Below are 57,671 nucleotides of genomic sequence, written 5' to 3'. Positions count from 1 at the left end.
ATTCAATCAGATTTACGCTGGTGTAATCCAGCTCCACATGACCGACCGCAACCTGCGGTAAGCCGTTGGCATTCAGCCACGACAGTTCATATAGCGTCCAGATATCCGCACCGTGAAAAGGCAAGTTATCGGCCTTTAAATCCAGCGGGTCGCGATTCAGGCTGCGCGGAACGCCCTGCAACAGACTTGCATCGTAATTGTCTCGGTAATCCGTTGATTTACCGAGTGTCAGGCCGTTAAGCGCCTGATGATTTTCATAAGAGGACATGTTTCACCGTCATAAACCAGATACACTATGCGACAAGTGTATCCTGGCTTTTGTGAAGAGAGAAATCAGTGGACGAATTGACAGCGCAGGCGTTGATAGCCTTTACGACGCGTTATTGCGACGCATGGCATGAAAAAAACAACAGTTGGCCGCTCAGCGAAGAGCTGTATGGCGTACCTTCTCCGTGTATCATTTCTTCCACAGACGATGCGGTATTTTGGCAGCCTCAACCTTTTGTCGGCGAAAATAACCTCAATGCGGTTGAACGGGCCTTTGATATTGTGGTACAACCTGCCGTTCACGCTTTTTACACCACCCAGTTTGCTGGTGATATGCACGCGCAGTTTGCGGATGAAAAGCTCACGCTGCTGCAAACCTGGAGTGAAGATGACTTCAGGCGCGTTCAGGAAAACCTGATTGGTCATCTGGTAACGCAAAAGCGCCTCAAGCTATCACCTACGCTTTTTATTGCCACACAAGATAATGAGCTTGACGTCATTTCGGTGTGCAATCTGTCCGGTGAAGTGTGCAAAGAAACGCTGGGAACCCGTAAACGAACGGTGCTGGCGGCCTCACTTGCGGAATTCCTCACTCAACTTAAGCCAGTTCTGTAATCCAGTTTGCCCTGAATCTTGTGAGAGATCTCTTACAAACCCTGTAGGACATTGCCAGGTGATAAGTAAAGACTTAATGAATTGATAAAATAATAATTTATTATTATTCAATTGGTTAGTGTTTTATTGTCAACTTTCATACGAAAATAATCGTAAGGGTAAGCCTGTAAGCATCTTGTAAGACAAAGCGAAACAGGCGATTCTATATCTGTCGACAAGGAGTCGCACAACGAAGAGAACATCAGGATGATGGCTCTTCGCCAGGACACACCAGGACGGTGTTGCAAGGACAGGCTTCAGGACGAAGCAAAGAGGAAGACGCTGGATGCGTTAAAGGACACCTCCAGGATGGAGAATGAGAGCCGGTCAGGATGTTCGGCGGGTCTGGATGGCCAGGATACTTCAGGATGAAGTTTTCACATCGGGGTGATGTGAGCAGGATGCAAAAGTTCAGGATGAACACGGTCGCAAGACCACAGGAAAAGTTGTCAAGGATGAGCAGGGAGCACTAAAAGTAGCTGGAATGCTGCGAAACGAACCGGGAGCACTGTTTTTACAGTGCTCCCTTTTTTTATTTCCCTTCACTAGTGCTATTCTTCGCGCCAGATTTTTTCATCATTGAGGTTAATTTCATGACGACTCATGACCGTGTGCGCCAGCAGTTACACGCACTTGAAGCGCTACTGCGTGAACATCATCACTGGCGGATGGATGAGCCAGCAGAGCATCTGTTTACCAGTACGCAGCCTTTTTGTATGGATACCATGGAACCGGTCGAGTGGCTGCAGTGGGTGTTGATTCCCCGCATGCATACGTTGATTGATAACGCGCAGCCGCTTCCGCAGGCTTTTGCCGTCGCACCGTATTACGAAATGGCGCTGGCAGCCGATCACCCGCAACGCGACATTCTTCTGGCGGCATTGCAGGAGCTGGATGCGCTGTTTACAAGTGATAACGCCTGATGCTGGAAATTCTTTATCAGGACGAATGGCTGGTCGCCGTCAATAAACCTTCGGGCTGGTTGGTTCACCGCAGTTGGCTCGACCGGGATGAGAAAGTGGTGGTGATGCAAACGGTGCGCGACCAAATTGGTCAGCACGTATTTACCGCCCATCGACTCGACAGACCAACCTCCGGCGTGCTGCTGATGGGACTGTCCAGCGAAGCCGGGCGTTTGCTGTCCCAGCAGTTTGAACATCATCAAATTCAGAAACGCTATCATGCGATTGTGCGTGGCTGGCTGATGGATGATGCCGTGCTGGATTACCCGCTGGTCGAAGAGCTGGATAAGATTGCCGATAAGTTTGCCCGCGATGATAAAGGCCCGCAGCCTGCTGTCACCCATTATCGCGGCCTGGCAACGGTAGAAATGCCGGTAGCGACCGGGCGTTATCCGACTACCCGTTACGGGCTGGTGGAGCTGGATCCTAAAACCGGTCGCAAGCACCAGCTCAGACGCCATCTGGCGCACTTGCGCCATCCGATTATCGGCGACAGCAAGCACGGTGATTTGCGGCAAAACCGCAGCGCCGCAGAGCATTTCGGTTGCCAGCGATTGATGCTGCATGCCAGCCAGCTTGCGCTGACCCATCCTTTCACCGGTGAACCGCTGGTTATTCGCGCCGGATTGGATGACGTCTGGATGCAGGCGTTATCACAGTTTGGCTGGCGTGGACTTCTCCCTGAGAATGAAAGGGTTGAGTTCAGCGGGCTGTCAGGTCAGGATGAGCAGATAGATTCTTAAGTCCCAGGAGATTACGGTTATGGCGGAAATTGGAATTTTTGTCGGCACGATGTACGGAAACGCGCTGCTGGTTGCCGAAGAGGCCGAAGCTATTTTGACGGCGCAGGGTCATAAAGCTACGGTGTTCGAAGATCCGGAGCTTAGCGACTGGCAGGCATATCAGGATAAATATGTACTGGTGGTGACTTCCACGACCGGGCAGGGCGATCTGCCGGATAGCATCGTGCCGCTGTTTCAGGGGATCAAAGATAATCTCGGTTTCCAGCCAAATCTGCATTACGGGGTAATTGGGCTGGGCGACAGTAGCTACGTTAATTTCTGCAATGGCGGCAAGCAGTTCGATGCGCTGTTGCAGGAACAAAGCGCCCACCGTGTAGGAGAAATGCTGCTGATTGATGCCAGCGAGCATCCTGAACCGGAAAGCGAATCCAATCCCTGGGTAGAAAACTGGGGAACCTTGCTTAAATAACTCCCTCGCTCGTACGGGCATGCAACCCCCATTTGAACCGCAAGCCGGGGCAGGCGAAGCCGCCACCCGGCAATAAAACCCCAATTACGTGAACTAACTTCCACTACTTTGGGCTTATGCCCCAAACAACTTCTCACTGCCTCCCTAATGTTGTGTTCATGCACGGTGAGGGTCAGTGGCACTCCTTCATATACTTTTCCCGTCAGTTCCCGGAATGGCAGCGAGTCAGAATAAAACGGCCCTGAGCTGTACCAACACTGCCACACACTAACCTCTCATTCTGATCACCCTACAGGTGCTGTACAGAATGAACTGGCGAAAGCCAGGATTCAGGAGTGCAACAATGAGTTCATTAAGTCAGGCGGCGAGCAGCGCGGAAAAACGCACTAACGCTCGCTACTGGATAGTGGTGATGCTGTTTATCGTCACATCCTTCAACTACGGCGATCGCGCCACCTTATCCATTGCCGGTTCGGAGATGGCCAAAGACATTGGTCTGGATGCGGTAGGGATGGGGTATGTATTCTCCGCTTTCTCATGGGCCTATGTTATCGGCCAGATCCCCGGCGGCTGGTTGCTCGACCGCTTTGGTTCAAAACGCGTTTATTTCTGGTCCATCTTTATTTGGTCTATGTTTACCCTGTTGCAGGGTTTTGTCGATATCTTCAGTGGCTTCGGCATTATCGTTGCGCTGTTTACCCTGCGTTTCCTCGTCGGTTTAGCTGAAGCGCCCTCCTTCCCCGGCAACAGTCGTATTGTGGCGGCGTGGTTCCCGGCACAGGAAAGGGGCACGGCGGTCGCTATCTTTAACTCTGCGCAATACTTTGCCACCGTTATCTTCGCGCCAATCATGGGTTGGCTGACCCACGAAGTGGGTTGGTCGCACGTATTCTTCTTTATGGGCGGTCTTGGGATTGTTATCAGCTTCGTCTGGCTGAAGGTGATTCATGAACCGAACCAGCACCCGGGCGTAAACCAAAAAGAGCTGGAGTACATTGCCGAAGGTGGGGCGCTGATCAACATGGATCAGGCGGCAGCCAAAACCAAAGTGCCGTTTAGCGTGAAGTGGGGGCAAATCAAACAGCTGCTGGGTTCACGGATGATGATCGGGATTTACATCGGCCAATACTGCATTAACGCGCTGACCTACTTCTTTATCACCTGGTTCCCGGTTTATCTGGTGCAGGCTCGCGGTATGTCGATTTTGAAAGCTGGCTTTGTTGCTTCGGTTCCGGCCATTTGCGGATTCGCCGGCGGCGTGCTCGGCGGCATTATTTCCGACTGGCTGATGCGCCGTACCGGTTCGCTGAATATCGCCCGTAAAACGCCAATCGTACTCGGTATGCTGCTGTCGATGGTGATGGTGTTCTGTAACTACGTCAATGTGGAGTGGATGATCATCGGCTTTATGGCGCTGGCCTTCTTCGGCAAAGGTATCGGTGCGCTGGGATGGGCGGTGATGGCTGATACCGCACCTAAAGAGATCAGCGGTCTGAGCGGCGGTTTGTTCAACATGTTTGGCAACATCTCCGGCATTGTCACGCCAATTGCTATCGGCTACATCGTCGGGACTACCGGCTCGTTTAACGGCGCGTTGATTTACGTCGGGGTACATGCGCTGATTGCGGTGGTGAGCTATCTGGTGCTGGTGGGCGATATTAAACGTATCGAACTGAAACCTGTCGCAGGACAATGATGATGACAACACAATCGAGTCCCGTTATTACCGATATGAAGGTCATCCCGGTGGCCGGTCATGACAGCATGCTGCTCAATATTGGCGGCGCGCATAACGCATACTTTACTCGTAATATCGTGGTGCTCACCGATAATGCCGGAAACACCGGTATCGGTGAAGCGCCAGGTGGCGAAGTGATTTATCAGACGCTGGTGGATGCGATTCCGCAGGTGCTGGGCCAGGAAGTGGCGCGCCTGAATAAGGTGGTGCAGCAGGTGCATAAGGGCAACCAGGCCGCTGATTTTGACACCTTTGGCAAAGGCGCCTGGACCTTTGAACTACGGGTCAATGCGGTAGCGGCGCTGGAGGCCGCATTGCTCGACCTGCTGGGTAAGGCGCTGAACGTGCCGGTTTGTGAACTGTTAGGGCCGGGCAAGCAGCGCGATGCGGTCACCGTACTCGGTTATCTGTTCTACGTGGGCGATCGCACAAAGACCGATTTACCGTATCTGGAAAGCACGTCGGGAAACCATGAGTGGTATCACCTGCGTCATCAGCAAGCGATGAACAGTGAGGCTGTGGTACGTCTGGCTCAGGCTTCGCAGGATCGCTACGGCTTTAAAGATTTCAAACTCAAGGGCGGTGTACTGCCTGGCGAGCAGGAAATCGACACCGCTCGTGCGCTGAAAAAATGCTTCCCGGATGCGCGTATTACGGTTGATCCCAACGGTGCCTGGCTGCTGGATGAAGCCATCTCCCTGTGTAAAGGGCTGAACGATGTTCTGACCTACGCCGAAGATCCGTGCGGTGCCGAACAGGGTTTTTCTGGCCGCGAAGTGATGGCCGAGTTCCGCCGTGCAACCGGTCTGCCGGTAGCAACGAACATGATAGCCACCAACTGGCGTGAAATGGGCCATGCGGTGATGCTGAATTCAGTTGATATTCCGCTGGCCGATCCGCACTTCTGGACCCTTTCTGGCGCGGTACGCGTGGCACAGTTATGCGACGACTGGGGCCTGACCTGGGGCTGCCATTCTAACAATCATTTTGATATTTCGCTGGCGATGTTTACCCACGTTGGTGCGGCTGCACCGGGTAATCCAACGGCTATTGATACCCACTGGATCTGGCAGGAGGGCGATTGCCGCCTGACCAAAAATCCGCTGGAGATTAAAAACGGAAAAATTGCGGTACCCGATGCGCCCGGTCTGGGCGTGGAACTGGACTGGGATCAGGTACAGAAAGCACATGAAGCCTATAAGGCGCTGCCCGGTGGCGCGCGTAATGACGCAGGCCCAATGCAGTATCTGATCCCCGGATGGACTTTTGACCGTAAACGTCCCGTTTTCGGCCGCCACTAATTTTGAATAAGGACTTAATTATGAGCGCACAATTTTCTACCCCATTGGTTACCTCTATGCAGGTTATTCCGGTTGCGGGTCATGACAGCATGTTGATGAACCTGAGCGGCGCACATGCTCCGTTCTTCACGCGCAATATTGTGATTATTAAAGATAACTCCGGTCATACCGGCGTGGGTGAAATTCCCGGCGGCGAAAAAATCCGCAAAACGCTGGAAGATGCGATCCCGTTGGTGGTAGGTAAAACGTTAGGTGAATACAAAAACGTGCTGAATGCAGTACGCAATACTTTTGCCGATCGTGATGCGGGCGGTCGCGGTTTGCAGACCTTCGATTTACGTACCACTATTCATGTGGTTACTGGGATCGAAGCGGCCATGTTGGATCTGTTAGGTCAGCATTTGGGCGTAAACGTCGCCTCTTTGCTGGGGGATGGCCAGCAGCGTAGTGAAGTTGAAATGTTGGGTTACCTGTTCTTCGTGGGTAACCGTAAGGCAACGCCGCTGCCGTACCAGAGTCAGCCGGATGAGAAATGCGACTGGTATCGTCTGCGTCATGAAGAAGCGATGACCCCGGATGCGGTAGTGCGCCTGGCGGAAGCGGCGTATGAGAAATATGGCTTTAACGACTTTAAACTGAAAGGCGGCGTATTGGCCGGAGAAGAAGAAGCGGAATCCATTGTTGCGCTGGCGAAACGTTTCCCGCAGGCGCGCGTGACGCTGGATCCAAACGGCGCGTGGTCGCTGAATGAAGCGATCAAAATTGGTAAGTACCTGAAAGGCTCTCTGGCTTACGCGGAAGATCCGTGTGGTGCGGAGCAGGGCTTCTCCGGGCGTGAAGTGATGGCGGAGTTCCGCCGCGCCACCGGTCTGCCGACCGCCACCAACATGATCGCCACCGACTGGCGTCAGATGGGGCATACCTTGTCGCTGCAGTCCGTGGATATCCCGCTGGCGGATCCGCATTTCTGGACCATGCAGGGCTCGGTACGCGTGGCGCAGATGTGCCATGAGTTCGGGCTGACCTGGGGATCGCACTCTAACAACCACTTTGATATTTCGCTGGCGATGTTTACGCATGTCGCGGCGGCGGCTCCGGGTAAAATAACCGCTATCGACACCCACTGGATCTGGCAGGAAGGCAACCAGCGCTTGACCAAAGAGCCGTTTGAAATCAAAGGCGGCATGGTGCAGGTTCCGGCAAAACCGGGTCTGGGCGTGGAGCTGGATATGGATCAGGTCATGAAAGCGCATGAGCTGTACCAGCAACATGGACTGGGTGCGCGTGATGATGCGATGGGTATGCAGTATCTTATCCCGAACTGGACGTTTGATAATAAGCGTCCGTGCATGGTTCGCTAAGTGATCCAGGACCGCTCCTATAGAGTGAGCGGTTTTGCTCCTGGTGTATGCTTAACATAATCAACATGCGTAAGGATGCTTTATGAAAATAGTAATCGCACCCGATTCCTATAAGGAAAGTTTGAGTGCGCTTGAGGTGGCAACGGCTATAGAGCTGGGGTTTCGTGAGATCTGGCCCGATGCGGATTACATGAAGATCCCGGTTGCAGATGGCGGTGAAGGAACGGTCGAAGCGATGGTTGCCGCAACGCAAGGTCACCTTGTGCATGTTGATGTTACCGGCCCTTTGGGCAACACAATTCAGGCATTTTATGGTTTATCTGGTGATGAGCGCTCGGCGTTTATCGAAATGGCGGCCGCCAGCGGACTGGAACAAGTTCCTGCGAGGCTACGCGATCCGCTGAAAACCACGTCCTGGGGAACCGGGGAGTTAATCCGTCATGCGCTGGATGCGGGCGTTGAGCATATCATCATTGGGATTGGCGGTAGCGCCACCAATGATGGCGGTTCCGGGATGGTGCAAGCGCTGGGAGCAAAATTGCTGGATGCGCAAAATAACGAAATTGCGCAAGGCGGAATCGGTCTGGAATCTCTGTCCCGGATTGATATTTCTCAGTTAGACAGCCGTCTTGCCGGGTGCCGTATTGAAGTGGCTTGCGATGTGACCAACCCGTTGACTGGAAAAGAGGGCGCATCTGCGGTTTTTGGTCCGCAAAAAGGGGCTACGCCGGAGATGATTACCCGCCTGGATCGGGCGCTCACGCACTATGCGCGACTTATTGCCCGCGATCTGGACGTCAACGTGCTGGATCTGGCCGGTGGTGGTGCGGCTGGTGGTATGGGGGCGGCGCTGTATGCGTTTTGCGGCGCACAGTTACGCTGTGGTATTGAGATAGTGACCGATGCGTTACACCTTGATGCCTGCGTTGCGGATGCGGATTTAGTGGTCACAGGTGAAGGGCGCATTGATAGTCAGACCATTCACGGTAAGGTTCCGGTTGGCGTGGCGAAGGTCGCAAAGCGTTACAACAAGCCGGTTATCGGTATCGCAGGTAGCCTGACGGCCGATGTGGGGGTCGTACACGAGCATGGGCTGGATGCTGTTTTCAGCGTCATTTACTCCATTTGTACCCTGGATGAGGCGCTAAAGAACGCGAGCGACAACGTACGAATGACGGCGCGAAACGTAGCCGCAACGCTTAAAGCAGGGCAGCAATTACGCTGAGTTGTAGGTCGTATAAGGCGGTCACGCCGGATTCGGCGATGTGCCCGATGCGCGACGCTTATCGGGCCTACGGTAAACAGCGAAACCTGTAGACCGGATAAGGCGTTTACTGCCCGATGCACGACGCTTATCGGCTCTACGGTAAACAGTGAAACCTGTAGGCCGGATAAGGCGTTTACGCCGCATCCGGCGAATATCACCCCAATATCCGTTTCGCTTCGCGCGCAACGTTGTCCATTTCATCCAGAAGCTCTAAAAATTCAGGTTCCAGCTCTTCTTCTTTGGTTCCACTGCGTAGCTGTTGTTCAATGAGCTGACACAGGTTTTTCATGCGGGGGACACCACTATAGCCGCAACTGCCGTGCAGCTTGTGAATCATATCCACCAGCCCTTCGGGGTTCTCTCCGACCAGTTGCTCTTCGATTTTGTTACGCACCTCAGGCAGAAAATCGATCAGCATTTGCAGCATATCCCGTGCCAAATCGTTCTTACCCGCGGCTTGCCTTAATGCCAGTTGCCAGTCGAGCGTCGTGTTCGGATTGACGACCGGCTCAAGAGGTTCTGCGGTGAGCGCCCGCATCGATGTGCTTGCGCCCGGTTTGTAACGTAACAGCAGATTATGCAGCTTATCTTCCTCGATAGGCTTCGCCAGGTAATCGTTCATCCCGGCGCTGAGAAGCTTCTCTTTCTGCCCGGCCATGGCGTGTGCGGTGACCGCAATGACCGGTGTCTGCTGTTGATGAGGAAGCTGGTGGATCAGTTCGCAGGCACGAATACCGTCCATGTCTGGCATCTGAATATCCATCAGGATCAGGTCAAACGGCATTTGTCTGGCGCGATCCACCGCCTGATGCCCGCTGTCGCAAAGCACGACGTGCTGGACCTTATCTTCCAGCAATGCGCCAATCAGCTTGAGGTTCGCCGGGTTGTCGTCTACCGCCATAACAGTCATCGCAATTTTGCTTTCATCTAACAGCAGCGGATCCGCGCTGTGGTTTAGCTGACAATACTCTGTCAGCGCAGGCAGTAAGCGGGTTGAGGTGAGAGGTTTCAACAGACACGCCGCCGCGCCGCCCTGTTTCAATTTCTCAGCGTTAATTTGTGCATGACAAGGCAAGGCTAGCAACAGGAAGTCGGTCATCGCTGCTGCGCTTGCCAGCCGCTCATGCTGCATGGTGAGTGGTTCGCGCAAAGTGACCGGAATGCCGAGCAGCAGAATGTCGTAGTGCTCCGCTGGCAACCCGGAGAACGAAGGGCTGTAAATCACCTCCAGCGGTGTTTCACTCAAGATATCTAACGTGCATTGTGCGGCGGTGGCGTTAGGTTCGACGTAGGCCAGTCGTTTACCGGCAAGGCATCGGGTTGTCGAACGATCAATAAGCACGTTAGGGTTGAGATCGAGGCTGATATGGAACCAGAACGTGGAACCCCGATTAGGTTGGCTGTGGAAGGAGATATCTCCACCCATTTCGTTGACCAGTTTTTGCGTAATGACCAGACCTAGCCCGGTTCCGCCATGACGCCGGGAAATACTGGCATCCGCCTGACGGAAAGCCTGGAACAGACGGGATTGATCGCGCTCAGGAATACCGATCCCGGTATCGCGGATTTGTACTTCAATTTGCACTTTCGTGTTACTAAGGGCTCGCTTCTCGACCAGAATGTCGATGTTGCCGCCTTCGGTAAATTTGATGGCGTTGCCGACCAGATTGGTGATCACCTGCTGTAAACGCAGCGGGTCACCGATGACGTTGTCCGGTACGTCATTCTTAATATTCAGCGTCAGCTCAAGCCCTTTATCATGGGATGAATGCGCTAACAGCGTAACGACGTCATCCAGCGTGCTGCGCAGCGGGAACGGAATGCTTTCCAGAATCAGCTTGCCCGCCTCAAGTTTGGAGAAGTCGAGTACATCATTGATGATGGCCAGCAGATTGTTAGCCGAGCGTTCAATGGTATTCAGGTGATCGCGCTGTGTGGTGTTGAGCTCGGTTTTTAGCGTTAGACGGGTGAAGCCAATCACGCCATTCAGCGGTGTTCGCAGCTCGTGGGACATGTTTGCCAGAAACTCAGACTTAATACGTGCCGCTTCCTGGGCGCGTTTCTTCGCCAGATCCAGTTCGACGTTCTGGATTTCCATCTGCTCCAGCGTTTCGCGCAGGTCAGAGGTGGCCTGATCGATGTTGTGCTGCATCTCTTCATGGTAAGCAGCGAGCGACATCGCCATCGAGTTGATGCCATTTTTAAGCATATCCAGCTCGCCCAGCATGAAACCTTCCACGCGGCTGTCGAGCTGTCCTCTACGTATTCGGTCAACGGTATTCACCATATTGCGAATCGGGCCGGTCACGTCGCGCATTAGACGCCAGCCGAAAATTAACGCAATACCAATACAAAACAGCATCATTACGCTGGAGATAAAGATCTCTTTGTACTGCTGCAATCGTACGGACTTAAGGTCCAGCTCAAGCGCCACATACCCCAGCATATTTTTGGTGTTTTTGGCGTCGCTTACGGCGGATTCATCCGGTGAATAGCTTTCCGATATAATAGGGGTTCGCAGGATCATGATATCCCCGTGCCGGGTGACGCTCAGCTTCCGGGGAAACGGTGAACCTGTCGCCAACTGCATTTCAGACGGATCGAGATGAAAATTTGAGGTGACGAACAGTCGGTTATTTTCGTCATAAACAGAAATTGCCCGCACGATATCGGAATGGCGACGATGCAGCACGCTGATAAGCTGGCCGATGGATTCCCTGTTTTGCAGGTTCATGCCATATTCGCTGGAGACCGCGAGTGGTTCAATGATGCTGGCACCAGCATCTTCCAGTTGACGCTGCAAGTCGTTATAGCGATGCACAACAAAAAAGATACTGAGCAACAAACCTATCAGGACGGTCGGGGCCAGGATCAGAATCATCATGCGTGCGCGCAGGCTGTAGTTGGTCATGGAGTTCCGTTATGGGACAATTAGGGTCACACTGTTAAATAGAGAAATATCTCGTCGATGGCGCAATTCTACTCTGCAAAACGACGCGTGACGACGCGTCAGATCATAACCGTTACCGTCAATGACCTCGATCCTTTTGGTCAGGGCGTCGCTCGCCATAACGGAAAGGCGTTGTTTATACCGGAATTGCTACCCCAGGAAAGCGCCGAGGTGGTGATTACCGAAGATAAAAAACAGTTTGCCCGCGCGCAAGTAAAACGACGTTTAAACGACAGCCCACAGCGTGAAGTGCCACGTTGCCCGCATTTTGGCGTGTGCGGCGGTTGCCAGCAGCAGCATGCCAGCATCTCATTGCAGCAGCGTAGCAAAAGCGCGGCGTTGTCGCGTTTAATGAAATGTGAGGTGTCGGATGTTATAGCTGATGCCCCGTGGGGCTATCGTCGTCGCGCACGTTTGAGTCTGAACTATCGGCCAAAAGAACAAAAATTGCAGATGGGGTTTCGCAAATCCGGTTCCAGCGACATTATCGATGTCAAACAATGCCCTATTTTGGTGCCCCAGCTTGAGGCGTTATTGCCCCATCTCAGAGCGTGTCTGGAAAGTCTGCAAGGGTTACGCCATCTAGGCCATGTTGAGCTGGTACAGGCGGGAAGCGGAACCCTGATGATTTTGCGCCACACGGCGCCATTGAGTGCTGCGGATAAAGAAAAACTGGAATGCTTTTCGCATTCTCAGGGGCTGTCTTTGTTTCTGGCCCCGCAAAGCGAGATACTGGAATCAATATCAGAAGAATCGCCCTGGTATGATTCAAATGGACTACGGTTAACCTTCAGCCCGCGCGATTTTATTCAGGTCAATGAAGGGGTAAACCAACAAATGGTCGCCCGTGCGCTGGAATGGCTCGATGTGCAACCTGAAGATCGTGTACTCGATCTGTTCTGTGGAATGGGAAATTTTACCCTACCGCTGGCAACTCGGGCAGCAAGCGTGGTTGGCGTGGAAGGTGTTCCTGCGTTGGTGGAAAAAGGCCGAGAAAACGCGCTGAATAACGGATTACACAATGTGACATTCTTTCATGAAAACCTTGAGGAAGATGTTACCCGACAGCCGTGGGCGAAAAACGGATTTGACAAAGTATTGCTCGATCCTGCGCGTGCGGGGGCTGCAGGTGTGATGCAACATATTATAAAATTAGAACCTATACGCGTTGTTTATGTATCCTGTAACCCAGCAACGCTGGCTCGTGACAGCGATGCTTTGCTCAACGCTGGATACGCCATACGGCGACTGGCGATGCTCGATATGTTTCCGCACACTGGACACCTGGAATCAATGGTCCTGTTTGAGCGTTTGTAATGAATTTTGTACCCATTGGATTTCGGGTTGTAATGCAGCATGAAAGACAATGGGTAGGGCTTGTCGACTTCGACAGGCCTGGCCCCTTAAGGAGAGGACAATGGTTGCGGTAAGAAGTGCACATATAAATAAAGCTGGTGAGTTTGATCCAAAGAAATGGATCGCGAGTCTGGGGATCTCCAGCCAGCAGTCGTGTGAACGCTTAGCCGAAACCTGGGCGTACTGCCTCCAGCAGACACAGGGGCATCCGGATGCGGATCTGCTGCTGTGGCGTGGCGTGGAGATGGTAGAAATTCTCTCTATGTTGAGCATGGATATCGACACGCTGCGTGCCGCAATGCTGTTCCCTCTGGCTGATGCCAACGTGGTCAGTGAAGACATCCTGCGCGAGAGCGTGGGCAAATCCATTGTTCATCTTATCCACGGTGTGCGTGATATGGCGGCAATACGCCAGCTTAAAGCCACGCATACCGATTCAGTTTCTTCCGAGCAGGTCGATAACGTCCGTCGCATGCTGCTGGCAATGGTGGATGACTTCCGCTGTGTGGTCATCAAGCTGGCAGAGCGGATTGCCCATCTGCGTGAAGTGAAAGATGCGCCGGAAGATGAACGCGTTCTGGCGGCAAAAGAGTGCACCAATATCTATGCACCGCTGGCCAACCGTTTGGGAATCGGGCAATTAAAATGGGAGCTGGAAGATTATTGCTTCCGTTATCTGCACCCGGCTGAATACAAACGCATAGCCAAGCTGCTGCATGAACGTCGTATCGACAGGGAACATTACATTGATGAGTTCGTCGGTCATTTGCGCTCAGAGATGAAAACGGAAGGCGTCAAAGCCGAAGTGTATGGACGTCCGAAGCATATCTACAGCATCTGGCGCAAAATGCAGAAAAAGCAATTAGCCTTCGATGAACTGTTCGATGTACGCGCAGTGCGTATCGTGGCAGAGCGTTTACAGGACTGCTATGCCGCACTCGGGATAGTACATACTCACTATCGCCATCTGCCGGATGAGTTCGATGATTACGTTGCTAATCCGAAACCCAATGGCTACCAGTCAATCCATACGGTTGTACTGGGGCCGGGCGGGAAAACCATCGAAATTCAGATCCGTACCAAACAGATGCACGAAGATGCCGAACTGGGCGTCGCGGCGCACTGGAAGTACAAGGAGGGCACCGCTTCAGGCGCGGCGCGTTCTGGTCATGAAGATCGCATTGCGTGGCTGCGTAAGCTGATTGCCTGGCAGGAAGAGATGGCGGATTCCGGTGAAATGCTGGATGAAGTCCGTAGCCAGGTCTTTGATGACCGCGTGTACGTCTTTACGCCAAAAGGGGACGTTGTAGACTTACCTGCGGGCTCCACGCCGCTCGATTTTGCTTACCACATTCATAGCGATGTGGGGCATCGATGCATTGGCGCGAAAATTGGTGGGCGCATCGTACCGTTTACCTACCAGCTGCAGATGGGCGATCAAATTGAAATTATCACCCAGAAACAGCCAAACCCAAGCCGCGACTGGCTGAATCCTAACCTTGGCTACGTAACCACCAGTCGTGGGCGTTCGAAGATCCACGCCTGGTTCCGTAAACAGGACCGCGACAAAAACATCCTTGCTGGTCGCCAGATCCTCGACGATGAGCTGGCGCATTTAGGTATCAGCCTGAAAGAGGCGGAAAAACACCTGCTGCCGCGCTACAGCTTCAATGAGCTGGACGAGTTGCTGGCGGCGATTGGCGGAGGAGACATCCGCCTCAACCAAATGGTGAACTTCCTGCAGGCGCAGTTTAATAAGCCAAGCGCTGCCGAACAGGATGCCGCCGCGCTGAAACAGCTTCAGCAGAAAACGCAGGCACCGCAGAGCCGTCGTAAAGACGACGGTCGTGTGGTGGTGGAAGGGGTAGGTAACCTGATGCACCACATCGCTCGCTGCTGCCAGCCGATTCCGGGCGATGAGATTGTCGGATTTATTACCCAAGGACGCGGTATTTCCGTGCACCGGGCGGATTGTGAACAGCTGGCTGAGCTGCGCTCCCATGCGCCGGAACGTATTGTTGATGCAGTCTGGGGCGAAAGCTACTCGGCAGGGTATTCGCTGGTGGTTCGCGTCCAGGCCAACGATCGCAGCGGCTTGTTACGTGATATCACTACTATTCTCGCCAACGAGAAGGTGAACGTGCTGGGAGTTGCCAGCCGAAGTGATACCAAACAACAGCTGGCCACCATCGATATGACCATCGAAATTTATAACCTGCAGGTGCTCGGGCGCGTGCTCGGCAAGCTGAACCAGGTACCGGATGTGATCGACGCACGTCGCTTGCACGGTAATTAATGATTTTGTAGGCCGGATAACCTTGTAGGCCTGATAAGACGCGTTAGCGTTGCCATCAGGCATTGCTATGTTGCCGGATGTCGGCTATCGCCTTATCCGGTCTACTGTATTGAAATTTCAGGACATTCCAATGAATCAAATCGACCGACTGCTCGGTATTATGCAGCGCCTGCGCGACCCGGAAAACGGCTGTCCGTGGGACAAAGAGCAGACATTCTCCACTATTGCCCCTTACACCCTCGAAGAAACCTATGAAGTGCTGGACGCGATTGCGCGTGAAGACTTTGACGACCTGCGCGGAGAGCTGGGCGACCTGCTGTTCCAGGTGGTGTTTTACGCCCAGATGGCGCAGGAAGAAGGGCGCTTCAACTTCGATGATATTTGTGCTGCGATAAGCGATAAACTTGAACGCCGTCATCCACATGTTTTTGCTGATGTTTCTGCCAGTAACAGTACTGAGGTTTTGACCCGTTGGGAAAAAATCAAAAGTGAAGAACGCGCCCAGAAGGCACAGCATTCCGCACTCGACGATATTCCCCGCAGTTTACCGGCATTAATGCGCGCCCAAAAAATCCAGAAACGCTGCTCAAATGTTGGCTTCGACTGGAAAACGTTAGGACCGGTTGTCGACAAGGTTTACGAAGAGATCGACGAAGTCATGTTTGAGGCTAAGCAGGCTGTTGTCGACCAGGCTAAACTGGAGGAGGAAATGGGCGATCTGCTGTTTGCTACGGTTAATATGGCCCGGCATTTAGGCACTAAAGCAGAGACCGCATTGCAGAAAGCGAACGAGAAGTTTGAGCGGCGTTTTCGTGAAGTTGAGCGAATTGTGGCTTCGCGCGGTTTGGAAATGACTGGTGTTGATCTGGAAACTATGGAAGAAGTCTGGCAACAGGTAAAACGGCAGGAAATTGATCTCTAAGGGATTTCGTCGGTCAAGGGCGATTTGTGTGATTTTTTAAATAACAAGCGCTTGATTTACGTCAAAAACATTTACCCAAAAGAGGCTATTTTCTCTTCCCGTTATGTTGATGAAACACCTTGTATACTGCCTCTTCGAGTTATTCGAGTCGCAACAAGGCGGCGACTGAAAGAATCCCCAGGAACATAGAAATGCTATGTGACTGGGGTGAGTGAAGGAAGTCAACACCGGTGCGGCTTGAAGAACGAAGGAGAGGGGATAATGAAAGTTTGTGGCGCTCGTCATGTTCGGGTATACTACTTTCCCGTCTTGGTAATTCCATCGTTTCACCCTAACTTCTCAGGTCCAGCATGACAACGAACTATATTTTTGTGACCGGCGGGGTCGTATCCTCTCTGGGAAAAGGCATTGCCGCAGCCTCCCTGGCAGCCATTCTTGAAGCCCGTGGCCTCAATGTAACCATGATGAAACTGGATCCGTACATCAACGTCGATCCAGGTACTATGAGCCCAATCCAACACGGGGAAGTGTTCGTTACCGAAGACGGCGCTGAAACCGACCTGGACCTGGGTCACTATGAGCGTTTCATTCGTACCAAAATGAGCCGCCGCAACAACTTCACTACGGGTCGTATCTACTCCGACGTTCTGCGTAAAGAGCGCCGTGGCGACTACTTGGGCGCAACAGTTCAGGTTATCCCGCACATCACGAATGCCATTAAAGAGCGCGTTCTGGAAGGCGGTGAAGGTCATGATGTTGTTCTGGTCGAAATCGGCGGAACCGTTGGGGATATCGAATCTCTGCCGTTCCTTGAAGCGATTCGTCAGATGGCCGTAGAAATTGGCCGTGAGCACACGCTGTTTATGCATCTGACGCTGGTTCCGTACATGGCGGCGGCTGGTGAAGTCAAAACTAAACCGACTCAGCACTCTGTAAAAGAGCTGCTTTCTATCGGTATTCAGCCAGATATCCTGATTTGCCGCTCCGATCGCGCAGTTCCGGCTAATGAACGTGCAAAAATTGCATTGTTCTGTAACGTTCCGGAAAAAGCGGTGATTTCTCTGAAAGATGTCGATTCCATCTATAAAATCCCGGGCCTGTTGAAATCTCAGGGCCTTGACGATTATATTTGTAAACGATTCAGCTTGAACTGTCCGGAAGCTAATCTGTCAGAATGGGAACAGGTTATCTACGAAGAAGCGAATCCGGCAGGCGAAGTGACTATCGGTATGGTCGGCAAGTACATTGAACTGCCGGATGCCTATAAGTCAGTTATCGAAGCGCTGAAGCACGGTGGTCTGAAGAATCGTGTCACCGTCAACATCAAGCTGATCGATTCGCAAGATGTCGAAACGCGTGGCGTTGAGATCCTGAAAGGTCTTGATGCAATCCTGATCCCAGGCGGCTTCGGCTACCGTGGTGTTGAAGGTAAAATCGCGACGGCGCGCTTTGCGCGTGAGAACAATATTCCTTATCTGGGCATTTGCCTGGGTATGCAGGTTGCGTTGATTGAGTTTGCACGTAACGTAGTGGGTATGGATAACGCCAACTCCACGGAATTTGTGCCAGACTGTAAGTACCCGGTGGTGGCCCTGATTACCGAATGGCGCGATGAAGACGGCAACGTCGAAGTCCGTACCGAGAAGAGCGATCTGGGCGGCACAATGCGCCTTGGTGCGCAGCAGTGTCAGTTGAGCGACGATAGCCTGGTTCGTCAACTGTACGGCGCGCCGACAATTGTTGAACGCCATCGCCACCGTTACGAAGTCAACAATATGCTGTTGAAACAGATTGAAGCTGCGGGTCTGCGTATTGCAGGCCGTTCCGGTGATGATCAGTTGGTCGAGATCATTGAGGTACCGAATCATCCGTGGTTCGTGGCCTGTCAGTTCCACCCGGAATTTACTTCCACGCCACGTGATGGGCACCCGCTGTTTGCCGGCTTTGTGAAAGCCGCCAGTGAACATCAGAAGCGTCAGGCGAAGTAAGAAGTAAATAAGTTAGAACGGCAATGCACCCATTAGGGTGCATTGTTTGTCTGGAGTTTTAGTTTAACTTGTACTGAGGAAAATCTAATGTCCAAAATCGTTAAAATCATCGGTCGTGAAATCATCGACTCCCGTGGTAACCCGACTGTTGAAGCCGAAGTACACCTGGAAGGTGGTTTCGTTGGTATGGCAGCAGCTCCGTCAGGTGCTTCTACTGGTTCCCGCGAAGCACTGGAACTGCGCGATGGCGACAAATCCCGTTTCATGGGTAAAGGCGTACTGAAAGCTGTTGCAGCTGTTAACGGCCCAATTGCTCAGGCTCTGCTGGGTAAAGATGCTAAAGATCAGGCTGGCATCGACAAGATCATGATCGATCTGGACGGTACTGAAAACAAATCCAACTTCGGTGCAAACGCCATCTTGGCTGTGTCCCTGGCGAACGCCAAAGCAGCAGCAGCTGCAAAAGGCCTGCCGCTGTATGCACACATCGCTGAACTGAACGGTACTCCGGGTAAATACTCCATGCCGGTTCCGATGATGAACATCATCAACGGTGGTGAGCACGCTGACAACAACGTCGACATTCAGGAATTCATGATTCAGCCGGTTGGCGCTAAGACTCTGAAAGAAGCCGTTCGTATGGGTTCTGAAGTGTTCCACAACCTGGCTAAAGTTCTGAAAGCTAAAGGTATGAACACTGCAGTTGGTGACGAAGGTGGCTACGCGCCGAACCTGGGTTCCAACGCTGAAGCTCTGGCTGTAATCGCTGAAGCGGTTAAAGCAGCTGGCTACGAGCTGGGCAAAGACATCACCCTGGCGATGGACTGTGCAGCTTCTGAATTCTACAAAGACGGTAAATACGTTCTGGCTGGCGAAGGCAACAAAGCATTCACCTCCGAAGAATTCACTCACTTCCTGGAAGAACTGACCAAACAGTACCCGATCGTGTCCATCGAAGATGGTCTGGACGAGTCTGACTGGGACGGTTTCGCATACCAGACTAAAGTACTGGGCGACAAAATCCAGCTGGTTGGTGACGATCTGTTCGTAACTAACACCAAGATCCTGAAAGAAGGCATCGAAAAAGGCATCGTTAACTCCATCCTGATCAAATTCAACCAGATCGGTTCTCTGACCGAAACTCTGGCTGCGATCAAAATGGCGAAAGACGCTGGCTACACCGCTGTCATCTCTCACCGTTCTGGCGAAACTGAAGACGCTACCATCGCTGACCTGGCTGTTGGTACCGCTGCAGGCCAGATCAAAACTGGTTCTATGAGCCGTTCTGACCGCGTTGCTAAGTACAACCAGCTGATTCGTATCGAAGAAGCTCTGGGTGAACAAGCACCGTACAACGGTCGTAAAGAGATCAAAGGTCAGGCGTAATCCTGTTCTTTAACTCTTAACGTAAAAACCCGCTGCGGCGGGTTTTTTTATGCTCTTAAAGCAGTAGAGGAAGGGTCGCGCTGGCGGTTTGCTGGCTCACATCACCGTACTTTTCATCCAGCGCAATCAGCGACGTAGTCAGTAGTTCTACCAACAGCATCACTCCCACCTTGGCGTTTAGCGCGCCAGCACTCAACGGACCTTCTGGTTTGGCTGCGACCAGTTGAATATCACTCAGCGAAGCCAACGGGCTGCGCGGCGTATTACTTAACGCCAGTACGCGCACGCCTTGCTTACGCGCCAGTTTAACGACATGCAGTAGATCGCGCGTCGAACCTGAACTGGAAATCGCTACCACCAGCGTGTCTTTGTTAAGCGTTGCGGCGTTCATGGCTGCACGATGCATGTCACTGAACAATTGTGCAGGTTTGCCGAGGCGCAGGAGTTTGTAATGTAAATACTCACCCAGAATAGCGCTGGCCGCTACGCCATAAATCTGTACCGACTGGGCCTGATGCAGCGCCAAAGCGGCGGATTCCAGTAATGTCCTGTCGAGTAATTTTGCTGTGTCCTGCAGCGCTTGTACGGATTCATTGACCACATTGTCAATCTCATCTCCGCTGTGCTCTACCGGCTGTCCTTGCTGGAGATCGAGTGCCAGCGCCATTTTGAATTCGTTATAACCCTTACACCCTAGTGCGCGGCACAGACGTGTGACGCTCGCCTCGCTGGTGTCGCTTTCACGCGCCAGTTCGGTAATCGTCAGGTAGACAACTTTTGCCGGATCGCTGAGCACAAACTCTCCCAGCTTCTGCTGTGTTCGGCTATATCCGTCAACGCCCTGGCGCAATCTCAGCAGCAGGTTTTCATTTTCTGACATGCAAAATCCTTAATGCGTTTCTCTGTTGATAGTGTGGCGGAAAGCAGGGGAGAGATGCCAGTCATTTTAAAAAAGTATGATCGGCTTCCTGGATTTTGATGATAATTTTCATTTTAAATATTAAATGTGGTAAAAATTTTCATCATTAATCGGGGAGATGAAAAAATGATGCAAATGTTTAGCGGCGCTTCATCGGGCGCATGGTTCGAAAAGGCACAGCGGTTCGGCAAATCGTTCATGCTGCCGATTGCGGTACTGCCCGCTGCGGGGCTGTTGTTAGGGATTGGCGGCGCGCTGTCGAATCCAAACACATTGACTGCTTATCCGTTTTTGGACGTTGACTGGTTACAGGCAATCTTCACGATCATGACCAGCGCAGGTTCTATTGTGTTTGCCAACCTGTCGGTGCTCTTTGCGGTGGGTGTCGCAGTAGGACTGGCGAAAACGGATAAAGGCACCGCCGGGCTTGCGGCATTGCTGGCATTTCTGGTGATGAACGCCACCATCAACGCTTTATTGACGCTCAACGAAACGCTGGCACACGAGAATCCCGGTGCCGTAGGCCAGGGGATGACGCTGGGTATTCAGACGCTGGAAACGGGTGTGTTCGGTGGGGTAGTGATTGGGCTTGTCACCTGCGCGCTGCATAGCCGTTTCAATAAAGTCTCATTACCTCAGTTCCTTGGTTTCTTCAGCGGTTCGCGCTTTGTACCGATTATTAGCTCCCTTGCCGCGATTGTCGTGGGTGCGGTCATGACGGTGGTTTGGCCGCATTTCCAGAAACTCATTTTTGGACTGGGTGGTCTGGTGGATGCGACAGGCTATCTGGGGACGCTGTTGTACGGCTTCATCCTGCGTATGCTTGGCCCATTGGGTTTACACCATATCTTTTATTTGCCGTTCTGGACGACAGCGCTTGGCGGTAGTGAAATCGTCAACGGCCAGTTAGTTGAAGGTACGCAGCGTATTTTCTTCGCGCAACTTGCCGATCCGAATACGCAGCAGTTCTATGCGGGCACCTCGCGCTTTATGTCCGGGCGCTTCATCACCATGATGTTTGGCCTGCTTGGCGCATGTCTGGCGATGTACCACACCGCCAAGCCTGAGAACAGAAAACTTGTCGCTGGTCTGCTGTTGTCAGCGGCCCTGACCTCTTTCCTGACAGGCATCACTGAGCCTATCGAGTTCTCCTTCCTGTTTGTCGCACCCGTGTTATACGTCATTCACGCCTTCTTCGATGGGCTGGCGTTTATGATGGCGCATATTTTACATATCACCATCGGGCAAACCTTTTCGGGTGGGCTTATCGATTTCCTCCTTTTCGGCGTGCTACAGGGGGAAGCTAAAACCAACTGGATGTACGTCCCCATGGTGGGGATCCCGTGGTTCTTCCTTTACTACTTCACCTTCCGCTATTTGATTAACCGCTTTAACTGGTTGACACCAGGTCGTGAAAACGCAGCGCCGACTGAATCCGGCCTGCCGCAGAGTGAGCGAGCAGCGGCAGTGATCGCCGGGCTGGGAGGCAAAGAGAATCTGGAAGAGGTGGATTGTTGCGCCACACGCCTGCGCGTGACGGTGAAAGAGAGCAGCAAGGTCGATGAAGCGGCGCTGAAAGCGACCGGAGCCCGTGGCGTAATTATTCGCGGCAACGGGGTTCAGGTGATTTATGGCCCGCATGTCACCATCATTAAAAACGAAGTCGAAGAGATCTTATCGTAATGAAAACTGTACTGGATTCCCTGAAAGGTAAATTAATCGTCTCCTGTCAGGCGCTGGAAAATGAGCCTCTGCACAGCTCGTTTATTATGTCACGTATGGCGCTGGCGGCAGCGCAGGGCGGTGCGGTAGGTATTCGTGCAAACAGCGTGGTGGACATTCGCGCGATCAAAGAGAGCGTCTCTCTACCGGTGATTGGGATTATCAAGCGTGATTATCCGGATAGCGATGTGTTTATCACGGCCACTTTACAGGAAGTCGATGAACTGATGACCGTTGAGCCGGAAATTATTGCTCTGGATGCGACAGCGCGCCCGCGCCCCGGTGGGCAAACGCTGGAAGAACTGGTTACGCAGATCCGCGCTCGCTATCCGTCCGTACTGCTGATGGCGGATATTGCCACCGTAGACGAAGCGGTGACCGCCGAGCGCCTGGGCTTTGACTGTGTGGGCACTACGCTCTACGGCTATACCGCTGATACTGCCGGGCATGTGCTGGCGGAAAACGACTGCGGTTTTTTACGTGATGTGTTGGCTGCGGTTAGCGTACCGGTTGTGGCGGAAGGGAACGTTGATACCCCTGAACGTGCTGCACGATGCCTGGCATTAGGCGCCCATACCGTGGTGGTTGGTGGGGCTATCACGCGTCCGCAGCAGATAACGGCACGCTTTGTCGCAGCGATCGCCTCGTAAAGCATCGATGGGGCATGATACTTTGGCGGGGATCTGCGATAATTATCGTTTATCCCCATATTGAGAGCGCTATGCAGTACCCGATTAACGAGATGTTCCAGACCCTGCAAGGTGAGGGTTACTTTACCGGCGTCCCCGCCATTTTTATTCGTTTACAGGGATGCCCGGTTGGCTGTGCCTGGTGCGATACCAAACACACCTGGGATAAGCTTGAGGATCGGGAAGTCTCCCTGTACAGCATCCTGGCCAAGACTAAAGAGAGCGATAAATGGGGCGCGGCGAGCAGCGAAGATCTGCTGGCGGTCATTTTGCGTCAGGGCTATACCGCCCGTCACGTGGTGATCACCGGTGGCGAGCCCTGCATTCATGACCTGATGCCGCTGACTGACCTGCTGGAAAAGAACGGCTTTAGCTGCCAGATTGAGACCAGCGGCACGCACGAAGTACGCTGTACGCCGAATACCTGGGTAACCGTATCGCCGAAGGTGAATATGCGCGGTGGTTATGATGTGCTGTCGCAGGCGCTGGAGCGCGCGAATGAAATCAAGCATCCGGTTGGCCGTGTCCGCGATATTGAAGCGCTGGATGAACTGCTGGCGACGTTGAGTGACGACAAACCGCGAATCATCGCCTTACAGCCAATCAGCCAGAAAGAGGATGCGACGCGTTTGTGCATTGATACCTGTATTGCGCGAAACTGGCGTCTGTCGATGCAGACCCATAAGTATCTGAATATTGCCTGATAACTGTGCCGGGAGCGTTTTGCTTACCCGGCCAGAGTTTGTTGCTCGTTGCAGGCCGGATAAGACGCATTGCCATCCGGCAAGCCTATAATCACTCGCCGCGGTATACGCAGCCCGCTGTGCAGGTCTCTTTCACCATTACGGCACTCAGCAGAGGGACCACAGGTTTAACCTGATCCCAAATCCATTTGGCCAGCACTTCGCTGGTTGGATTTTCTAAGCCAGGAATATCGTTCAAATAGTAGTGATCGAGTCTGTCGTAAGTCGGCTTAAACGCGGCTTTTAACTCAGCAAAATCCATGATCCAACCGGTATGCGGATCGACTTCACCGGTAATTTCAAGACGCACCATAAATGAGTGACCATGCAGGCGGCCACACTTATGCCCTTCCGGTACATGCGGCAGGTGGTGAGCGGCTTCGAAGGTGAAATCTTTAAACAAGGTGGTGGACATTTTTTACTCTCAAGAATGCGAAAAACCGCGGTAGGGTACCGTAAAGAGCAAATTTTATCATTATTTATACACGTCATTCTTTAAGCTGCTTCTTTGTTGGCTGCCTTTGCTCGCCCCAGTCACTTACTCATGTAAGCTCCTGGGGACTTGCTCAGTTGCCGCCTCGATGCATCTTAAATTATTTAGTGTATAAAAGGATGCTCAGTACTAAAGCTACGTATTCATACGATCAATATTAGTTAATTATTTATATATCAAATGCTTATATAATCTGTTTTGCAGTTAATAACTATAACTAAAACAGGTTAGTCCATTTGGTTATTTGTTATTTCCATCCCTTCTTTAATTGTTACTATCCCCGCCGTTAACCTTATCTTCAGTTTGGGTTTTATTGCTGAAATCCGCTTTGCTTACTGGAACATGACAACGCATGACGACACAGGCCCCACCTTCCGCTTTGCTACCGCTAAACCCGGAGCAACTGGCACGCCTTCAGGCGGCCACGACCGATTTCACTCCCGCACAGCTTGCGTGGGTTTCTGGCTATTTTTGGGGCGTGCTGAATCAGCAGCCTGGCAGCAACGCGGTGGCGCCTGCGCCTGTCGCTGAAATGCCTGGCATTACGCTTATCTCCGCCTCGCAAACCGGTAATGCGCGACGTGTGGCGGAAGCCCTGCGCGATGATCTGATCGCCGCGAAGCTCAACGTCACTCTCATCAACGCTGGCGACTATAAATTCAAACAAATCGCCAATGAAAAACTGCTGATCGTGGTGGCGTCGACGCAAGGGGAAGGTGAACCGGCGGAAGAAGCCGTGGCGTTGCATAAATTCTTGTTCTCGAAAAAAGCGCCGAAACTTGATAACACCGCTTTTGCCGTGTTCGGTCTTGGCGATACCTCTTATGAGTTTTTCTGCCAGGCAGGAAAAGACTTCGATGCGAAACTGGCTGAGCTGGGCGGTGAACGTCTGCTCGACCGCGTCGACGCCGACGTCGAATACCAGGCCGACGCCGCGCAGTGGCGTGCTCGTCTGGTTGATGTCCTGAAAGCGCGTGCGCCTGCGGCACCGTCTGTGCAAGTTGCCGCCAGCGGTGCAGTAAATGAAGTACACACCAGCCCATACACCAAAGAAGCGCCACTGACGGCGTCCCTTGCGGTGAATCAGAAAATTACCGGCCGCGACTCTGAAAAAGATGTGCGCCATATTGAAATTGATTTAGGCGATTCCGGACTGCGTTATCAGCCGGGCGATGCGCTGGGCGTCTGGTATCAGAATGACCCGGCTCTGGTCAAAGAGCTGGTGGAACTGTTGTGGCTGAAAGGTGATGAGCCGGTCACGGTTGACGGCAAAACCCTGTCGCTCGCTGAAGCGTTGCAGTGGCATTTCGAGCTGACGGTTAACACCGGCAATATCGTAGAGAACTATGCCACCTTAACCCGCAGCGAAACTTTGCTGCCGTTAGTCGGTGACAAAGCACAGTTGCAGCATTACGCCGCAACCACGCCCATCGTCGATATGGTGCGCTTCTCTCCAGCGCAACTGGATGCTCAGGCGTTAGTTGATCTTCTGCGTCCGCTGACGCCGCGTTTGTACTCCATTGCTTCTTCCCAGGCGGAAGTGGAAAGCGAAGTGCACGTCACCGTGGGCGTGGTGCGTTATGAGATAGAAGGTCGCGCCCGTGCTGGTGGTGCTTCCAGTTTCCTCGCCGACCGCGTGGAAGAAGAAGGTGAAGTTCGCGTGTTCATTGAACACAACGACAACTTCCGTCTGCCAGCGAACCCGCAGACGCCGGTAATTATGATTGGACCGGGTACGGGGATTGCGCCGTTCCGTGCGTTCATGCAGCAACGTGCGGCTGACGGAGCCGAAGGCAAAAACTGGCTGTTTTTTGGTAACCCACACTTTACCGAAGATTTCCTGTATCAGGTGGAATGGCAGCGTTACGTCAAAGAGGGCGTACTGAGCCGTATCGATCTCGCCTGGTCCCGCGATCAAAAAGAAAAAGTCTACGTACAAGATAAACTGCGCCAACAGGGCGCGGAACTGTGGCGCTGGATTAACGACGGTGCGCACATTTATGTCTGTGGCGACGCCAATCGCATGGCGAAAGACGTTGAGCAGGCGTTGTTGGAAGTGATTGCCGAATTCGGTGGTATGGATATCGAAGCGGCGGATGAATTTTTAAGTGAGCTGCGCATTGAGCGCCGTTATCAGCGAGATGTCTACTAATGAGCGAAAAACATCCAGGACCATTGGTGGTCGAAGGCAAACTGTCCGACGCTGAGCGTATGAAGCTGGAAAGCAACTATCTGCGCGGTACCATTGCCGAAGATTTAAACGACGGCCTGACCGGCGGGTTTAAAGGCGACAACTTCCTGCTGATCCGTTTTCACGGTATGTACCAGCAGGACGACCGCGATATCCGCGCCGAACGTGCCGAGCAAAAGCTGGAGCCGCGTCACGCGATGCTGCTGCGCTGTCGTCTGCCAGGTGGGGTGATCACCACCAAACAGTGGCAGGCGATCGATAAGTTCGCCCATGACAACACCATTTACGGCAGCATTCGTCTGACCAACCGTCAGACCTTCCAGTTTCACGGCATTCTGAAGAAGAACGTTAAGCCGGTACACCAGATGCTGCACTCCGTCGGCCTGGACGCGCTGGCGACAGCCAACGACATGAACCGTAACGTGCTGTGCACCTCCAACCCGTATGAATCTGAGCTGCACGCGGAAGCCTACGAGTGGGCGAAAAAGATCTCCGAACATCTGCTGCCGCGCACCCGCGCCTATGCAGAGATCTGGCTGGATCAGGAAAAAGTCGCGACTACCGACGAAGAGCCGATCCTCGGTCAAACCTATCTGCCGCGTAAGTTTAAAACCACGGTCGTGATCCCACCGCAGAACGACATCGATCTGCACGCCAACGACATGAACTTCGTGGCGATTGCGGAAAACGGCAAGCTGGTGGGCTTTAACCTGCTGGTGGGCGGTGGTTTATCGATTGAGCACGGCAACAAGAAAACCTATGCCCGTACGGCAAGCGAGTTTGGTTATCTGCCGCTTGAGCATACGCTGGCCGTGGCGGAGGCTGTGGTGACCACGCAGCGTGACTGGGGTAACCGTACCGATCGTAAAAACGCGAAAACCAAATACACGCTGGAACGCGTAGGCGTTGAGACCTTTAAAGCTGAAGTTGAGCGCCGGGCGGGGATCAAATTTGAGCCGATCCGTCCGTACGAGTTCACCGGTCGCGGCGATCGTATCGGCTGGGTGAAAGGGATCGACAATAAATGGCATCTGACGTTGTTTATTGAAAACGGACGAATCCTCGATTATCCGGGCCGACCGCTGAAAACCGGTCTGCTTGAGATCGCGAAGATCCACAAAGGTGAGTTCCGCATTACCGCGAACCAGAACCTGATCATTGCCGGTGTTCCTGAGAGTGAAAAGGCGAAGATCGAGAAGATTGCGCAGAAGAGTGGCTTAATGAACGCGGTCACTCCGCAGCGTGAAAACTCGATGGCCTGCGTCTCGTTCCCGACCTGTCCGCTGGCGATGGCGGAAGCTGAGCGCTTCCTGCCAACGTTTATCGACAACATCGACACGCTGATGGCGAAGCACAGCCTGAGTGATGAAAACATTGTCATGCGTGTGACCGGCTGCCCGAACGGTTGTGGTCGTGCGATGCTGGCGGAAGTTGGTCTGGTGGGTAAAGCTCCTGGGCGTTACAACCTCCATTTAGGGGGCAACCGTATCGGAACCCGTATTCCCCGGATGTTTAAAGAGAACATCACCGAGCCGGAAATTCTGGCATCGCTGGATGAACTGATTGGGCGCTGGGCGAAAGAGCGCGAAGCGGGTGAAGGCTTCGGTGACTTTACGGTGCGTGCGGGCATTATTCGCCCGGTGCTCGATCCCGCACGGGATTTCTGGGAATAATGTGAAATTGACTTATCGGGTCTGCTGAATCGGTAGGCCTGATAAGCGCAGCGCCATCAGGCAAGGCAAACAGTGAGGAACTTATGTCCAAACTCGATCTCAACGCGTTGAACGAACTGCCGAAAGTTGAACGCGTTATGGCGTTGGCACAAACCAACGACCAACTGGAAAAATTGAGCGCCGAGGATCGCGTAGCGTGGGCGCTGGAAAACCTGCCTGGTGAATATGTACTGTCATCAAGTTTTGGTATCCAGGCGGCAGTGAGCCTGCATCTGGTAAATCAGGTTCGCCCGGATATCCCGGTGATCCTCACCGATACTGGCTACCTGTTCCCGGAAACCTATCAGTTTATTGATGAGTTAACGGACAAGCTTAAGCTTAATCTGCAAGTCTACCGGGCAAAGGAAAGTGCGGCCTGGCAGGAAGCGCGCTACGGCAAACTGTGGGAGCAGGGCGTTGAGGGCATTGAAAAATACAATGACATCAACAAAGTCGAGCCGATGAACCGGGCGCTGCAGGAGCTGAACGCGCAAACCTGGTTTGCCGGTCTGCGTCGAGAGCAATCGGGCAGTCGTGCGCATTTGCCAGTGCTGGCTATCCAGCGCGGCGTGTTTAAAGTTCTCCCAATCATCGACTGGGATAACCGTACGGTTTACCAGTATCTGCAAAAATACGGTTTGAAATACCATCCGTTGTGGGATCAGGGCTATCTGTCGGTAGGTGATACCCACACCACCCGCAAATGGGAGCCGGGTATGGCGGAAGAAGAGACGCGTTTCTTCGGATTGAAGCGTGAGTGCGGACTGCACGAAGGGTAACAGGAAAGTGGTCCGGTAAGATTTACATCCTACCGGACCACTTCTTCAGGATTTACCCGCTTTTGCCAGTTCCTTTACCAGCGGCAGCATAATGCGTACCACGTCGCGGCTACGGTGCTCTATCCGGCCTGGTAACGCTTTATCGATATGCTGTTGGTTATCCAGTCGCACATCGTGCCAGCTGTTGCCTGCCGGGAAAGAGGCGCTTTTGGCGCGCTGCTGATAGCCATCTTTCTTGCCCAGGTTCCAGTTGGTCGCTTCAACTGAAAGAACGGCAATCCCCGCGTTGTCGAAGACCTCTGCATCGTTACAACATCCAGTGCCTTTCGGATAGTCTTTGTTCAGACCTGGATTGGTGCTGGCAACGATACCGCGGCTGTGCGCGATAGCCAGTGCCCGGTCGCGCGTCAGTTTTCGCACCGCTTCCGGGGTTTTCTTACCGCTATTGAAATAGAGCTTATCGCCGACGATCAGGTTATCGAGGTTGATAACCAGCAGCGTGTTTTTCTTCTCGGCGGCGCTCATTCGCTTCAGGATGTTCTCCGCGCCCAGTTTGCCTTCTTCCTCGCCGCTGGTGGCGATAAATCGAATACCGTACTGTGTCGGCACGTTTTTGAGTTTTTCCGCCAGTTCCAGCATTACGCCAACACCTGCAGCGTTGTCATCGATACCTTGCAGGGTTAATCCACCCAGATTGGCATCGGAATCGGCGTCGCTTTGTGCGGCGTAGGTGTCGAGGTGCGCCATAATAATAATCTGTTGCGGCGCTTTGCCTTCATGTGCAGCAATAACGGTGCTTCCCGTTACGTTATGCCAGTTTTTACGGTTATCTTTGGCGGTATAAACATAACGGCTATTAAACGTCCGAATATCGCTGCTATAACCCATCTGCTGAAATTGTTGACGTATATAATCAGCAGACAACATTTCTGCCGGAGATCCCGTCACGCGGCCTGGGAAAAACGTTGCGATATATCGAGCCTGGGTATTTGCGATATCTCCGGGCTTCGAAGATGTTGCCTGTGCGGGAAGGATGAAGCACGCGCCGAGCGCCATGGCTGCAAGAAGGTGGCGCAATGCGAGAAACATGATGAGTCCTTAAATACCAAGCAGAAATTTTCAGCCGCTAGTATGAAACCGTGATCGAGGTAAAACAATTTCATTTGCTCCTAAATGCCCGAATTCCGGTAGCTTAAGCACTTTTTGATATTTGCTTTTCCGGATCGTTATTCCTTTGAGGAACTACTCATTCCAATTCGTAATTTCATTCGCCCCCTTGCCCTCCCTATAGTCAGGTTATCTGAGCATCGTTAGCAAAATAACGGCATTACATAGGAACGGTTATGGATCAAAAACGACTTACCCACCTGCGGCAACTGGAAGCGGAAAGCATCCATATCATTCGTGAGGTGGCCGCCGAGTTTTCTAATCCGGTGATGATGTATTCCATCGGCAAAGATTCCAGCGTAATGCTGCATCTGGCGCGTAAAGCGTTTTATCCGGGCACGCTGCCGTTCCCATTGCTGCACGTTGATACCGGCTGGAAATTCAGCGAAATGTACGAGTTTCGTGACCGCACGGCGAAAGCCTACGGCTGCGAACTGCTGGTGCATAAAAACCCGGAAGGGGTGGCGATGGGCATCAACCCGTTTGTCCACGGTAGCGCCAAGCATACCGACATTATGAAAACTGAAGGGCTGAAGCAGGCACTGAATAAATACGGTTTTGATGCCGCGTTTGGCGGTGCTCGTCGTGACGAAGAGAAATCGCGTGCCAAAGAGCGTATTTACTCTTTCCGCGATCGTTTTCATCGCTGGGATCCTAAAAATCAGCGCCCGGAGCTGTGGCACAACTACAACGGGCAGATTAACAAAGGCGAAAGCATTCGCGTCTTCCCGCTCTCTAACTGGACTGAACAGGATATCTGGCAGTACATCTGGCTGGAAAATATCGACATCGTGCCGCTGTATCTGGCGGCGGAGCGTCCGGTGCTGGAACGCGACGGCATGCTGATGATGATTGATGACGACAGAATCGATCTGCAACCTGGTGAAGTGATTAAAAAACGCATGGTGCGTTTCCGTACGCTCGGTTGCTGGCCGCTGACAGGCGCGGTGGAGTCGAATGCGCAGACGCTACCGGAAATCATCGAAGAGATGCTGGTTTCAACCACCAGTGAACGTCAGGGCCGCGTGATTGACCGCGACCAGGCGGGCTCCATGGAGCTGAAGAAACGTCAGGGGTATTTCTAAGGAGCCGCCATGAATACGACACTTGCACAACAAATTGCTAATGAAGGCGGCGTTGAAGCCTGGATGGTTGCCCAGCAACACAAAAGTCTGCTGCGCTTTTTAACCTGCGGTAGCGTGGATGATGGGAAAAGTACCCTGATTGGCCGCCTGCTGCACGACACGCGTCAGATTTATGAAGACCAGCTTTCATCGCTGCACAATGACAGTAAACGTCACGGCACTCAGGGCGAAAAGCTTGATCTGGCGTTATTGGTTGACGGCTTGCAGGCCGAGCGCGAGCAGGGCATCACCATCGACGTGGCGTATCGTTATTTCTCTACCGAGAAGCGTAAATTTATTATTGCGGACACTCCCGGGCATGAGCAGTACACCCGTAACATGGCGACCGGTGCGTCGACCTGCGACCTGGCGATCCTACTGATCGATGCGCGTAAAGGCGTGCTGGATCAGACTCGTCGTCATAGCTTTATCTCCACGCTGCTTGGGATCAAACACCTGGTGGTGGCGATCAACAAAATGGATCTGGTGGACTTTAGCGAAGAGACATTTAACCGCATCCGCGAAGACTATCTTACTTTTGCTGAACAACTGCCGGGCAACCTGGATATCCGGTTTGTGCCACTCTCTGCGCTGGAAGGCGATAACGTGGCTTCGCAAAGCGCCAGTATGCCGTGGTACAGCGGTCCGACGCTGCTGGAAGTGCTGGAAACCGTTGAGATCCAGCGCATTGTTGATACTCAGCCGATGCGCTTCCCGGTGCAGTATGTGAACCGACCGAATCTGGATTTCCGTGGTTATGCCGGAACGCTGGCCTCCGGTAGCGTGAAGGTTGGACAGCGCGTCAAAGTGTTGCCGTCCGGCGTGGAGTCGAGCGTGGCGCGAATCGTAACCTTTGATGGCGATTTACAGGAAGCGCATGCGGGTGAAGCGATCACCCTGGTGCTGAAAGATGAGATCGATATCAGCCGGGGCGACCTGCTGCTTGATGCCGGTGAAACGCTGCCGACAGTACAAAGCGCTGCAGTTGATGTGGTGTGGATGGCGGAACAACCGTTGTCGCCCGGGCAGAGCTACGACATAAAAGTCGCGGGCAAGAAGACCCGCGCACGCGTTGATAGCGTGCAGTATCAGGTCGATATAAACAACCTGACCCAACGTGACGTTGAAGCGCTGCCGCTGAACGGCATCGGTCTGGTTAATCTGACTTTTGATGAGCCGCTGGTGCTGGATACCTATCAGCAGAATCCGGTTACGGGCGGGCTGATTATCATTGACCGCCTGACTAACGTTACCGTTGGCGCGGGACTGGTGCGTGAGCCAATCGTCCAGGAGCTTGCCACAGCTTCTCAGTTCAGCGCGTTTGAGCTGGAGCTTAATGCGCTGGTGCGTCGCCACTTCCCACACTGGGGTGCGCGCGATCTGCTGGGAGGAAAATAATGGCGCTGCATGACGAAAACGTCGTCTGGCATGCCCATCCTGTTACACCGCAACAGCGGGAACAACGCCACGGTCATCGTGGTGTTGTGCTGTGGTTTACCGGGCTGTCAGGTTCCGGTAAATCCACGGTAGCAGGGGCGCTGGAAGAGGCGCTGCATAAGCTAGGGGTGAGCACCTATCTGCTGGATGGCGATAACGTGCGTCACGGTCTGTGCAGCGATCTTGGGTTTAGCGATGCCGATCGTAAGGAGAATATTCGTCGGGTTGGTGAAGTGGCTAACCTAATGGTAGACGCCGGCTTGGTGGTGTTGACTGCGTTTATCTCTCCACATCGCGCCGAGCGAAAAATGGTTCGCGAGCGCGTGGGTGAAGGGCGTTTTATTGAGGTTTTTGTCGATACGCCATTAGCAACGTGCGAAGCTCGCGATCCAAAAGGGCTGTATAAAAAAGCGCGTGCGGGAGAGTTGCGCAATTTCACCGGAATTGACTCGGTTTACGAAGCGCCTGAATCTCCAGAGATTCATCTTGATGGTGAACAATTGGTAACAAATTTGGTTCCTCAATTATTAGACCTGCTGAGGCAGGAAGATATTATCAGATCCTGAGACACCCGAGCTTGCACGCCCGGTCAGTCACGGTCACAGGATTAGATATGCGTAACAGCCATAACATTACTATTACAGAGTCAGATACCTTCGCCGCCGACGACGAAACTACCTGGTCACTCCCAGGAGCCGTGGTCGGTTTTGTCGCGTGGTTGCTGGCGCTGGGATTCCCGTGTCTGATGTATGGCCCTAACACACTGTTTTTCTTCCTCTATACCTGGCCCTTTTTCCTTGCGTTGTTGCCCGTGGCGATTGTCGCGGGTATTGCCCTGCATTCGCTATTGAAGGGGAGATTGCTGCTGAGTATTGCCTGTACCCTGCTGGTGGTTGGCGCAATGTTTGGCGCACTGTTCCTGTGGCTACTGGGTTAGGCATACGTCCTTTCACGCGATCGCCGCTGTTGTTCACTGTCTGGCCATAATTCAAACCGTAACCAACAATGAGATTATGTTCTCCTTACATGGGGTATACGTAACAACGGGCAAATGTGGTACATTTGCCCGCGTTGTCGCGGCATTCCCGTCCGTTGATGTAAAGTTGTCAGCGGAGTTTATGGGATGTTGATGCCGTTTTTCAGGGGGCAGGATGGGTAAACTTACGTTGCTGTTGCTGGCTTTATTAGTCTGGCTACAGTATTCGCTGTGGTTCGGTAAGAACGGCATACATGACTATAGTCGCGTCAACGATGATGTTGCGGCGCAGCAAGCTACAAACGCGAAACTGAAAGCGCGTAACGATCAGCTTTTTGCCGAAATTGACGATCTCAATGGCGGGCAAGAGGCTATCGAAGAGCGCGCGCGTAACGAACTCAGTATGACTAAGCCAGGCGAAACCTTTTATCGTCTGGTGCCTGACGCGTCTAAACGCGCTCAGACTGCAGGGCAAAACAATCGATAAACCGTCCAGGGATTTAACATGGCAGCCACTTTAATGGACGTTTGCGCCGTGGTGCCGGCTGCCGGGTTTGGCCGCCGAATGCAAACAGAGTGTCCTAAGCAGTACCTCTCTATTGGCAATAAAACCATTCTCGAACACTCGGTTGATGCGCTGCTGGCTCATCCCCGGGTGACGCGAGTCGTCATCGCTATTAGCCCAGGCGACAGTCGCTTTGCCCAACTTCCACTCGCAGCGCACCCGCAAATTACCGTGGTGGATGGTGGCAACGAGCGTGCCGATTCTGTCCTTGCTGGTTTGCAAGCCGCAGGTGAGGCCAGTTGGGTACTGGTACATGATGCCGCGCGTCCGTGCCTGCATCAGGAAGATTTATCTCGTTTGCTGGCAATAAGTGAAACCAGCCGCATCGGTGGGATCCTTGCTGCGCCGGTGCGCGACACGATGAAACGCGCGGAGCCGGGCCGAACAGACATCGCCCATACGGTCGATCGCACCGATTTATGGCATGCGTTGACGCCGCAGTTTTTCCCTCGCGAGCTGTTGCATGACTGTCTGACCCGTGCGCTAAACGAAGGCGCAACCATTACGGACGAAGCCTCGGCGCTTGAATATTGCGGTTTTCATCCGCTGCTGGTCGAAGGACGCGCTGACAACATAAAAGTCACCCGCCCGGAAGACCTGGCGCTGGCGGAATTTTATCTGACCCGAACTATCTAGATACATCATTCTTCAGGCTGCCTGGAGGATGTTGTGTATATCAGGAGAAGGCATAATGCGAATTGGACACGGTTTCGACGTACACGCTTTTGGCGGAGTTGGCCCAATTATCATTGGTGGTGTGCGCATCCCGTATGAAAAAGGATTGCTGGCGCATTCTGATGGCGATGTGGCGTTACACGCGTTAACCGATGCACTGCTGGGCGCGGCTGCGCTGGGGGATATCGGTAAACTCTTCCCGGACACCGACCCGGCCTTTAAAGGTGCAGATAGTCGTGAATTATTGCGAGAAGCCTGGCGGCGTATTCAGGCCAAAGGCTATACGCTTGGTAATGTGGATGTGACGATTATTGCTCAGGCGCCGAAGATGCTGCCGCACATTCCGCAAATGCGCGTGTTTATTGCCGAAGATCTCGGCTGCCATATGGATGATGTTAACGTGAAAGCGACCACCACGGAAAAACTCGGTTTTACCGGGCGTGGGGAAGGGATTGCCTGTGAAGCGGTGGCGTTACTCATTAAGGCAACGAAATGACTGCGTTTGAAGATCTGACGTATCTCCATGGCAAACCACAAGGCCATGGCGTTCTGAAAGCGAATCCGGAAGACTTTGTCGTCGTCGAAGATTTAGGCTTCGAACCGGATGGCGAAGGCGAGCACATTTTGGTGCGTATCCTGAAAAACGGCTGTAATACCCGTTTTGTGGCTGACGCGCTGGCGAAGTTCCTGAAAATTCACGCCCGTGAAGTGAGCTTTGCTGGCCAGAAAGACAAGCATGCAGTCACGGAACAGTGGCTGTGCGCGCGCGTGCCGGGCAATGCAATGCCTGATTTAAGCAAATTTGAACTCGAAGGCTGTAAAGTGCTGGAGTACGCGCGCCACAAGCGTAAGCTGCGTTTAGGGGCGCTGAAAGGTAACGAATTTACGCTGGTGCTGCGTGAAGTGAGCCAGCGAAATGACGTTGAAGCGCGTTTGCAGGCGATTAGCGAGCGCGGCGTACCGAACTATTTTGGCGCTCAGCGTTTTGGTATTGGCGGCAGCAACCTGCAAGGGGCGCTGCGTTGGGCGCAAAGCGATGCGCCGGTGCGCGATCGAAATAAGCGCAGTTTTTGGTTGTCGGCGGCCCGTAGTGCGTTGTTTAATCAGATAGTCAGTGAACGCTTGAAAAAAACAGACTTTAATCAAGTTGTTGACGGCGATGCGCTACAATTGTCGGGACGCGGAAGTTGGTTTGTCGCCACGCAGGAAGAACAGACCGAATTACAGCGTCGCGTCGATGATAAAGAATTGATGATTACAGCGGCATTACCGGGCAGCGGTGAGTGGGGAACTCAGCGCGACGCGCTGGCGTTTGAAGAAGCCGCTATTGCTGATGAAACCGCGCTGCAATCGCTGTTGTTGCGCGAGAAAGTCGACGCATCGCGTCGTGCTATGTTGCTGTATCCACAACAATTAAGCTGGAACTGGTGGGATGACGTAACCGTTGAGTTACGTTTCTGGCTACCGGCAGGTAGCTTCGCCACCAGTGTTGTAAGGGAACTTATTAACACAATGGGTGATTATGCGTATATTGCTGAGTAACGATGATGGGGTCCACGCACCCGGTATACAAACGCTGGCGAAAGCGCTGCGTGAGTTTGCTGACGTACAGGTGGTTGCCCCGGATCGTAACCGCAGTGGCGCGTCTAACTCGCTGACGCTGGAATCCTCACTTCGCACGTTCACCTATGAAAATGGTGATATCGCCGTACAAATGGGTACACCTACCGATTGCGTCTATCTGGGCGTGAACGCATTAATGCGTCCGCGTCCGGACATTGTCGTGTCTGGTATTAACGCAGGTCCTAATCTGGGCGATGATGTTATCTATTCCGGTACCGTTGCGGCGGCGATGGAAGGTCGTCACCTGGGCTTTCCTGCGCTGGCGGTCTCACTTGATGGGCATAAACACTACGATACTGCTGCCGCAGTAACCTGCCGTATCTTACGGGCGCTGAGTCGCGAACCGCTGCGCACCGGGCGCATTTTGAATATCAACGTGCCGGATTTACCGCTGGATCAGATTAAAGGTATCCGCGTCACCCGCTGCGGTAGCCGCCATCCTGCGGATCAGGTGATCCCACAGCAGGATCCGCGCGGTAATACGCTGTACTGGATCGGGCCGCCGGGCGAAAAGTGCGACGCCGGACCGGATACTGATTTTGCCGCCGTCGATGAAGGCTATGTTTCCATTACGCCGCTGCATGTCGATTTAACCGCCTACGGCGCGCATGAAGTTGTTTCTGACTGGTTAGACAGCGTGGGAGCCGACACGCAATGGTAAGCAGACGCGTACACACTCTTCTTGAACAATTACGTGCGCAGGGCATCAGAGATGAGCTTGTTCTCGATGCACTTGCCGCCGTGCCGCGTGAAAAATTCATTGATGAGGCGTTTGAACATAAGGCCTGGGACAATATTGCCCTGCCGATTGGTCAGGGGCAGACGATTTCGCAGCCCTATATGGTTGCGCGGATGACCGAGCTGCTTGAGTTAACGCCGCAGTCCCGGGTGCTGGAAATTGGTACCGGCTCTGGCTACCAAACGGCGATTCTGGCGCACCTGGTGCATCATGTGTGCTCTGTTGAGCGCATTAAAGGTTTGCAGTGGCAGGCGCGTCGTCGACTTAAACAGCTTGATTTACATAATGTTTCTACCCGTCATGGTGATGGATGGCAGGGCTGGCAAGCGCGAGCCCCGTTTGACGCTATCATTGTTACGGCAGCGCCGCCTGAGATTCCAACTGCGCTAATGATGCAGTTGGATGAAGGCGGTATTCTCGTCTTACCCGTGGGCGACGAGCACCAGTTTCTGAAACGGGTGCGTCGTCGGGGAGGCGAATTTATTATCGATACCGTGGAGGCCGTACGTTTCGTTCCCTTAGTAAAAGGGGAGCTTGCGTAGATACTGGCTCTGAATACCTGGAGTTTTCCTGGATATTCTGGAATTAGTAAGCGTATCGTGGTCACGTTTCCAGTGCCCAGTCCGATGCCTTGCACGGTGATTACGTCACTGGTTTTAACCAAATTTTCCTGGGGGATAAATGAGCGCGGGAAGCCACAAATTTACCGTTCGCCGCATTGCGGCATTGTCACTGGTTTCATTATGGCTGGCAGGTTGTTCAAATACCTCGAATCCACCTGCACCGGTCAGTTCCGTTGATGGCGGTGCATCAACGAACACCAATTCCGGCATGCTGATTACGCCTCCACCAAAAATGGGCTCGACGTCGACAGTACAGCAAACGCCACAGATCCAGCCGGTGCAGCGTCCGACCACACAGTCAACACAGATCCAGCCTGTTGCGGAACAGCCTGTGCAGATGGAAAACGGTCGTATTGTGTACAACCGTAAGTATGGGAACATTCCGAAAGGTAGCTATACGGGCGGCAGTACCTATACTGTTAAGAAAGGCGATACCCTTTTCTATATCGCCTGGATTACCGGGAACGATTTCCGTGATCTCGCACAACGCAATAACGTTCCGGCCCCGTATGGCCTGAATGTCGGTCAAACTCTGCAAGTGGGCAACGCGTCGGGTACACCGATTACTGGTGGTAATGCTATTACCCAGGCGGATGCAGCACAGCAAGGAGTTGTGACCAACCCTGCACAAAATTCCACCGTTGCTGTTGCTTCGAAACCAACAATTACGTATTCTGAGGATTCAGGTGAACAAAGTGCTAATAAAATGTTGCCGAACAACAAGCCTGCTGGGACCGTTGTCACAGCGCCTGTAACGGCTCCAGCAGTTAGCGCAACCGAATCAACTGCAAGCTCAACGTCAACCAGCTCGCCAATCTCTACCTGGCGCTGGCCGACTGACGGCAAAGTAATCGAAAACTTCGCGGCTACTGAAGGTGGCAATAAAGGGATCGATATTGCAGGCAGTAAAGGACAGGCTATTGTCGCGACCGCAGATGGACGCGTCGTATATGCCGGTAACGCACTGCGCGGTTACGGTAATCTTATTATCATCAAACACAACGATGATTACCTGAGTGCCTACGCCCATAACGATACAATGCTGGTCCGGGAACAACAAGAAATCAAGGCGGGGCAGAAAATAGCTACCATGGGTAGCACCGGAACCAGTTCAACACGCTTGCATTTTGAAATTCGTTACAAGGGGAAATCCGTAAACCCGCTGCGCTATTTACCGCAGCGATAATTCGGCGGAACCAGGCTTTCACGTGCTAGTTCCGTTAGGGATCACGGGTAGGAGCCACCTTTATGAGTCAGAATACGCTGAAAGTTCATGATTTAAATGAAGATGCGGAATTTGATGAGAACGGAGTAGAGGCTTTTGATGAAAAAGCCTTGAGTGAAGAGGAACCCAGTGATAACGACCTGGCTGAAGAAGAGCTGTTATCGCAGGGGGCCACACAGCGTGTGTTGGACGCGACTCAGCTTTACCTTGGTGAGATTGGTTATTCACCACTGTTAACAGCCGAAGAAGAAGTTTATTTTGCGCGTCGCGCACTGCGTGGGGATGTCGCATCCCGCCGTCGCATGATTGAAAGTAACCTGCGTCTGGTGGTGAAAATTGCTCGTCGTTATGGCAATCGTGGTCTGGCATTGCTGGACCTGATTGAAGAGGGCAATCTGGGACTGATCCGTGCAGTCGAGAAGTTTGACCCGGAACGCGGGTTCCGCTTCTCAACATACGCAACCTGGTGGATCCGCCAGACGATCGAACGGGCGATTATGAACCAAACCCGTACGATCCGACTGCCGATTCATATTGTAAAAGAGCTGAACGTCTATCTGCGTACCGCGCGTGAGTTGTCGCATAAACTGGACCACGAACCGAGCGCAGAAGAGATTGCTGAACAACTGGATAAACCGGTTGATGACGTCAGCCGTATGCTCCGACTCAACGAGCGTATTACCTCGGTAGACACCCCGCTGGGTGGCGATTCCGAAAAAGCGTTGCTGGATATTCTGGCCGATGAAAAGGAAAACGGCCCGGAAGACACCACGCAAGACGATGATATGAAACAGAGCATCGTCAAATGGCTGTTCGAACTGAACGCCAAACAGCGTGAAGTGCTGGCACGTCGTTTTGGTCTGCTGGGGTACGAAGCTGCGACACTGGAAGATGTGGGCCGTGAAATTGGTCTCACCCGTGAACGTGTTCGCCAGATTCAGGTTGAAGGTCTGCGTCGTCTGCGTGAAATCCTGCAGACTCAGGGACTGAATATCGAAGCGTTATTCCGCGAGTAAGCACAAGTTCTATCAAGAAAGGCCAGTCTCATTGGGACTGGCCTTTTTCTATGTTTGTTGCCTGATGGCACTGCGTTTATCAGGCCTACGGGGAGCAGGACTTTGTAGGCCGGATAAGACATTTATGTCGCCATCCGGCAGGTTAGTTCATCATCTTACGCACCAGACGTGTGAACTGCTCACGTTCTTCATCAGATAATCGCCCCAAAAACTCATCATCCACGCTATCGCCTAACGGAGTTGCGCTGTCCAGTAATGCTTCTCCTTGCGCGGTCAAATAAACAAACCGTCGACGCTTATCTGCCGGGTCATGTTCACGCCTGACCAGCTCCCGTTTTTCCATTCGGCTCAGCATTTCCGCAAGGGTTGCTTTGGTACAGACTGCGGCTTCGGTCAGGTCAACCTGCTCAATACCGGGACGTTCAGCAATGGCGCGCATCACCGCATACTGTGGTTTGGTCAGATCCGGTAATTCATGTTGCCAGCGGGACGTATGCTGCTGGAAGAGCTGACGTAAAAGGTGAAATGCTTTATTTCGTAACGGCATGAGCGCTCCGGAATTCCTGTCAGTCTCTATCATAGCGGGTTACGCATCTTTTTTTAACAATTGCGGCTTTAGCGATCTGTGCTCGATGACCTTGCCCGAAATGTTATGTGAGAGTATTTTAATCAAAATGTTCGTACACGAACAAAAGTTGAGAGACTAAATGAGACTGATTGTCGGAATGACCGGGGCAACCGGTGCGCCCCTTGGTGTGTCGCTATTGCAGGCGCTGCGGGAAATGCCCGAGGTGGAAACCCATCTGGTGCTGTCAAAGTGGGCCAAAACCACTATTGAACTGGAAACACCGTACAGCGTCCGTGATGTGTCTGCGTTGGCCGATTATTGCCACAACCCGGCGGATCAGGCAGCGACCATCTCCTCTGGATCGTTTCGTACTGACGGCATGATCATTATCCCCTGCAGTATGAAAACCCTGGCCGGTATTCGTGCAGGCTACACGGAAGGGCTGGTGGGGCGCGCTGCTGATGTGGTGCTGAAAGAAGGGCGCAAGCTGGTTCTGGTTCCGCGTGAAATGCCGCTTAGCACTATTCATCTGGAAAACATGCTCGCGCTTTCCCGCATGGGCGTGGCGATGGTCCCGCCGATGCCCGCATATTACAACCACCCGCAAACGGTCGATGACATCACTCAGCATATCGTTGCGCGTGTGCTCGATCAGTTTGGTCTGGAACACCCCAACGCCCGTCGCTGGCAGGGTTTACGGCAGGCGCAGAATTTTTCACAGGAGAATGAATAATGGCATTTGATGATTTGCGCAGCTTTTTACAGGCGCTGGATGACCAGGGGCAATTGCTGAAAATCAGTGAAGAAGTTAACGCCGAGCCGGATCTGGCTGCGGCAGCCAATGCGACCGGGCGCATTGGTGACGGTGCGCCAGCGCTGTGGTTTGACAATATTCGTGGTTTTACCGATGCCCGCGTGGCGATGAACACTATTGGTTCGTGGCAGAATCACGCCATCTCTTTAGGCCTGCCGCCAAATACCCCAGTGAAAAAACAGATTGATGAGTTTATTCGCCGTTGGGATAAATTTCCGGTTACGCCGGAGCGTCGCGCCAATCCGGCGTGGGCTGAAAACTGTGTTGATGGTGATGAGATCAACCTGTTTGATATTCTGCCGCTGTTTCGCCTGAACGATGGCGACGGCGGTTTCTATCTTGATAAAGCCTGCGTGGTGTCGCGCGATCCGCTGGATCCGGACAACTTTGGCAAACAGAACGTCGGCATTTATCGTATGGAGGTGAAGGGCAAACGCAAGCTTGGCCTGCAGCCGGTGCCGATGCACGATATCGCGCTGCACCTGCATAAAGCCGAAGAGCGTGGTGAAGATCTGCCGATTGCCATCACGCTGGGTAACGATCCGATCATCACCCTGATGGGGGCCACGCCGCTGAAGTACGATCAGTCGGAATACGAAATGGCGGGAGCGCTGCGTGAAAGTCCGTATCCGATCGCTACCGCGCCGCTCACCGGCTTTGACGTGCCATGGGGTTCAGAAGTGATCCTCGAAGGGGTCATTGAAGGCCGTAAGCGTGAAATCGAAGGGCCGTTTGGCGAGTTTACCGGGCACTATTCCGGTGGACGTAATATGACGGTCGTGCGTATCGATAAAGTCTCTTATCGCACCAAACCAATTTTTGAATCGCTGTATCTGGGGATGCCGTGGACGGAGATTGACTACCTGATGGGGCCGGCAACCTGCGTACCGCTGTATCAACAGTTGAAAGCCGAATTCCCGGAAGTGCAGGCGGTGAATGCCATGTATACCCACGGTTTGCTGGCAATTATCTCCACCAAAAAACGCTACGGCGGCTTTGCCCGCGCGGTGGGGCTGCGCGCCATGACGACGCCGCATGGCCTGGGTTACGTGAAAATGGTGATTATGGTTGATGAGGATGTTGATCCGTTCAACCTGCCGCAGGTGATGTGGGCGCTGTCTTCGAAGGTCAATCCGGCGGGCGATCTGGTGCAATTGCCGAATATGTCGGTGCTGGAGCTTGATCCGGGTTCCAGTCCGGCGGGGATTACCGACAAGTTAATTATTGATGCGACCACGCCGGTTGCGCCGGATAACCGTGGGCACTACAGCCAGCCGGTATGCGATTTACCGGAAACAAAAGCCTGGGCAGAAAAAATGACCGCCATGCTGGCCAACCGTAAATAAGGAGTAGCAGATGATTTGTCCACGTTGTGCCGATGAACATATTGAAGTGATGGCAAACTCGCCGGTAAAAGGTGTCTGGACGGTATATCAGTGCCAGCATTGTCTATACACCTGGCGTGATACTGAGCCGCTACGCCGTACCAGCCGCGAGCACTACCCGCAAGCGTTTCGCATGACGCAGAAGGATATTGATGACGCACCGATGGTGCCGAGTATTCCACCGCTGCTGGCAGAAGATAAGCGCTAATCAACACGCCGGGTGCGGCTTTGCCTTACCCGGCCTACATATAGTGATATTTTATAGGCCCGATAAGCGTATCACCATCGGGCTTTACGGCGTTACACCAGACTCTTCAACCGGTAGATCCACTCCAGCGCCTGGCGAGGCGTTAGCGAATCCGGGTCGAGATTTTCCAGTGCTTCAACGGCGGGCGACGTTTCTTCCGGAGCTGACAGGAGCGACATCTGTGTGCCGTCGACCTGGGTCGCAGCAACATTCGGCGCGATGCTTTCCAGTTCGCGCAGTTTTTGCCGCGCGCGTTTAATAACCTCTTTCGGCACGCCTGCCAGGGCTGCTACTGCCAGACCATAGCTCTTGCTCGCCGCACCATCCTGTACGCTGTGCATGAAGGCGATGGTATCGCCGTGCTCTAACGCATCCAGATGCACATTCGCGACGCCTTCCATTTTCTCCGGTAACTGAGTCAGTTCGAAGTAGTGGGTGGCAAACAACGTTAATGCTTTGATTTTATTGGCCAGATTTTCAGCGCACGCCCACGCCAGCGACAGGCCGTCGTAGGTGGAGGTGCCGCGTCCAATCTCATCCATCAGCACCAGGCTGTTCTCGGTGGCGTTATGCAGAATGTTGGCGGTTTCGGTCATTTCTACCATGAAGGTAGAACGACCGGAGGCCAGATCATCCGCCGCGCCCACGCGGGTAAAGATGCGGTCGATAGGCCCAATCTCTACTTTCTGCGCCGGAACGTAGCTGCCGATGTAGGCCAGCAGCGCAATTAACGCAGTCTGGCGCATATAGGTACTTTTACCCCCCATGTTCGGGCCGGTGATAATCAGCATCCGTCGCTGAGGCGAGAGGTTAAGTGGGTTGGCGATAAACGGCTCGGTCAGCACCTGTTCAACCACCGGATGACGTCCCTCGGTAATACGAATACCAGGCTTGTCGGTGAAGGTCGGGCAGGTGTAATTCAGGGTATAAGCGCGTTCCGCAAGGTTGACCAGTACGTCCAGTTCTGCCAGCGCGCTGGCGCTTTGTTGCAAATCAGCCAGGTGCGGCAGCAGCATGTCGAACAGCTCATCGTACAGCTGTTTTTCCAGCGCCAGCGCTTTACCTTTTGATGTCAGAACTTTGTCTTCGTACTCTTTCAGCTCCGGAATAATGTAGCGTTCGGCGTTTTTCAGCGTCTGGCGACGCACATAGTTAATCGGCGCCAGATGACTTTGCCCGCGACTGATCTGAATGTAGTAGCCGTGAACGGCGTTAAACCCAACCTTCAGCGTATCAAGGCCGGTGCGCTCGCGCTCACGGATTTCCAGTCTGTCCAGATAGTCAGTTGCGCCATCAGCCAGCGCTCGCCACTCGTCCAGTTCTTCGTTATAGCCGGGGGCGATGACGCCACCGTCGCGAACCAGCACAGGTGGAGCTTCCACTACGGCACGTTCCAGCAGTTCACGCAGCTCAGCAAACTCACCCATTTTCTCGCGCAGCATCTGTACGGGGGCACTGTCTACGCTTTCCAGTTGTGCGCGCAGTTCCGGTAATTGCTGGAATGCATGACGCATACGGGCCAGATCGCGCGGGCGCGCGGTACGCAGGGCCAGACGTGCCAGGATACGTTCAAGATCGCCGACCTGACGCAGCACGGGTTGCAATTCACCGGTGGAATCCTGTAGCGCGCCGATGGTCTGTTGACGCTCAGTGAGGACTTTGGTGTCGCGGACCGGCATATGCAGCCAGCGCTTGAGCATACGGCTGCCCATCGGCGTCACGGTGCAGTCGAGTACTGAAGCCAGCGTGTTTTCAACGCCGCCCGCCAGGTTCTGGGTAATTTCCAGATTGCGGCGCGTGGCGGCATCCATAATGATGCTGTCCTGCTGACGTTCCATGGTGATGGAACGAATATGCGGCAGCGAGGTACGCTGGGTATCTTTTACGTATTGCAGCAGGCAGCCAGCCGCGCATAATCCACGCGGGGCGTTTTCTACGCCAAAGCCAATCAGATCCCGCGTGCCAAACTGCAGGTTTAGCTGCTGGCGAGCGGTATCGATTTCAAATTCCCATAGCGGACGACGACGTAATCCGCGACGTCCCTCAATCAGTGAAGTTTCAGCGAAATCTTCGGCATACAACAGTTCAGCGGGATTGGTGCGCTGCAATTCTGCGGCCATGGTCTCGCGGTCGGCGGGTTCGCTAACACGAAAACGCCCGGAGCTGATATCCAGCGTTGCGTAACCATAACCTTTACTGTCCTGCCAGATAGCGGCCAGCAGGTTGTCCTGGCGTTCCTGTAACAGCGCCTCATCACTGATGGTGCCTGGCGTGACGATACGCACCACTTTGCGCTCGACCGGACCTTTGCTGGTCGCCGGATCGCCAATCTGTTCACAAATAGCGACGGATTCACCCTGGTTGACCAGCTTGGCGAGGTAGTTTTCTACCGCATGGTGAGGAATGCCCGCCATCGGGATTGGCTCGCCCGCAGACGCGCCGCGTTTGGTCAGGGAGATATCAAGCAGCTGAGACGCACGTTTCGCATCGTCATAAAACAGTTCGTAAAAGTCGCCCATGCGGTAAAACAACAGTATCTCCGGGTGCTGGGCTTTCAGCTTGAGATACTGCTGCATCATTGGGGTGTGGTTCGTGAAGTCCGTATCAAGTGACTCTTTCATATCGCTTTTGCTCTTTTTTTAATCTTTTTGGGGACCTGGGCAGTCTCACGTGAGCCCCTGGAAACTCACATAAACCCACAAATTTGTCATTCGAAAGCCGCCTGATGGGCAGTAACGACGAGCGTTGGCTCTACCTGAATGGTCTATCTTATCACCGACAACGACCGAGATTCATCCGTAGGTTTTACCGCCAGGGTGCTGACGGATTATTGATTTTCCGGCAAAGCATAATTCTGGCAGTACAGATAGGGGATCCCCTCTTTGGTAATCAGGTATGTCTCGCTGTTCAGCGCAAAAAAATCGACGTTGGATACGCTGGTGTTGGTCAGGAAAAAATCGGGGAGGAGTTCCTGAATAAGGCTGGCGGGAGCTGTTTCGCGATTGGAAATTTGGATTTTCTGTGAAATCCAAACCGGGCTTGAGCCGTAGCTGGATTGTGTAAAAAGTACCATGCGTTGCACGGTTTGCTCATTATTTTCGGCATCTTTTATAATACCATCAATATTCACAATACCTTTACTGCCCCCGGTTTTAATATCAATAATCCCTCGGAACGAGCTTGTATTGCGTACAATTTCGATGGCAGAGCGGCAGGTGAGATTATGTAACTCGCCATTGTTCTTACTGTACCGATAGACGACAGTAAGAATAAGCGCAGCAAAACAAAGCAGCAGGATAATACCTGTCTGGAAGCGGGACGTTCGGGGATATAAGTTCATTAGCTATCATACCGTGGGTAATATACCGACTGACAGGCATTTTCTTGCCTGGCTTTTATCGGTGAGCGACACACCAGTACGGACAGTTTCTTAGACTCAGGATAGGTCGTGATATAGATAAATTTATGGCTCTGACACAGTCCTGGGTTTTTGTCGATAAACGCGGTATGCCGGGAGAAATTACTGGCATCGTTATTGAAATAATACTGACAGCCAGTGGGTGCTTTATCCGCAGTGATATAGCCGGAGAAATAATCATCGCTGGCTTGCCACGGATATAATATAAGCACACAAATTATCAGGGTAAGTGCCAACATTACTGTTTCTGCAGCCGTTATCAAAGGTTGACGCGGTGTGTCAGCCAAAAATTCCTCAATGGTGGCATCTGGCGCTAAGGATTCTTCAGCAGAAGCAGAGTTCTCCTCCGGTGTTTCAATGACCTGAATATCAAACTCTTCTTGAATGATCAGCCCTTTGCGGGGGATCGTTGTGATCAGCGGTTGTTCAAGCTCCAGCTGCAGTAAGCTTTTACGCAACGAGAGAATGCTTTGATAAAAGGCGTTGAAACTCACCTGCCGGTGATTTTTACCCCAACCGAATTCCAGCAATTCGTTTTGAGAAACCACTTGCCCGCGATGTTGAATAAGTAATAAAAGACATAACGACGCTGAGTGTTTGAGTTTTATCCGCTGATTGGGGTGATCTACCCGCGCCAGACATTGTGTGGCTGGCGTAAATATTATTCTATTTTCAATCAGATAACTGACATTGCCAGTCTCAGACATATTGTCTCTACTCTTGATGATGCGTCTGGTGGTTGTTTAGTCATGATACCACTGAGCCTATAAAGACCACCAGCATGGACCTGATTCCACAGCGAGAACCGCGAAGTGTTGCAAATTGGTATCATAATATAACAAGAATGAAAACTTTTTAATGAAAATAAAATCCATTAAAATCAATTGATTGTATCTTTTTGGCTACTCTGCAAAGAACAGAAAGATGAAAAAATGTCGACAAAGATGATTGCCATTAATTCTTTATGGACAGCGCCATATACTGCATGGCACCACCACGCGAAAACAGCATGAACCTTAACGCGTCAATGGCACCAGGGAATGCCGGTGGTAGATGTAGATGGGAATAAATGTCAGCTTGTTTGCGAGCTGACATTTATTTTTAGTGCCGAGTAAATTTAACCATCTTTTTGACTAAGCCATAATTTGCGGTAGAGAGTCCCATGTTCCAGAAAGAAATTGAAAATGCTGTAGTGCTCGTTGGCGATGAAATGAAGAAGTCGGATAATGCCTGGCTGTCGTTACGTAAAAAACGTCAGCGTATTGATTTGAAGACCGATGGACAAATCTTATTTCTGGAGAAAGGGACTGTCTCTGTTTATCGTGTGGAAAACGATTTAGTCACCGTGAGTATTTCTGCACCTGCTATTCTCGGCCTGCCACAAATGCGTACGGAAGTGGCTGGTCACTATTTACGTTGTGATACCGATTGTGAAATGTGGGCGATGAGCGTACAAAATGCCGATCACCTGTTTACGACCAAAAACTTATGGAAGCAGGCGTTTGATATCTTAACGCATCATCTTCAACGTTATTTTCAGCGTGAAGCGTTGCAGTCGCACCGTACTATTCGTGAGCAGATTATTGAACACGTAAAATATATCTGGTCGATGGAGCCAGAGGTTCGCGAGAAAACATCCGTGTATACTTTTATTTTGACCCGTAACCATATTTCACGTAGTGCCATCCATAAGGTGTTACAGGAGCTGGTTAATGACGGGAAAATCACCCTGAATCGTGGAAAGCTCTCTTTTTGCACGCCGTTATAAATTCATGCGCTCCCCGGCAAAATGTAAGGGAGCGCAACCGATCAACGTTCTCTGAGTGCTTCCGCGCGTGCGCGAATAATCGGTTTTAACAGGTAGCTCAGAATCGTTTTCTTGCCGGTGAGAATATCGACGCTCGCCACCATGCCGGGAATGATCAGCATCGGATGCTCTTTTGTTCCCAGGTAATTTTTATCCGTCTGCAAACGCACAATATAAAAGCTTCGCCCCTGCTTATCGGTAACGGTGTCCGGGCTTATCTGCACTACTTCGCCTTGCAGACCGCCATAGATGGTGTAATCGTAAGCGGTAAATTTCACCATCGCATGTTGACCCGGATGGAGGAAGGCGATATCGCGCGGCTGGATTTTGGCTTCGATTAACAGTTTGTCATCCAGCGGAACGATTTCCACCAGATCGCTGCCCGGTTGAATGACGCCGCCGATAGTATTCACCATCACCTGCTGGACGATACCCCGCACCGGTGAGGTGACCATGGTACGGTTCACCCGATCCTCCAGTGCTTTAACGCTTGCCTGGGTTTTACTCAGATTGGTGCGAGCTTCATTGAGTTGGGCCAGCGCATCGCTCTGGAAACGGCCACGGCTTTCACCGATTTTATTCTCAATCTCTTTAATTTCTGACGTGGCCTTGGGCAGCGACAGGCTAATAGAATTGAGCTGCCCGGCGGTTTCCACTTCGGTACGACGCAGGCGCAGCAGTTCGACTTTTGAAATGGCGCCTGAAGCGAGCAGCGGCTCGGACATTTTGATTTCCTGACGGATTAACCCGAGGCTGTGCTTAAACTGATCCTCCTTTGACTCAAAGTCTCGCAGCTCCTGTTTTTTCTGTACCAGCTGTTCTTCAAGCCCGGAAATTTCGTTGTGAAATTGTTCCCGACGGCTGTTGTACAGCTCGGTTTCTCCCCGGGCGACATCGGGCGCCTGGCTGGCTATCTCGGGGGAAATCACAAAGTCCCGGCTTTCAACCTCAGCCGTCAGGCGTTCTACCTTGGCGCGCAGACCGAGTTTGTCGGCTTCAGTTTCGCCAACGTTGGAGGCGAAGCGCGTGTCATCGAGGTGCAGTAGTGGAGTTCCGGCGTTAACGATTTGCCCTTCATGCACGTACAGCTCGGTGACAATTCCCCCTTCCAGGTTCTGGATTTTTTGCAGTTTTGATGAAGGGATCGCTTTGCCTTCACCGCGTGTCACTTCATCAATTTTTGCAAAACCAGCCCAGATGAAGGACAGCACCACCAGCGCGAGGATCACCCACAACGTCAGTCGTATCACTCTTGGGGCGTCATCAATTATGGCCTGACTGACCTCATTAATACTGTCGGTTTGATTTTCATCACGACCGCGAAAATAGTGCTGCATATAGCTGCGGGCACGAGTCAGGAGATCAGCGAGACGCATTAATTTGCCCCTTTTTCAACGCATCCATCACTACCCCTTTCGGACCGTCTGCGATGATGCGACCTTTATCAACAATAATCAGACGGTCAACCAGCGACAGCATGGAAGCGCGGTGCGTGACCAGTAATAACGTTTTTCCCGCAATACAGGGGGCCAGCGCGTGTTTGATCTTTTCTTCGCTGGTGTTGTCCATCGAACTGGTGGGTTCATCCAGTAGCAGGAGAGGGGGATCAAGCAACAGTGCGCGCGCGAGCGCCACCGCCTGCCGTTGCCCACCGGAAAGCTGGGAGCCGCGTTCGCCGACCTGCAGGTTATAGCCGTCGGGATGCAGGCGTGCGAATTCGTTGACGCCAGCCAGTTCTGCCGCTCGCAGCATGGTTTCGTCATCGACATAGCGCGCTCCGCACAGCAGGTTATCGCGCAGCGTGCCGTTGAATAGCTGGATGTCCTGTGGCACGTAGCCGATGCTGTGGCGCAGATCGTTCACATCCAACTGACGAGAGTCGATACCATCGATCAGCAGGTTCCCGGCGCTCGGCTGGTATAAATTGACGATTAGTTTACTCAGCGAACTTTTACCGGAACCGCTGCGCCCGATAATGCCGATGCGCTCACCGGGCTGAATGGTCAGGTTAATTTTGTGCAGCGACAGGTTTTGTTGCTCCGGGTAGCTGAAATCCACATCGCGAAATTCAATGCTGCCCTGTAACTGTTCACGCTTGAGCGGGTTTTCATCCGCACGGCGCTCCTGCGTCAGCGACATCATTTTCTCAGTGTTTTTGATGGTCAGTTTCGCCTGCTGATAGCGGGCGATAAGGCCAGTGAGCTGACCCAGCGGCATCAAGGCGCGACCATTGAGCATGTAGCAGGCGATCAAGCCACCCATACTCAGTTTGCCGTCGATAATCATGTACACTCCGACGATGATCATCACCACGCCTGAAATTTGCTGGAACCAGCCGGTGAGGTTGCTGGCCAGGCTGGACAAGGTTTTCACCCGCAGTTCGAGACGGCTCAGGCTACCCAGCGTTTGTTCCCACTGGAACTGGCGTTCGCTTTGGGCATTATTCACTTTGATGGCATCCAGACTGCTCAGGGTTTCAATCAGTAGTGCCTGACGTTCGCTGGCGAGGCTCATGGTTTTTGCCACCGCAGCGTTGACCGGCTTTTGTAGTGCCCAACTGCACAACAGGGCAATCGGTAATGTCAGTACCGGGATCCATGCCAGCGCGCCGCCGATAATGCCAATAACAATCAGCAGTAACAGGGTGAAGGGCAAATCGATAATCGTCGTCAAAGTGAGGGATGAGAGGAAATCACGCAGTGACTGAAACTCGTGAATGTTTTGTGCAAAGCTGCCCACGCGCGCCGGGCGCTCTTTCATCTCCATACCGACAATGCGCTCAAACAGGGTTGAAGAGATGATGAGATCGCTTTTCTTACCTGCAATATCAAGGCAGATACCGCGCAGCATTTTTAAAATCAGATCAAAGACAAAAGCCAGGCAGATGCCGACTGCCAGCACCCATAGTGTGACCGTTGCCTGGTTCGGTACGACGCGGTCATACACATTCATGGTAAAGAGCGGTGTGCCGAGCGCAATCAGGTTGATTAACAGACTGGCCAATACCGCATCCATATACAGAAAACGCGACAGCTTCAGCGTGTCTTTAAACCAGGATTTGGTACGCGGCAGAAAGGCCTCTGCCTGCAAATCGAATTCGTGGCGCGGATGCGCAAAAATGACTTTGCCCGCATAGTTTTGCTCAAGCGTGGCGGCATCAACGCAAATTTCCCCACCTTCGCTTTCGCTGGGCATAAAGCGGGCGCTGCCGTCATCGTTCCAGGCCAACAACACCCCGGTTCCCCCTGCGTTCAATAACAAGACTGCAGGCAGAGACATTGCCGGAATTTTATCGAGCGTGCGCGTGACGACTCGCGCCTTTAAACCGGCCCTTGCCGCCGCGCGTGGAAATATATTTAGCGTGAGCCGATCGTTTTCTAATGGCAGGCCACTGCTTAATGTTGAACGACTCGCCGGTTTACCGTGCAGAGAACACAGAATCAGTAAGCTATCTAATAACGGGTCGTCATTATGGCTACGTGGGTCGTGATGTTGAGAATTAGGGGTAGCGTAATTCTCAGGGACGTCATTTAATAATTCGGCTTGTGCACTCATTTTCGCAACCATTCTGACCGTGCACGGTTAAATAATAGCAAGCTAATTATAAGCGTGCAGGTCAGGGATTTATTGGGGATTAATAATTATTAATGAAGTTCCGGTAAGCTATTTTCTTCTGCTGAATCTACCGGTTGCCCCGAAGGCGGCGGTGTGATTTTTAGAATATTCATTAATTCCCCGGTGCGTTCGCTAATACGATAGCCACTGGTCATGGCCAGATAACGTAATTCAACAAGACGGCGTTTAGAGGAGAACACTTCATTTTCACTATCGAGTAAATCCAGCAGCGTACGCTCGCCAAGACTAAATTGATCCTGATAAGCCGTGCGCACTTTGACGCTGCGGTCGGCATATTCTTCCGCCGAAGGAAGCTGGGCGCGAGCGTTTTGCAGTGCGGTCCAGGCCAGGCGTAGCTCCTGATTCAGCTGGCGCAGCGTGTTATTACGTACATCCTGAGCCTGCTTGTGCAGATAAGCACGGGAGTTCATGTTGGCTTTGTCGCTGCCGCCCTGGTACAGGTTGTAATGCAGTTTGACCATCGCTTCCCACTCTTCGGTGTGTGCGCGAGTGGTATCGGTGTTGTTGCTAATCCCTCGGGAAAGCTCAACGTCCACACGAGGATAGAAGGTTGATTTCGACGCTTCATACTGCTGGTGCGCAGCTTCGATATCCGCATTGGCAGACTTCAGTAATGGATTATTTTTTTCCATCCGACTTTTGGCATCTTCCAGCGAGGTTGGCAGCTGAGAGTCAATGCTTTCTGGCTGGCTTAAGCCCTGCGGATCCATGCCCGTCACGCTGACAAAGGTGGTTTTCGCGTCTTCAAGGTTAGTCTGCTCGGTCAGCAGGTTGTTTCGCGCCTGCGCCAGACGCGCTTCGGCCTGCATAAAATCCCCGGAGCGCCCAACGCCCTGATCGGTACGCAGTTTTATCTGGTCGTAAATGCGCTCGTGGTTCGCCAGATCGTCTTCAGCAAGGCGAACAAACTCTTCGCGTTGCAGCACGTCGAAATAGGCCTGAATCACCGCATAAGCGGTGCTTTCACTGGTGTTCATCACACCGTAGGCGCGTGAGTCAACGGTCGCTTTTTGTCGCGCCACTTCGCTGTTGGTCGCAAAGCCGTTAAACACATTCTGCTCGAGGCTGATAGTCGCCTCGTTAGGTGATTGAGTCAGACCGTTATTGCGTCCTGCAGCGCGGGTAGTTGCATCATCAACATTTTTGCGCCCGGCCTCGGCATTTAAATTCAGTGATGGCAAATAGCCACCTTGTGCCGCACGCAGATCTTGCTCCGAGGAATAACGGCTATTTATTGCAGCATTAACTTCAGGATGATTCGCTAATGCATCTTTAACGGTATTTTGTAAGTCTTCTGCGTTTACTGCATTTATTGAAAAACATGAAAGCAGAAAAACTAAAAACTTCTTCATGACATGAATGCCCTATATCTCACGGTTATGACATCCAGGTGTCGTCGCTATCATCCATTTTTACAAACACGTTATATTAATTAACAAATATGAATTGTCTTAATTGATGACTGTAATCAGCTATTCAGCGACATGTTTTGTCACATCGTGTTTTATTTTTGGTTATTTTTTATTATATTCATTTGCCAGTCAAGTCTCATGTAATTGCATTCTATAAAATGTGTTTTTTTCTACATTGAGATATTAATGTTTACATTAATTGAATGTGATATTTGTTCGTTAATATATTAACGAGTTTATAAAAATAATGATGGTAATTAAGTGAGGTTACGGTGAGCAAATTACTCGGTGTGATCAAAGCAATTATTGGACAGGTTTACGTAGTTGATGCCAATGGTGCACAACGACTGGTTCATGAAGGCGACAGGGTATATAGCGGTGAAGAAATTGTGACCGGTGCCAGCGGCGCGGTAAGTATCTCTTTACCAGACGGAAAAACGCTGGATATAGGCCGTAATAGCCATTGGGGTGAGCACGGGCTACAGGTCAGCCATCATCCGGAAAGTAGTGCTCAGGATATTGCCGCCGCACAAAAGGCCATTGCCGATGGCGCTGACCCGACGCAGGTGCTGGAAGCCACCGCGGCGGGTAATGAAGCACCGGTAACATTAGAAGGTGGCGGCGGGGGGCACACTCTGGTTCAGCTTGAATTGACCGGGCAGGTGGTTGATCCGACAGCAGGTTTTAACACCAAAGGTCTGGGAAGCCCGAACTGGGATATCAATCTGCCGATAGGGGGCGTTACCGCAGGTTCCGCGAGTGTTTTCCCGCCTGAGGTACAAATTACCGAGTTTGCCGGCAACGACGGTTTCATTAACAAAAGCGAATTCCATCAGACCCATTTAAGCGGCACCAGTAATCAAAATCACATCACACTCACCTTCACCGATAGCCAAAAAAACACATTCACCGTTACTGTTCCAGTGAGCAACGGGCACTGGAATATTGATACCGATCTGGGGGGACTGGTCCCGGGAAATGTAACAGTGGTGGCAATAGCCACCGATGTGACGGGACGAACGGCAGAAAGTTTTGATCATGCGCTGATTGATATTACCGGACCACACATCGACATTACCGTTGATAACGTCACGCCGGATAACCTCATTAACTACGAAGAGTCACATCATCCGCAAACCCTGATCCACGGGTCGGTCGGCGGCGATACTAAACCCGGCGATATCGTTACTTTATTGGTTGATGGTAAAGAATATACCGGTGTTGTTACCGACCCAGGAAATGGGACTCTGACTTATACCATCCCGGTACTGACCCAGGGGTTACTGCATGACCCGAACATCCACGCCACGTTAACCTCTACTGACGACGCAGGAAATACCACCATTGTTTCCACGGATCATCATGTCGATAACGACCTGTATGCGCAAAATGCCGTGACCATTGAAACGGTGGCGAATGATGATGTCGTCAACGCTAATGAGTTTCGTATGCCGACCATTATTTCTGGCATTGCCAGCGGTGATGCGAAAGCGGGTGATCCGGTCACGTTGACCATTCAGGGCAAAGCGTTTCACGGCACGGTTTTCGACGATCATGGCCAGCTACGCTATGAAATCGTTGTGCCTTCCGCAACCCTCAAAGAGGGGGCTAACGATGTGCAGGTGACGCTGGTCAGCCATGACGCGGTAGGCAATGAAGCCACTGCCGTGACGCACCGCACCGTGGTGCTGGATACCCAGGCACATAACGCCCTCACGATTGATGATGTCACGACAGATAACACCCTGAATCGTGCTGAGCTGTATATGCGTAACCAGGTGATTTCCGGAACCGTCAGCGGGGAAGATGCGAAAGTGGGCGACCCGGTGCTGGTAGAGATCAATGGCCACCAGTACAACGGTCAGATCATCGATCTCGGCAATAGCACGCTGGGCTATCGTATTGCGGTAAACGCTGCCGATTTTGCCAACAACGTTGCAAAAGTCGATGGTTATATGGACGTGAAGGTAACGGTCACCTCTCACGATGCGGCGGGCAACCTGGCGATTGCCACCGATACCCACAGCGTGCATATCGATAACTTCGCGGAAAACACGGTGCATATCGACACCGTCGCGAACGACAATGTGGTTAACGCCATTGAAAACCGCATGACGACGCTGATTAGCGGCGTGGCAGGCGGCGATGCGGCGGTCAATGATGCCGTGACCGTCCGCGTGCAGGGTCAGAATTTTACCGGAGCAGTGGTCGATGATAACGGCGAACTGCGCTACGAAGTGGCAGTGCCGGTCGGCACGCTGAAGGAAGGTAAAAATGCGGTGGTGGTGACGCTGGTCAGCCACGATGCGGTGGGTAACGAAGTGACTGCGCTGGCGCACCGTACCGTGGTGCTGGACACTAAAGCGCATAACACCGTCAATATTCATGATGTCACCGCCGACAACACCCTGAACTTTACTGAGCTGTCGGCGGCGAAGCAGGTGATTACCGGAAACGTGCGCGGGGAAGACGCGAAAGCGGGCGACCCGGTGCTGGTAGAGATTAACGGCTACCAGTATCACGGCCAGGTGATTGATACCGGGAAAAATACCCTCGGTTATCGCATCGAGGTGGATTCTGCGGCGTTCTCTGACAACGTCGGTCGTGTGCTGAAAGAGGCGACGGTCCATGTCAGCGTCACCTCCCACGATGCGGCGGGCAACCTGGCGATCGCCACCAGCAGCCACGATGTGCATATCGACAACTTCGCGGAAAACACGGTACATATCGACACCGTCGCGAGCGACAATGTGGTCAACGCCATTGAAAACCGCATGACCACGCTGATAAGCGGCGTGGCAGGCGGCGATGCCAAAGCGGGCGATGCTGTGACCGTCAGCGTGCGGGGGCAGAGTTTTACCGGAACGGTGGTCGATGATAACGGCGAACTGCGCTACGAAGTGGCGGTGCCGGTCGGCACGCTGAAGGAAGGTAAAAATGCGGTGGTGGTGACGCTGGTCAGCCACGATGCGGTGGGTAATGAAGTGACCGCGCTGGCGCACCGTACCGTGGTGCTGGACACTAAAGCGCATAACACCGTCAATATTCATGATGTCACTGCCGACAACACCCTGAACTTTACTGAGCTGTCGGCGGCGAAGCAGGTGATTACCGGAAACGTGCGCGGGGAAGACGCGAAAGCGGGCGACCCGGTGCTGGTAGAGATTAACGGCTACCAGTATCACGGCCAGGTGATTGATACCGGGAAAAATACCCTCGGTTATCGCATCGAGGTGGATTCTGCGGCGTTCTCTGACAACGTCGGTCATGTGCTGAAAGAGGTGACGGTCCATGTCAGCGTCACCTCCCACGATGCGGCGGGCAATCTGGCGATTGCCACCAGCAGCCATGATGTGCATATCGACAACTTCGCGGAAAACACGTTACATATCGATACCGTCGCGGGTGATGACCTTATTAATATTAAGGAGTTTTCCGCGAACGGCGGCTTTACGCAGATCGCCGGTACCGTAACCGGCGTGGATGCGAAGATGGGGGATGCGGTTACCCTGGCACTGAAGGGCGGCGAGGTGATTCACAGTGTGGTTATCGCGCTGGCGGGCGGTGGACTGGGCTATAGCATCCCGGTAAATAGCCATAAGCTGGTAACTCATCCGGAATTTACGGTTTCTGTTACCTCTACGGATCCGGCAGGGAACAGCGTCACGCATTCTGAAACCAAAACCATCAGCGCCGATCTGTATACACAGTCGTATATCACCATTGATGACGTGACGGCTGATAACTTTATCAACATCAAGGAATCGACGGACAATCACGGCAAGACCACCATCAGTGGCACGGTGAGCGGAGATGCAAAAGAGCATGACACCGTTCAGCTGGTGATTAATGGTCAACACTATTCGGGGGAAGTGGAGAAGCTGGCGAACGGCAATCTGGTCTACCATATCCCGGTGGATACCCAGAACCTGGTCAACAACCCGGTGATTCATGCCAGCATCCATACCACGGACGAGCATGGCAACGAAATGACGGCGGTGACGAAACACCACGTTGGGCTGGATCTGGACGCCAGCGCCTCTATCGGCATCGATACCGTCGCAAGTGATGACATTATCAGTAAGGCAGAGTCCGATCTGCATACCACCACCATCACCGGGCCGGTCGGCGGCGACGCGCATAAAGGCAATGACGTCACCTTAACCTTCAATGGCCAAACCTATCATGGCACGGTATTTGAACGGCCTGATGGCTCTCTGGGCTATAGCATTGAAGTCAGCACCGATAATCTGAAAGATGGCAGCGACCAGAAGGTCCATGTCTCCATTTCAACCGTCGATGAACA

Annotated in this window: 48 protein-coding genes (1 of these 48 only partly in view); 36 read left to right on the top strand and 12 right to left on the bottom strand. The window is 52.7% G+C overall.

Features of this window, described 5'->3' with window-relative positions:
- Positions 1–268, bottom strand: partial view of an NADPH-dependent 7-cyano-7-deazaguanine reductase QueF gene (gene queF, locus OGX97_RS19280; protein ID WP_003825665.1) — the start only. It extends 581 nt beyond the left edge of the window; only the first 268 of its 849 coding nucleotides appear in the window; its start codon is at positions 266–268; its stop codon lies beyond the left edge, outside the window.
- Between the two features lie 68 nt (positions 269–336).
- Between queF and syd the strand changes: the two genes are divergently transcribed.
- From syd to OGX97_RS19240, 8 genes are all read left to right on the top strand, one after another.
- The gene (gene syd / locus OGX97_RS19275) at positions 337–882 is read left to right on the top strand and encodes a SecY-interacting protein (RefSeq protein WP_032944836.1); all 546 of its coding nucleotides are present in this window, start codon (positions 337–339) and stop codon (positions 880–882) included.
- A 632-nt stretch (positions 883–1,514) separates the two neighbouring features.
- On the top strand, positions 1,515–1,844 hold the full coding sequence (locus OGX97_RS19270; protein ID WP_003825670.1) for a YqcC family protein: 330 nt from the start codon (positions 1,515–1,517) through the stop codon (positions 1,842–1,844).
- Entirely contained in the window at positions 1,844–2,626 is a 783-nt protein-coding gene (truC, locus tag OGX97_RS19265) for a tRNA pseudouridine(65) synthase TruC (protein WP_003825671.1), read from the top strand. Before OGX97_RS19270 ends, truC begins: the two co-directional genes overlap by 1 nt.
- A 19-nt stretch (positions 2,627–2,645) precedes the next feature.
- Positions 2,646–3,095 carry a flavodoxin gene (locus OGX97_RS19260; RefSeq protein WP_003825676.1) on the top strand — a complete coding sequence of 150 codons (450 nt, stop codon included), beginning with the start codon at positions 2,646–2,648 and terminating at the stop codon, positions 3,093–3,095.
- Positions 3,096–3,438: 343 nt separating this feature from the next.
- Complete coding sequence (gudP, locus tag OGX97_RS19255) at positions 3,439–4,791, top strand: galactarate/glucarate/glycerate transporter GudP (RefSeq protein ID WP_048215647.1); 1,353 nt, start codon at positions 3,439–3,441, stop codon at positions 4,789–4,791.
- A 2-nt stretch (positions 4,792–4,793) separates the two neighbouring features.
- Complete coding sequence (locus OGX97_RS19250) at positions 4,794–6,134, top strand: enolase C-terminal domain-like protein (RefSeq protein WP_057068331.1); 1,341 nt, start codon at positions 4,794–4,796, stop codon at positions 6,132–6,134.
- Positions 6,135–6,154: 20 nt separating this feature from the next.
- Positions 6,155–7,495, top strand: coding sequence for a glucarate dehydratase (gene gudD, locus OGX97_RS19245; protein WP_003034111.1), 1,341 nt, complete (start codon positions 6,155–6,157; stop codon positions 7,493–7,495).
- An 82-nt stretch (positions 7,496–7,577) separates the two neighbouring features.
- Complete coding sequence (locus OGX97_RS19240) at positions 7,578–8,720, top strand: glycerate kinase (protein ID WP_218658968.1); 1,143 nt, start codon at positions 7,578–7,580, stop codon at positions 8,718–8,720.
- Between the two features lie 196 nt (positions 8,721–8,916).
- Here OGX97_RS19240 and barA read toward each other — a convergent pair whose 3' ends face one another.
- Positions 8,917–11,673, bottom strand: a complete 2,757-nt coding sequence (gene barA / locus OGX97_RS19235; RefSeq protein WP_241176774.1) for a two-component sensor histidine kinase BarA — start codon at positions 11,671–11,673, stop codon at positions 8,917–8,919.
- Positions 11,674–11,730: 57 nt separating this feature from the next.
- Here barA and rlmD point away from each other — a divergent pair, with 57 nt between their 5' ends.
- The 5 genes from rlmD (at position 11,731) to eno (ending at position 19,660) form a co-directional block, all read left to right on the top strand.
- Positions 11,731–13,029 carry a 23S rRNA (uracil(1939)-C(5))-methyltransferase RlmD gene (rlmD, locus tag OGX97_RS19230; protein ID WP_008785684.1) on the top strand — a complete coding sequence of 433 codons (1,299 nt, stop codon included), beginning with the start codon at positions 11,731–11,733 and terminating at the stop codon, positions 13,027–13,029.
- Between the two features lie 100 nt (positions 13,030–13,129).
- Positions 13,130–15,364, top strand: a complete 2,235-nt coding sequence (relA, locus tag OGX97_RS19225; RefSeq protein ID WP_003825690.1) for a GTP diphosphokinase — start codon at positions 13,130–13,132, stop codon at positions 15,362–15,364.
- A gap of 130 nt (positions 15,365–15,494) precedes the next feature.
- Positions 15,495–16,286 (top strand): nucleoside triphosphate pyrophosphohydrolase, encoded by a 792-nt coding sequence (gene mazG, locus OGX97_RS19220; RefSeq protein ID WP_003825693.1) that lies wholly within the window; start codon positions 15,495–15,497, stop codon positions 16,284–16,286.
- A 350-nt stretch (positions 16,287–16,636) separates the two neighbouring features.
- Positions 16,637–18,274 (top strand): glutamine hydrolyzing CTP synthase, encoded by a 1,638-nt coding sequence (pyrG, locus tag OGX97_RS19215; RefSeq protein ID WP_003034127.1) that lies wholly within the window; start codon positions 16,637–16,639, stop codon positions 18,272–18,274.
- Between the two features lie 87 nt (positions 18,275–18,361).
- Positions 18,362–19,660: a phosphopyruvate hydratase gene (gene eno / locus OGX97_RS19210; protein ID WP_003034129.1), complete on the top strand. Its 1,299-nt coding sequence runs from the start codon at positions 18,362–18,364 to the stop codon at positions 19,658–19,660.
- A 55-nt stretch (positions 19,661–19,715) separates the two neighbouring features.
- Here the strand turns inward: eno and OGX97_RS19205 are convergent, their stop codons facing one another.
- Positions 19,716–20,540, bottom strand: a complete 825-nt coding sequence (locus tag OGX97_RS19205; protein ID WP_198801796.1) for a MurR/RpiR family transcriptional regulator — start codon at positions 20,538–20,540, stop codon at positions 19,716–19,718.
- A gap of 165 nt (positions 20,541–20,705) precedes the next feature.
- On the opposite strand from OGX97_RS19205, the gene OGX97_RS19200 reads away from it, so the two are divergent.
- The 3 genes from OGX97_RS19200 to queE all read left to right on the top strand — a co-directional run bounded on the left by OGX97_RS19200 (position 20,706) and on the right by queE (position 23,694).
- Complete coding sequence (locus tag OGX97_RS19200; RefSeq protein WP_286592713.1) at positions 20,706–22,262, top strand: maltose/glucose-specific PTS transporter subunit IIC; 1,557 nt, start codon at positions 20,706–20,708, stop codon at positions 22,260–22,262.
- On the top strand, positions 22,262–22,951 hold the full coding sequence (locus tag OGX97_RS19195) for an N-acetylmannosamine-6-phosphate 2-epimerase (protein WP_279850837.1): 690 nt from the start codon (positions 22,262–22,264) through the stop codon (positions 22,949–22,951). Before OGX97_RS19200 ends, OGX97_RS19195 begins: the two co-directional genes overlap by 1 nt.
- 71 nt (positions 22,952–23,022) lie before the next feature.
- Positions 23,023–23,694, top strand: coding sequence for a 7-carboxy-7-deazaguanine synthase QueE (gene queE / locus OGX97_RS19190; protein ID WP_043017395.1), 672 nt, complete (start codon positions 23,023–23,025; stop codon positions 23,692–23,694).
- Positions 23,695–23,785: 91 nt separating this feature from the next.
- Here queE and queD read toward each other — a convergent pair whose 3' ends face one another.
- On the bottom strand, positions 23,786–24,148 hold the full coding sequence (gene queD / locus OGX97_RS19185) for a 6-carboxytetrahydropterin synthase QueD (protein WP_003825707.1): 363 nt from the start codon (positions 24,146–24,148) through the stop codon (positions 23,786–23,788).
- A gap of 430 nt (positions 24,149–24,578) precedes the next feature.
- Here queD and cysJ point away from each other — a divergent pair, with 430 nt between their 5' ends.
- The 3 genes from cysJ to cysH all read left to right on the top strand — a co-directional run bounded on the left by cysJ (position 24,579) and on the right by cysH (position 28,908).
- Positions 24,579–26,378 carry an NADPH-dependent assimilatory sulfite reductase flavoprotein subunit gene (gene cysJ, locus OGX97_RS19180; RefSeq protein WP_279850838.1) on the top strand — a complete coding sequence of 600 codons (1,800 nt, stop codon included), beginning with the start codon at positions 24,579–24,581 and terminating at the stop codon, positions 26,376–26,378.
- On the top strand, positions 26,378–28,090 hold the full coding sequence (cysI, locus tag OGX97_RS19175) for an assimilatory sulfite reductase (NADPH) hemoprotein subunit (RefSeq protein WP_003034148.1): 1,713 nt from the start codon (positions 26,378–26,380) through the stop codon (positions 28,088–28,090). The genes cysJ and cysI overlap by 1 nt, the downstream gene beginning before the upstream one ends.
- A gap of 83 nt (positions 28,091–28,173) precedes the next feature.
- Positions 28,174–28,908: a phosphoadenosine phosphosulfate reductase gene (gene cysH / locus OGX97_RS19170; protein WP_060683316.1), complete on the top strand. Its 735-nt coding sequence runs from the start codon at positions 28,174–28,176 to the stop codon at positions 28,906–28,908.
- 45 nt (positions 28,909–28,953) lie between these two features.
- Here cysH and OGX97_RS19165 read toward each other — a convergent pair whose 3' ends face one another.
- Entirely contained in the window at positions 28,954–29,997 is a 1,044-nt protein-coding gene (locus OGX97_RS19165) for an aminopeptidase (RefSeq protein ID WP_032944823.1), read from the bottom strand.
- Positions 29,998–30,251: 254 nt separating this feature from the next.
- Between OGX97_RS19165 and cysD the strand changes: the two genes are divergently transcribed.
- From cysD to rpoS, 12 genes are all read left to right on the top strand, one after another.
- Positions 30,252–31,160 (top strand): sulfate adenylyltransferase subunit CysD, encoded by a 909-nt coding sequence (cysD, locus tag OGX97_RS19160; protein ID WP_003034152.1) that lies wholly within the window; start codon positions 30,252–30,254, stop codon positions 31,158–31,160.
- 9 nt (positions 31,161–31,169) lie between these two features.
- Positions 31,170–32,597, top strand: coding sequence for a sulfate adenylyltransferase subunit CysN (gene cysN, locus OGX97_RS19155; RefSeq protein WP_008785677.1), 1,428 nt, complete (start codon positions 31,170–31,172; stop codon positions 32,595–32,597).
- Entirely contained in the window at positions 32,597–33,202 is a 606-nt protein-coding gene (gene cysC, locus OGX97_RS19150) for an adenylyl-sulfate kinase (protein WP_003034157.1), read from the top strand. Before cysN ends, cysC begins: the two co-directional genes overlap by 1 nt.
- Positions 33,203–33,249: 47 nt before the next feature.
- Complete coding sequence (locus OGX97_RS19145; RefSeq protein WP_020996298.1) at positions 33,250–33,573, top strand: DUF3561 family protein; 324 nt, start codon at positions 33,250–33,252, stop codon at positions 33,571–33,573.
- A 214-nt stretch (positions 33,574–33,787) separates the two neighbouring features.
- Positions 33,788–34,099, top strand: a complete 312-nt coding sequence (gene ftsB / locus OGX97_RS19140) for a cell division protein FtsB (RefSeq protein WP_003034163.1) — start codon at positions 33,788–33,790, stop codon at positions 34,097–34,099.
- 18 nt (positions 34,100–34,117) lie between these two features.
- Complete coding sequence (ispD, locus tag OGX97_RS19135; RefSeq protein WP_003825722.1) at positions 34,118–34,813, top strand: 2-C-methyl-D-erythritol 4-phosphate cytidylyltransferase; 696 nt, start codon at positions 34,118–34,120, stop codon at positions 34,811–34,813.
- A 55-nt stretch (positions 34,814–34,868) separates the two neighbouring features.
- Positions 34,869–35,348 carry a 2-C-methyl-D-erythritol 2,4-cyclodiphosphate synthase gene (gene ispF, locus OGX97_RS19130; protein ID WP_003034167.1) on the top strand — a complete coding sequence of 160 codons (480 nt, stop codon included), beginning with the start codon at positions 34,869–34,871 and terminating at the stop codon, positions 35,346–35,348.
- Positions 35,345–36,394 carry a tRNA pseudouridine(13) synthase TruD gene (gene truD / locus OGX97_RS19125; protein ID WP_048215656.1) on the top strand — a complete coding sequence of 350 codons (1,050 nt, stop codon included), beginning with the start codon at positions 35,345–35,347 and terminating at the stop codon, positions 36,392–36,394. Before ispF ends, truD begins: the two co-directional genes overlap by 4 nt.
- The gene (surE, locus tag OGX97_RS19120; protein WP_032944818.1) at positions 36,375–37,136 is read left to right on the top strand and encodes a 5'/3'-nucleotidase SurE; all 762 of its coding nucleotides are present in this window, start codon (positions 36,375–36,377) and stop codon (positions 37,134–37,136) included. Before truD ends, surE begins: the two co-directional genes overlap by 20 nt.
- Positions 37,130–37,756, top strand: a complete 627-nt coding sequence (locus OGX97_RS19115) for a protein-L-isoaspartate(D-aspartate) O-methyltransferase (protein WP_003034172.1) — start codon at positions 37,130–37,132, stop codon at positions 37,754–37,756. Before surE ends, OGX97_RS19115 begins: the two co-directional genes overlap by 7 nt.
- Positions 37,757–37,940: 184 nt before the next feature.
- Entirely contained in the window at positions 37,941–39,023 is a 1,083-nt protein-coding gene (nlpD, locus tag OGX97_RS19110) for a murein hydrolase activator NlpD (protein ID WP_223849051.1), read from the top strand.
- Between the two features lie 62 nt (positions 39,024–39,085).
- A complete protein-coding gene (rpoS, locus tag OGX97_RS19105; RefSeq protein ID WP_000081498.1) occupies positions 39,086–40,078 on the top strand; it encodes an RNA polymerase sigma factor RpoS in 993 nt (330 codons plus the stop codon).
- Positions 40,079–40,220: 142 nt separating this feature from the next.
- On the opposite strand, the gene OGX97_RS19100 is transcribed toward rpoS, so the two are convergent.
- Positions 40,221–40,625, bottom strand: a complete 405-nt coding sequence (locus tag OGX97_RS19100; RefSeq protein ID WP_060683320.1) for a MarR family winged helix-turn-helix transcriptional regulator — start codon at positions 40,623–40,625, stop codon at positions 40,221–40,223.
- A gap of 160 nt (positions 40,626–40,785) precedes the next feature.
- Between OGX97_RS19100 and OGX97_RS19095 the strand changes: the two genes are divergently transcribed.
- From OGX97_RS19095 to OGX97_RS19085, 3 genes are read left to right on the top strand one after another with little or no spacing between them, the layout of a single operon-like run.
- Complete coding sequence (locus tag OGX97_RS19095; protein ID WP_286592712.1) at positions 40,786–41,379, top strand: non-oxidative hydroxyarylic acid decarboxylases subunit B; 594 nt, start codon at positions 40,786–40,788, stop codon at positions 41,377–41,379.
- The gene (locus tag OGX97_RS19090; protein ID WP_060683321.1) at positions 41,379–42,806 is read left to right on the top strand and encodes a non-oxidative hydroxyarylic acid decarboxylases subunit C; all 1,428 of its coding nucleotides are present in this window, start codon (positions 41,379–41,381) and stop codon (positions 42,804–42,806) included. Before OGX97_RS19095 ends, OGX97_RS19090 begins: the two co-directional genes overlap by 1 nt.
- Before the next feature lie 10 nt (positions 42,807–42,816).
- Positions 42,817–43,053 carry a non-oxidative hydroxyarylic acid decarboxylases subunit D gene (locus tag OGX97_RS19085; RefSeq protein ID WP_032944812.1) on the top strand — a complete coding sequence of 79 codons (237 nt, stop codon included), beginning with the start codon at positions 42,817–42,819 and terminating at the stop codon, positions 43,051–43,053.
- A gap of 92 nt (positions 43,054–43,145) precedes the next feature.
- On the opposite strand, the gene mutS is transcribed toward OGX97_RS19085, so the two are convergent.
- The 3 genes from mutS to OGX97_RS19070 form a co-directional block, all read right to left on the bottom strand.
- Positions 43,146–45,713: a DNA mismatch repair protein MutS gene (mutS, locus tag OGX97_RS19080; protein WP_103284789.1), complete on the bottom strand. Its 2,568-nt coding sequence runs from the start codon at positions 45,711–45,713 to the stop codon at positions 43,146–43,148.
- 206 nt (positions 45,714–45,919) lie between these two features.
- The gene (locus OGX97_RS19075; RefSeq protein WP_279850840.1) at positions 45,920–46,432 is read right to left on the bottom strand and encodes a hypothetical protein; all 513 of its coding nucleotides are present in this window, start codon (positions 46,430–46,432) and stop codon (positions 45,920–45,922) included.
- Positions 46,432–47,217: a winged helix-turn-helix domain-containing protein gene (locus OGX97_RS19070; RefSeq protein ID WP_128612549.1), complete on the bottom strand. Its 786-nt coding sequence runs from the start codon at positions 47,215–47,217 to the stop codon at positions 46,432–46,434. The genes OGX97_RS19075 and OGX97_RS19070 overlap by 1 nt, the downstream gene beginning before the upstream one ends.
- Positions 47,218–47,672: 455 nt before the next feature.
- Between OGX97_RS19070 and OGX97_RS19065 the strand changes: the two genes are divergently transcribed.
- Positions 47,673–48,278 carry a helix-turn-helix domain-containing protein gene (locus OGX97_RS19065; protein WP_008785664.1) on the top strand — a complete coding sequence of 202 codons (606 nt, stop codon included), beginning with the start codon at positions 47,673–47,675 and terminating at the stop codon, positions 48,276–48,278.
- 41 nt (positions 48,279–48,319) lie between these two features.
- Here OGX97_RS19065 and OGX97_RS19060 read toward each other — a convergent pair whose 3' ends face one another.
- The 3 genes from OGX97_RS19060 to OGX97_RS19050 form a co-directional block, all read right to left on the bottom strand.
- Positions 48,320–49,693, bottom strand: a complete 1,374-nt coding sequence (locus OGX97_RS19060; RefSeq protein ID WP_279850841.1) for an HlyD family type I secretion periplasmic adaptor subunit — start codon at positions 49,691–49,693, stop codon at positions 48,320–48,322.
- The gene (locus tag OGX97_RS19055; protein ID WP_048215662.1) at positions 49,680–51,872 is read right to left on the bottom strand and encodes a type I secretion system permease/ATPase; all 2,193 of its coding nucleotides are present in this window, start codon (positions 51,870–51,872) and stop codon (positions 49,680–49,682) included. Before OGX97_RS19055 ends, OGX97_RS19060 begins: the two co-directional genes overlap by 14 nt.
- 89 nt (positions 51,873–51,961) lie before the next feature.
- Complete coding sequence (locus tag OGX97_RS19050) at positions 51,962–53,305, bottom strand: TolC family outer membrane protein (RefSeq protein WP_279850842.1); 1,344 nt, start codon at positions 53,303–53,305, stop codon at positions 51,962–51,964.
- Positions 53,306–53,637: 332 nt separating this feature from the next.
- On the opposite strand from OGX97_RS19050, the gene OGX97_RS19045 reads away from it, so the two are divergent.
- Positions 53,638–57,671 (top strand): retention module-containing protein (locus OGX97_RS19045; protein WP_286592711.1); only part of this gene is annotated, 4,034 nt, incomplete at its 3' end.

The organism is Citrobacter sp. Cpo061 (assembly GCF_030332845.1).
Taxonomy (GTDB): Bacteria; Pseudomonadota; Gammaproteobacteria; order Enterobacterales; family Enterobacteriaceae; genus Citrobacter; species Citrobacter portucalensis.
Note: the sequence above shows the minus strand (reverse complement) of the source record. Positions and strands in the feature narration are given on the sequence as shown.

What these genes read in the sequence shown, in the direction of transcription:
- OGX97_RS19270 (WP_003825670.1), top strand. Translation starts at nt 1,515, where the DNA reads ATGACGACTCATGACCGTGTGCGCCAGCAGTTACACGCACTTGAAGCG.
- truC (WP_003825671.1), top strand. Translation starts at nt 1,844, where the DNA reads ATGCTGGAAATTCTTTATCAGGACGAATGGCTGGTCGCCGTCAATAAA.
- OGX97_RS19260 (WP_003825676.1), top strand. Translation starts at nt 2,646, where the DNA reads ATGGCGGAAATTGGAATTTTTGTCGGCACGATGTACGGAAACGCGCTG.
- gudP (WP_048215647.1), top strand. Translation starts at nt 3,439, where the DNA reads ATGAGTTCATTAAGTCAGGCGGCGAGCAGCGCGGAAAAACGCACTAAC.
- OGX97_RS19250 (WP_057068331.1), top strand. Translation starts at nt 4,794, where the DNA reads ATGACAACACAATCGAGTCCCGTTATTACCGATATGAAGGTCATCCCG.
- gudD (WP_003034111.1), top strand. Translation starts at nt 6,155, where the DNA reads ATGAGCGCACAATTTTCTACCCCATTGGTTACCTCTATGCAGGTTATT.
- OGX97_RS19240 (WP_218658968.1), top strand. Translation starts at nt 7,578, where the DNA reads ATGAAAATAGTAATCGCACCCGATTCCTATAAGGAAAGTTTGAGTGCG.
- barA (WP_241176774.1), bottom strand. Translation starts at nt 11,673, where the DNA reads ATGACCAACTACAGCCTGCGCGCACGCATGATGATTCTGATCCTGGCC.
- rlmD (WP_008785684.1), top strand. Translation starts at nt 11,731, where the DNA reads ATGGCGCAATTCTACTCTGCAAAACGACGCGTGACGACGCGTCAGATC.
- relA (WP_003825690.1), top strand. Translation starts at nt 13,130, where the DNA reads ATGGTTGCGGTAAGAAGTGCACATATAAATAAAGCTGGTGAGTTTGAT.
- mazG (WP_003825693.1), top strand. Translation starts at nt 15,495, where the DNA reads ATGAATCAAATCGACCGACTGCTCGGTATTATGCAGCGCCTGCGCGAC.
- pyrG (WP_003034127.1), top strand. Translation starts at nt 16,637, where the DNA reads ATGACAACGAACTATATTTTTGTGACCGGCGGGGTCGTATCCTCTCTG.
- eno (WP_003034129.1), top strand. Translation starts at nt 18,362, where the DNA reads ATGTCCAAAATCGTTAAAATCATCGGTCGTGAAATCATCGACTCCCGT.
- OGX97_RS19205 (WP_198801796.1), bottom strand. Translation starts at nt 20,540, where the DNA reads ATGTCAGAAAATGAAAACCTGCTGCTGAGATTGCGCCAGGGCGTTGAC.
- OGX97_RS19200 (WP_286592713.1), top strand. Translation starts at nt 20,706, where the DNA reads ATGATGCAAATGTTTAGCGGCGCTTCATCGGGCGCATGGTTCGAAAAG.
- OGX97_RS19195 (WP_279850837.1), top strand. Translation starts at nt 22,262, where the DNA reads ATGAAAACTGTACTGGATTCCCTGAAAGGTAAATTAATCGTCTCCTGT.
- queE (WP_043017395.1), top strand. Translation starts at nt 23,023, where the DNA reads ATGCAGTACCCGATTAACGAGATGTTCCAGACCCTGCAAGGTGAGGGT.
- queD (WP_003825707.1), bottom strand. Translation starts at nt 24,148, where the DNA reads ATGTCCACCACCTTGTTTAAAGATTTCACCTTCGAAGCCGCTCACCAC.
- cysJ (WP_279850838.1), top strand. Translation starts at nt 24,579, where the DNA reads ATGACGACACAGGCCCCACCTTCCGCTTTGCTACCGCTAAACCCGGAG.
- cysI (WP_003034148.1), top strand. Translation starts at nt 26,378, where the DNA reads ATGAGCGAAAAACATCCAGGACCATTGGTGGTCGAAGGCAAACTGTCC.
- cysH (WP_060683316.1), top strand. Translation starts at nt 28,174, where the DNA reads ATGTCCAAACTCGATCTCAACGCGTTGAACGAACTGCCGAAAGTTGAA.
- OGX97_RS19165 (WP_032944823.1), bottom strand. Translation starts at nt 29,997, where the DNA reads ATGTTTCTCGCATTGCGCCACCTTCTTGCAGCCATGGCGCTCGGCGCG.
- cysD (WP_003034152.1), top strand. Translation starts at nt 30,252, where the DNA reads ATGGATCAAAAACGACTTACCCACCTGCGGCAACTGGAAGCGGAAAGC.
- cysN (WP_008785677.1), top strand. Translation starts at nt 31,170, where the DNA reads ATGAATACGACACTTGCACAACAAATTGCTAATGAAGGCGGCGTTGAA.
- cysC (WP_003034157.1), top strand. Translation starts at nt 32,597, where the DNA reads ATGGCGCTGCATGACGAAAACGTCGTCTGGCATGCCCATCCTGTTACA.
- OGX97_RS19145 (WP_020996298.1), top strand. Translation starts at nt 33,250, where the DNA reads ATGCGTAACAGCCATAACATTACTATTACAGAGTCAGATACCTTCGCC.
- ftsB (WP_003034163.1), top strand. Translation starts at nt 33,788, where the DNA reads ATGGGTAAACTTACGTTGCTGTTGCTGGCTTTATTAGTCTGGCTACAG.
- ispD (WP_003825722.1), top strand. Translation starts at nt 34,118, where the DNA reads ATGGCAGCCACTTTAATGGACGTTTGCGCCGTGGTGCCGGCTGCCGGG.
- ispF (WP_003034167.1), top strand. Translation starts at nt 34,869, where the DNA reads ATGCGAATTGGACACGGTTTCGACGTACACGCTTTTGGCGGAGTTGGC.
- truD (WP_048215656.1), top strand. Translation starts at nt 35,345, where the DNA reads ATGACTGCGTTTGAAGATCTGACGTATCTCCATGGCAAACCACAAGGC.
- surE (WP_032944818.1), top strand. Translation starts at nt 36,375, where the DNA reads ATGCGTATATTGCTGAGTAACGATGATGGGGTCCACGCACCCGGTATA.
- OGX97_RS19115 (WP_003034172.1), top strand. Translation starts at nt 37,130, where the DNA reads ATGGTAAGCAGACGCGTACACACTCTTCTTGAACAATTACGTGCGCAG.
- rpoS (WP_000081498.1), top strand. Translation starts at nt 39,086, where the DNA reads ATGAGTCAGAATACGCTGAAAGTTCATGATTTAAATGAAGATGCGGAA.
- OGX97_RS19100 (WP_060683320.1), bottom strand. Translation starts at nt 40,625, where the DNA reads ATGCCGTTACGAAATAAAGCATTTCACCTTTTACGTCAGCTCTTCCAG.
- OGX97_RS19095 (WP_286592712.1), top strand. Translation starts at nt 40,786, where the DNA reads ATGAGACTGATTGTCGGAATGACCGGGGCAACCGGTGCGCCCCTTGGT.
- OGX97_RS19090 (WP_060683321.1), top strand. Translation starts at nt 41,379, where the DNA reads ATGGCATTTGATGATTTGCGCAGCTTTTTACAGGCGCTGGATGACCAG.
- OGX97_RS19085 (WP_032944812.1), top strand. Translation starts at nt 42,817, where the DNA reads ATGATTTGTCCACGTTGTGCCGATGAACATATTGAAGTGATGGCAAAC.
- mutS (WP_103284789.1), bottom strand. Translation starts at nt 45,713, where the DNA reads ATGAAAGAGTCACTTGATACGGACTTCACGAACCACACCCCAATGATG.
- OGX97_RS19075 (WP_279850840.1), bottom strand. Translation starts at nt 46,432, where the DNA reads ATGAACTTATATCCCCGAACGTCCCGCTTCCAGACAGGTATTATCCTG.
- OGX97_RS19070 (WP_128612549.1), bottom strand. Translation starts at nt 47,217, where the DNA reads ATGTCTGAGACTGGCAATGTCAGTTATCTGATTGAAAATAGAATAATA.
- OGX97_RS19065 (WP_008785664.1), top strand. Translation starts at nt 47,673, where the DNA reads ATGTTCCAGAAAGAAATTGAAAATGCTGTAGTGCTCGTTGGCGATGAA.
- OGX97_RS19060 (WP_279850841.1), bottom strand. Translation starts at nt 49,693, where the DNA reads ATGCGTCTCGCTGATCTCCTGACTCGTGCCCGCAGCTATATGCAGCAC.
- OGX97_RS19055 (WP_048215662.1), bottom strand. Translation starts at nt 51,872, where the DNA reads ATGAGTGCACAAGCCGAATTATTAAATGACGTCCCTGAGAATTACGCT.
- OGX97_RS19050 (WP_279850842.1), bottom strand. Translation starts at nt 53,305, where the DNA reads ATGAAGAAGTTTTTAGTTTTTCTGCTTTCATGTTTTTCAATAAATGCA.